This window comes from Bartonella sp. 220B, from assembly GCF_026930205.1.
Taxonomy (GTDB): Bacteria; Pseudomonadota; Alphaproteobacteria; order Rhizobiales; family Rhizobiaceae; genus Bartonella.
Genome location: NZ_JANHOI010000002.1, coordinates 1 through 57,671 on the forward strand (window position 1 = coordinate 1; position 57,671 = coordinate 57,671).

The following is a 57,671-nucleotide window of genomic DNA, read 5'->3' on the forward strand; positions in this document are numbered from 1 at the left end:
CTTACGTTACTATGATATACCAGGATCTTTGAGTGTTTCATTTGGTAGTGGTTTATGGCGTAGTCAATCCGCATTTGCTTTTGGTGCGGGTTATACCTCGGAAGATGGTAATATCCGCTCTAATTTATCAGTCACAAGTGCAGGTGGTCATTTTGGAATAGGTGCAGGTATTACTCTGAGACTGAGATGATGATGAAAACAATGAACATCACTATAAAGAAGCAAAATATTTTTGTAATTATTCTGTTTGTCCTTGCCTTCATAGGCAAGGGCGAAAGTTTTGCTAATGAGAAAAAGGATGTTTATACAGTGCATCCACCACAATTATCTATTCCCAAAGGAGGGCCTGGTGAAACGCGCCGCATTATTATGCAATTTGATTATTGGACATTAATTTGTGATGAAAAACAAAAACTTAAGCAAGGGATATGTAATGTAACGCAGACGGTTCATGATCAGAATGATAATACGATTTTTAGTTGGTCTCTTGTTTCTACCAAAAATGGTCAAGCAGTAATGCTTTTCCGAACATTACCAGATACTGATATAAGTATTCCTATTCGAATGTTTGTGGAGGGTGTTAAAAAGCCTCTTCTTATCCATTATACGCAATGTAATGAAACCGTCTGCTTGGCACAATCGCCTGTAGGACCAATTTTTAGCAAACAAATAGAACAAAACAAAAAAGTACGTATTTCTTATAAGATTAAAGAAGGAAAGACATTTTCTTTTACTGTGCCATTCAAAGGGTTGAGTGCAGCACTTTATTCGTTACAACGATAAATTGTATAGAGTGCTTTTAGAAGAGATTATTTTCTCATAAATCATTGCTATATTTTTAAATCTTAATGACACGAAGCAATGGAGTAAGAGTTTTTATACAAAATAGAGGTATCTGATTTAAAAATATAACATGTTTTACAAATGTAAAATCACAAGAAATTATTTCATGTAAGAGAAAAACGAATTAGAGCTTTTTGCATGGCTTATGGAGTTCATTATAGAGCCATTAATAGTAAAAACTTCTCAAAATAGCTAGCAAATGAGAGTGGAAAAAATAAGAATACGATTCCTTAGAAAAAGGGATAGATTAGTTGTATTTTTATAAAAACTTCATATAGATTTTTAGAGTAATCTTATTGACATCAATAACTCCTGATTAAAGAGCTGGAGCGGTTTTGATGCTGATGACATGGGAGGAAGGTAGCTATTTCTGCAAAATATAATTACAGTGCTATTATTTCGTGAATAGACTGGAGGATTATAATTCAAAAAAACTCTTGAAGAGTATAAATTCATCTTTTTACAAGTGAGATATATTCGATATGTTTATGTGAATTATGTAAAGAGAGCCTATGCACGTTAAAAAATGGATGCGAACGTAAATGATTATAATTTCGATCTATGATTAAATGAGAATATCCAAAGGATTATGCAGATATCTGAAAATTTTGATGATAGAAAAAGAGATAATGTTTTCTTGATATTTGTAATTGAATGCTGCATTGTTACTTTGGTTTTAGTAATGAAAAGAGCTCTCGCATTTGTTTATTGGGGAAAAATGCTCAAGGGATAAGAAAAGATGACCCCATTAGATTATGGTTTAAAAGAGTCAAAGCAAGGAAGAGCATACAATATCAGAGCAGAAAAATTGTATGATCACTCTGATGACAATCGAAATAATCGTTCTGCATTATTACAGACAGGTAAGCGCTCTATTTCTGTTGATATAAAGCGATATCAGCGAAAAAGACATTGTAAACAGAAATTGATTCAAACGGATACAGCTTTTGAATTTCATGGCCGGGCAATTGTAGGTGCCAAAAAAACAAAAAAAAACAAAACGCCTTTTTTTTCAAAGATCTCTCAATTAAAGTCTCCGCCTCTTTATGCAGCACTTGATTTGGGAACAAATAATTGTCGTCTTCTTATTGCGTCTCCCAGTAAACCGGGACATTTTCGTGTTGTTGATGCTTTTTCACGTATTGTGCGATTGGGAGAAGGTTTGGTCAAGAATGGTGTTCTTAATACACAAGCAATGGATCGCACGATTGAAGCATTAAAGATTTGTCATTTAAAGCTAAAACAAAGGCGTATTAAGCGCTATCGCTTGGTGGCAACGGAAGCTTGCCGTTCGGCGCAGAATGGTAGACATTTTATTCAACGCGTTTTGGATGAAACTGGTCTTGAATTGGAAATTGTTGATCGGAAAACGGAAGCGCGTTTTGCTGTTTCCGGTTGTGGTACACTTGTTGAACCTAATATTAATGCAATTGTGCTTTTTGATATTGGAGGAGGGTCATCGGAAATAGTACTCCTTGATGTTTCCAAAAAGCGTTCTTTACGTTTAACTGAACAGATTAGGGCGTGGACTTCACTTCCTGTTGGTGTTGTTACGCTTGCTGAGCGTTTTGGAGGAAATGAGGTTAGTGTAGACGGTTTTGAAGAGATGAAAGGTTATGTACGCAGTTTGTTAAATAATTTTTCAGGCCGTCATAAATTAGGGGCTCTAGCTCAAGGCTCAAAGTTTCATCTTTTGGGAACTTCTGGAACGATTACGACTTTAGCAGGAATGCACCTTAATTTAGAGCGTTATGACCGGAGGCAGGTTGATGGCATTTGGATGAATGATGCAGACATTACTCTTATGATGAAGCGTTTATTGACATGGGATATAAAAAAACGCGTAACGAATCCTTGTATTGGACAAGAGAGAGCAGATTTAATTTTAGCTGGTTGTGCAATTCTAGACGTTATTCGAGAAGCTTGGCCCAGTCAACGATTACGCGTGGCTGATCGTGGATTGAGAGAAGGAATTTTGATAGAGTTAATGTTACGCGATGGTGTATGGTGTCGACATAGGAAGGAAAAAAACTTCAAGCGCTAGCCAGTTATTAGAATATGGAGCAATGAATAATAATGAAAAAGACGATAAAAACACCGGCTGGCGGATATGGTGGTTCTGGATCGCATGAATTATATCAGCGTGTAAAGAAGAAAGCAGGGACCATTAAAGCATCGTCACGACGGTGGTTAGAGAGGCATCTGAATGATCCTTATGTCCATCAGTCGAAAGTGGATGGTTATCGTTCGCGTGCGGCCTATAAGTTAATCGAAATTAATGAGCGTTATAAATTTCTCAAAAAAGGTCACAAGATTATTGATTTAGGAGCGGCGCCTGGGGGATGGTGCCAAGTTGCTGTAGGTATAGTAGGGTCCAGTGATCAAAAACCTAGTGTAGTTGGTATTGATTATTTGCATGTTGATCCACTGCCTGGAGTTGTGATGTTGAAAATGGATTTTTTGCATGCAGATGCACCACAGAAATTAATTGATGCTTTAGGGGCAAAGCCGGATGTAGTTCTTTCTGATATGGCCGCACCAACAACAGGACATCGTCAGACAGATCATTTAAGGACAGTTTATTTATGTGAAGTGGCTGCGGATTTTGCTCTTTCAGTTCTCAAACCTGGAGGGCATTTTTTAGCAAAAGCCTTTCAGGGTGGGGCAGAGAATACTCTTCTCACGATATTGAAACAAAATTTTAAAACAGTTCATCATGTTAAACCACCTGCAAGTCGTTCAGAATCCGTAGAGCTTTATCTTTTAGCACTCGGATTTAAGGGAAAAGCAGAACTACAACAATAGTTTCTTCTTTTCAAAAAGCGATAAGTTTATTTGCATGGGTTTTAATGTTAAGAGTATTTTAAAACGGCTATTAGCGATAGTGTTAGGAGTTTTTTGAGTGTCAATAATGAAAAACTGGTAAAATTAATACATTGCCTATAGAGGTAGAGGGATTGATTCCTCAGTGAGTGTTTCCAATGAAGTTTCTTGATCAAGCTAAAGTCTATATTCGTTCTGGTGATGGAGGGGCAGGGGCAGTATCCTTTCGCCGTGAAAAGTTCATTGAATTTGGAGGACCTGATGGGGGGAATGGGGGACGTGGTGGTGATGTTTGGGCTGTTGTTGTGGATGGACTCAATACGTTAATTGATTATCGCTATCAGCAGCATTTTAGAGCAAAAACAGGGGAACATGGTAAAGGGCGTAACATGTCAGGTGCAAAGGGTGATGATATCATCCTTAAAGTACCGATTGGCACGCAAATTTTTGAAGAAGATAATGAAACGTTAATCTGTGATTTAACAGAAGTAGGACAACGTTATCTTCTTGCAAAAGGAGGAAATGGTGGTTTTGGGAATCTTCATTTTACAACATCTACGAATCGAGCACCGCGTCGTGCGAATCCGGGACTTTCTGGAGAAGAGCGCTCACTTTGGCTTCGTTTGAAGTTAATTGCTGATGGAGGGCTTGTTGGTTTACCGAATGCTGGAAAGTCAACTTTTCTAGCATCAGTAACGGCTGCAAAGCCAAAAGTTGCAGATTATCCTTTTACGACTCTTCATCCTCATCTTGGTGTTGCACGTATTGATGCCCGTGAATTTGTTTTGGCTGATATTCCTGGTTTGATTGAAGGAGCACATGAAGGTGTGGGGATTGGGGATCGTTTTTTAGGACACGTAGAACGTTGCCGTGTTTTACTTCATTTGATTTCTGCTCAAGAAGAAGATGTCGCAAAAGCATATCAAATTGTGCGTAAGGAATTAGAGGCATATGGGAACAAACTGAGTGATAAGACTGAAATTATCGCTTTAAGCCAGATAGATACTCTCACTCTTGAGGAACGTAAAGCAAAACAAGAGGTCTTGCAAAGAGTAACGGGTAAACCTGTTATGATGTTTTCTGCAGTTAGTCGTGAAGGTTTAGAAAATGTGCTTCGTTCTATTGCGCATGTTATCGAAATGGCACGTAAAGAGGATAACGGGAGCGAAGAGTAGGATTGATGAAGATGGCCGTTGGATTGCAAAAACTTGAGCACTATAAACGCATTGTGATCAAAGTTGGATCTGCTCTTTTGGTTGACCCTCAGACCGGTTTACGTGCCGAATGGCTTAACAGCTTGATAAGGGATATTGCTCAGTTGCATCAAAAAGGCGTTGAGATTTTATTGGTGTCTTCAGGTGCTATTGCTTTAGGAAGGACATTGCTACAGCTTCCTAAGGGAGCTTTGAAATTAGAAGAGAGTCAGGCATGTGCTGCGTTGGGACAAATTGAATTGGCTAAAACATATGGGGATGCGCTTGCTCAATATGGATTAAAAACGGGTCAAATTTTACTCACTCTCTTCGATACCGAAGAACGACGACGTTATCTTAATGCACGTGCTACCATTAATGTACTTTTGCGTTTTGGAGCTGTTCCCGTTATTAATGAGAATGATACTGTTGCAACAAGTGAAATTCGCTATGGAGATAATGATCGTTTAGCAGCACGAGTAGCAACAATGATGGGTTCGGATCTTTTAATACTTTTATCAGATATTGATGGGCTTTATACAAAATCTCCCCATCGTGACCCAACAGCTGAATTTATTCCTTTTATTTCTTCAATCACGAATGATATCGAAAAAATGGCAGATGTGGCTGCTTCAGAGCTTTCTCGTGGAGGAATGAAGACCAAGCTAGATGCTGGGAAAATAGCGAATTCCGCTGGAACGGCGATGGTTATTACTTCAGGCAAGCGTATGAATCCTCTTGCGGCGCTTGACAGGGGAGAGCGTAGAAGTTTTTTTGCTGCTGGTGAAAAGCCTGTTAATGCTTGGAAAACGTGGATTTCTGGTCATTTAGATCCATCTGGTATTTTGACGATTGATCAGGGAGCGGTTAAAGCTCTTGAATCTGGAAAATCCTTATTAGCTGCAGGAGTTGTTGCTGTTAAGGGAAGGTTTAATCGTGGAGATACAGTTGCCATTGTTGATACAAATGGGGTTGAGGTTGCTCGTGGACTTGTGAGTTATGGAAAAGATGAAGTGATACGTATTATGGGTTGTAAAAGCGAAGAAATTGAAACTATTCTTGGATATGAAGCACGTTCTGCTATGGTCCATCGTAATGATATGGTTTTACGCTGTATGATCGATTCTGCTTAAAAAATTATTTTTATTTTTTATTATTTTAGCAGACTGGATGGATAGTATGGTGTTAAAAGAACAAATGCAGGATATGGGGCGAAAAGCACGTCATGCTGCGGCGGTATTAGCTGTTATGTCTTCTGAACAAAAGACCAAAGCATTAGAAATGATAGCTTTAAGTTTAGAAGCGCATTCAGTTGAAATCTTACGAGCGAATTGTCAAGATTTAGAGAATGCTGTTCAGAATAATTTAAATGCAGCCATGGTTGATAGGCTCAAATTAGATGCGTTGCGTTTACGTGCAATCATAGAGAGTGTGCGTCAAATTGCTTCTTTACCTGATCCAGTTGGACAAGTGATGAGTGAATGGACACGTCCAAATGGGCTTCATATTAGCCGTGTCCGTACACCTCTTGGTGTAATTGGCATCATTTATGAAAGTCGACCAAATGTTACAGTAGATGCAAGTGTTTTATGTTTAAAGGCTGGAAATGCTGCAATCTTACGTGGTGGGTCGGATAGTTTTCATTCTGCTCATGCACTTCATTCGGTGTTGGTGAAGGGATTGGAGGAAGCTGGTTTTCCTAAAGATGCTGTTCAAATGGTGGGAACGACAGATCGTGATGCTGTTGGAGAAATGCTCAAGGGTTTGGATGGTACGATTGATGTTATTATCCCCCGTGGTGGGAAAAGCCTCGTTGCACGTGTTCAGTCTGATGCACGTGTTCCAACTTTTGCGCATTTAGAGGGGCTCTGTCATATTTATATTGATCAATCAGCGGATTTAGATATGGCGCGTAATATTGTTTTAAATGCAAAGTTACGGCGAACAGGTATATGTGGTGCTGTTGAGACAGTTCTCATTGACCACCAAACATTAAAAAAGTTTCTTCCTGTTCTGACTGCTTTACAGGAAAAGGGGTGTGAAATTCGCGCAACAGAGGATATTGTTTCTCTCGTACCAGATGTCAAATTAGCCTCTGAGGAAGATTGGTCGCATGAATATCTTGATGCAATTCTTTCTGTAAAAACAGTTCAAGGTATTGAAGGAGCCATTGCCCATATTCAACGTTATTCATCTGGGCATACAGAATCGATTATTGCTGAGGATATGAAGGTGGTAAAAATATTTTTTAATCGTTTGGATTCAGCTATTTTACTTCATAATGCATCTACACAATTTGCTGATGGAGGTGAATTTGGTTTTGGAGCAGAAATTGGTATTGCAACAGGAAAAATGCATGCGCGTGGTCCAATAGGTGTTGAACAGCTGACATCATTTCAGTATCATATTAAAGGAAATGGGCAGGTTAGACCTTGAAAAATCCATTTTTTCCTTGGAAAGATCGCATGCCACATGTTGAAAAGTCCAATATTGTTGGTCTTTTTGGTGGGTCTTTTAATCCGCCGCATGCTGGACATCTTCTTGTTGCAAAAAGTGCAATTCGGCGTTTACATCTTGATCAATTATGGTGGATGGTAACTCCAGGCAATCCCTTAAAAGATTGTACACACTTACCTGCTTTAGATGAGAGAATGCGGCTAAGTATTGAACTCATTGATCATCCGAAGATTCGTGTAACAGGTTTTGAACAGGCCATAGGTAGTAAAGTATCAATAGATACGATTTTCTATATTCTTACACATTGTCGTGGGGTCCGTTTTGTATGGGTAATGGGCGCAGATAATTTTGCAATGTTACATCATTGGTATCGATGGCGTGATATTGTCTCTATGCTTCCTATTGCAATTGTTGATCGTCCTTTTGTGCAAATGTCAGCCCTCTCTTCTCCTATGGCACATATTTACCGTTCTTTTCGTTTAGATGAGAGAGAAAGTATACGGTTACCTTTTATGAAACCACCAGTTTGGACTTATTTGCATGGACCTTTGTCTTTTCAGTCTTCAACGAATCTTCGTTTAAAGGAGAATAATTTTTCTTGAAGATTTTGTAAGATTCTGCTTCTCTTTTTTATATTTCAAATGATAAGAAAGGATATTGATCTGGAAAACATTTCACAAAAACACTCTTATGATATTGCACCTATAGCAGAAAAAAAAATCTTTTCTGCTAGTGAGGGACTCAAAATTATTCTCAAAAGTTTAGAGAATATCAAGGCAGAAGATATCGTCTCCATTGATATTCGAGGTAAATCATCATTGGCTGATTACATGGTCATAGCTTCAGCAAATTCACAACGTCATATAACCGCTGTCGCTGATCATTTGTTACGTACTTGGAAAGACAGTGGCTACGGTTTTGCGAAGGTAGAAGGGCTTTTGGGAGGGGATTGGGTATTAATTGATACAGGTGATATTATCGTTCATCTTTTTCGTCCAGAAGTTCGTCTCTTTTACAATTTAGAAAAAATGTGGCTTGCTCCTGATGTAAACAATACAAAATCGGTTCTCTTTGGAGATTGTTAACATGCAAATTTCTATTTTTGCTGTTGGTCGCATGAAGAAGGGGGCGGAACACAAATTGGTTCACCATTATTTAGATCGCTTTTCTAAAAGTGCTGGAGCTGTAGGATTTCATTTAAAAAAACTACAGGAGATATCGGAAAGTCGTGCTCAGACAGCATGTCTGCGTATGGAAGAAGAAGGAAGTAAGCTTCTCGACTTTTTGCCTGAGAAGTGTCAATTAATCGTGTTGGATGAGCGTGGAAAGTCGATTTCGTCATCTGTTTTTGCTAAAAAATTGGGATTTTATCGTGATGAAGGTGTTCGTGATCTTATCATTGCTTTAGGAGGACCTGATGGGCATAATGATCGGATAAGAAGTCGTGCTGATTTTCTTTTGTCTTTTGGTTTTATGACGTGGCCGCATCAAATTGCACGTATACTTCTTGCCGAACAGCTTTATCGTGCTGTAACAATTGCTAGTAACCACCCTTATCATCGTGTTTAATATTTTTATACAATTTTTAGCATTTATTGATGTATTTATTAATATTGTTTTAGTTGACGTCATTTAAAGCATCACTCATGTATGTGATGATGCTTAATGGTTGGACAAATGGGAAATCTTCTTCATAGAAAGATGCGATATTTATATGAAGAATTTATGCTATTTTTCGTGTTGTTCTTGAGTATGGGGTTTTGCGTTTCTGTATCATATGCTGAAGATACAATAAATAGTGTAGAAGAAGCTCATAAAGCGTTGGTAGAAATTCACCAAAATATTTCACTTTCGCGTGAACGTGCTATTTTTCTTACACGTCAAGTAGAGCATTTAAAGAAAGATCAGCGCGCTTTGAATGATGCACTCATAAAAGCTGCCAAAGCAGAACGTGCTGCAGCAAATGATATTGCTGAAAGGGAAGAAAAACTAAAAAAAATGATAGAAAAGCGGGTGCAAGTTTATCAAAATCTAAAAAAACGTCGTACTGAATTTGCCGAAGTACTTGCTGTTTTAGAACGTATGGGATTAAATCCACCTCCTGCTCTTATGTTGCGTCCTGAGGATGTATTAGCTTCTGTACGGAGTTCTGTTTTATTAGGCAGTATTGTATCTCAAATGCAAGAAAAAACACAAGCTTTAACGGATACTTTGAAGGCGTTGACCAATTTGACCAATTCAATTGCTACAGAATACACAGCATTAAAAACAAATATGCAAAATCAAGCAGAACAGCGAAAGCGTTTAGAACTTTTATTAGATAAAAAAGCACAATTACGAAAAAAATCAGAAAAAGAACTTACAGAGCAGCAACAAAAGAATATTATTCTTGCTAGAAAAGCGCAATCTTTGGAGGAATTGATTTTAGAACTTGATCGTCAATCAAAACGGAATTCCGATACATCAATACAGGTACAGAAAAATTTACAATTATTAGAGCAGTCCAATTTTGAAAGCCGAAAAGGCTCTTTACTTTTACCTGTTTTGGGAAAAAGAGTGCAACATGTTCATAATAATTCGCAGATAACACGTTTTGGTGAGATGATTGAAACAGAAGCGTCTGCTGTTGTGATATCACCTTCTGATGCCTTTGTTGCTTTTGCAGGCCCCTTTCGTTCTTATGGACAATTAATTATTCTCAATGTTGGAAATGGTTATCATATTATTCTTATTGGGATGTCGAAAATCAATGTCACTCAGGGGCAATTTGTTCTTGCCGGTGAACCCCTTGGAACGATGGGGAAGCAATTTATTGCGAATAGTGTCGCATTGGATATAGGCAAAACTGCTCCAATGCTTTACATTGAGTTTAGAAAACAGGGGAAGCCTGTAAATCCAACTCCTTGGTGGCGAACTGAAAAAATAAAAAGGAACCAAAATGATTCGTAAAGTTATTCTTTTGGTCGCTGGGGTATTTCTCGGCGCCTGTTCAATGATTATGATGCAGTCTGTTGCTGCCAATAATGAAGGTAATGTGTATAAAGATTTGGCCATATTTGGTGATATCTTTGAACGCGTCCGTATGCAATATGTAACGGTTCCAGATGATAAAAAACTTATTGAAAATGCTATCAATGGAATGCTCACATCGCTCGATCCCCATTCTTCTTATATGAATGCGCAAGAAGCCAAGGAGATGCGAGATTCGACAAAGGGAGAATTCGGAGGTCTGGGTATTGAAGTAACCATGGAGAAGAACTTAATTAAAGTTGTTTCTCCAATGGACGATACACCTGCTTCAAAAGCGGGTATTTTGGCAGGAGATCTTATTTCAAAAATTGATGGTGTAGAGACGAATGGTCTAACATTGAATGAAGCTGTTAGTAAGATGCGGGGTGCGCCTGGAACACCAATTACATTGACAATTATTCGTTCTGGTGTTGATAAGCCACTCGAAATTAAGGTTGTTCGTGATATCATCAAAGTAAAGGCGGTGAAATATCGCGTTGAGGATGATATTGGGTATTTAAGAATTATTCAGTTTTCTGAGCAGACTTTTGGCAATCTTCAGGCGGCAATTAAAGATGTTCAGTCGAAAATTCCTCAAGACAAGTTGAAGGGATATGTTCTTGATTTACGGCTTAATCCTGGTGGTCTTTTAGACCAAGCTGTGAGTGTTTCAAGTGCTTTTCTTGATAAAGGTGAGATTGTATCGACCCGTGGTCGTAAGAAGAGTGATGTGACGAGATTTGATGCTAAACCAGGGGATATCACCAATGGAAAGCCTCTCATCGTACTCATTAATGGTGGTTCGGCAAGTGCTTCTGAAATTGTTGCAGGTGCTCTACAAGATCATCGTCGTGCTACAATTTTAGGGACGCAATCTTTTGGTAAGGGATCTGTTCAAACGATTATTCCTTTAGGTGAAAATGGGGCTTTACGTTTAACCACAGCACTTTATTATACGCCGTCTGGCACTTCAATTCAAGGAACTGGGATTACACCTGATATTATTGTAGAACAACCACTCCCTGAAAAATATAAAGGCTATGATGTAAAGATTGGTGAATCGACATTAAAAGGACATATTAAAGGGAAGCGGGAAAACAATAAAGGTTCCGGATCAGCCGCTTTTGTTCCTCAAGACCCTAAGGATGATGTTCAATTGCATGAGGCTTATAAGTTGTTACGAGGTGAAATGGCCCATGCTGCATTTCCTCCAGATTCTCATAAAGATATTTTAAAGTAATAAAAGATCTATACAGTTTATGCTTGGGATAATTAAATGGATGATGCAGTGGTTAATTTGAAAGACCTTCCTTATCGAAAAGGTGTTGGAATTGTTGTATTTAATCATGCAAGTAAAGTTTGGGTTGGACGCCGTTTAATGACGTGTGCTCATACCGATACTGAAATATCTCAATGTTGGCAGCTGCCTCAAGGAGGAATAGATGAGAATGAAGAACCACTAGATGCAGCACACCGTGAACTTTACGAAGAAACGGGTATTCGATCTGTAAGGTTGATTAAGGAAGCAAAGAATTGGTTCACTTATGATTTTCCACAAGAACTTGTTGGGTGCACATTAAACAATAAATATCGTGGACAAATACAAAAGTGGTTCGCTTTTCAATTTACAGGAGATCTCTCTGAAATCGCAATTAATCCTCCACCAGATGGTCATAAAGCAGAATTTGACCAATGGAAATGGGTTGATCTGAAAATCCTTCCTTCAGTTGTTGTTTCTTTTAAAAAGCATGTTTATAGGAAAGTCGTCAACGAATTTCGAGGTAGCCTCAAGCGATTATAAAAGCTATATAATTGTAGAAAGCTCTTTTTTATTAAGATGTTTTTATATATGTATAACTATTAAAAGATAAAGAGCATGTTTCTCTTTTATGTAAAGAACTGGAATATAAAATGAAAAAGTTATTGAATTTACTTATAGCCTTTACTCTTTTGAGTATTTCTTCTGTAGCATTTGCATCAGATTCAAAATCTGCTGAAACGAAAAATGCAGCGGCTACATTGCCAAATGGTGCTTCTTCTTTGGCTGAAACCTACGGCTTGTGGACTATTAATTGTGGTATACAAGAAGGAAAAAAAGTTTGTTTCATGCATCGCCAAGAGGTAAATGATCAGGGGCGTGTTGTTGTGGCTATGAATGTTATTCTTAATGCTGATGGTGTGGTATCTGGTAATTTAACAGTTCCTTTTGGCATTTTGGTTTCTAAGCCTGTTCGTTTACAAGTCGATGAAGGAAAGGCTCCTATCGAAACCGGTATTCGGACTTGTGTACCAGCAGGTTGCATTGTTCCTATAGTGTTTGATAAAAACCACGTGGCTGCTTTACGTGCTGGAAAGAATTTGAAGTTAGCTATGACAATTGCAGCTCCAGGTGAACCACCTTTGAATGATTTATTCGTTCAACTGAATGGTTTTAGCAATGCCCTTAACCGTTTGACGGCTTTGCAGAAATAATTTTAAAAATACAATAAAACGGCCTTTAAAGGCCGTTTTTAATTTATTTTTTGTACCATATTTACGGTTAAAGATGTAATTATGGTATAAAGAATGTTAAAAGTCTTTTTTGAAAGTTTTCAGATTATTTGCTGTTGCTTTTATTTTGATAAGCTATTCTTTGTTTTTCAGATATGTTTATAAGGTTCGTCATCACTATAATATAGAGATGAAGAATAGGGATGCCTGGTTTTCTATTCATAAAAAAAGAACGTTGAGATATAAAACCATTATTTGATAAACAAATTTATTTTAATGATAGCTCTTACGCTCTTCTGTTACGTTGATTGAAAGAGGAATAAAGCATGGTTTATGCATTGCTTCAAGTGATTGATCTCATGTTCAATATTTATATAGATATTTTAATTGCAAGTGTCATTTTTTCTTGGCTTTATGTATTTAATATCATAAATGCACGCAATCGCTTTGTTGTTTTGATAGGGAAATTTCTGCATCAGCTTACGGAGCCAGTTTTAAGCCGTATCCGGCAGTTTTTGCCAAATCTTGGAACAATTGATATTTCGCCTATTGTAGTATTTATCATTATTTATTTTATTCGTACTTTCATGTGGCACGCTTATGCGAGTATGTATCTATAGAAAGAGGACATGAGATGAATGACGATGTTTTATCAAGTTGATACTCATGGCTTAATTTTATTTGTCCATCTCACTCCAAAGTCTTGTGTGGATCGAATAATGGGGGTTGAGTGCAGAGATGACGGAAAGCAGTATTTGCTTATACGCCTGCGTGCTGTACCTGAAGATGGAAAAGCAAATAAGGCTCTCATTAAATTTTTAGCAAAGCAATGGAAAATTCCATCCTCTTGTATTTCTCTGAAATGCGGTGCCACATCCCGTTACAAGCAGCTTTATTTTTCAACACACTTAGAAGAATTAAGGCAGATATGGCAATCTTTAGAAGATAAGACTTCAAAAGAAAAGCCTATTTAAAAATAGGCTTTATTTTTTGAAAAAGTTACATTTCTTTATTACGCTCAATAGCTTGCTTAATGAGTTCACATGCGAAATCTTTATCACGCCAACCTTCAATTTTAGCCCATTTCCCAGGTTCAAGATCTTTGTAATGTTCAAAGAAATGCTCAATTTGTTTTAGTGTGATTTCGGGAAGATCTGTATAGTTATGAATATTGATATAACGTTTTGTTAATTTTGGAGTAGGGATAGCAATGATTTTTTCATCTTTACCACCGTCATCTTCCATAATCAAAGCACCGATAGGGCAAACATTAATAACACAACCTGGAATGAGTGGACGGGTGTTACAGATAAGAACATCAATAGGATCACCATCATCTGAAAGTGTATGGGGAACAAAGCCATAATTTCCTGGATAAACCATTGATGTATGAAGAAAACGATCAACAAATAACGCTTCTGATTTTTTGTCCATCTCGTATTTTATTGGTTGACCACCAAGAGAGACTTCGACAATGACATTGATATCTTCTGGTGGATTTTTCCCAACGGGGATTTCCTTAATATTCATGTAAATATCCTTTCCGGAACATGGTTAAGCGAGTATAATGGCATATTTAACTGAGGCAGTCACAAAATTAGTTAGAGACTGCTACGCGCATTTTTTCAAAACGTTTGCGTTCATTGGGATCTAAATAGAGTTTTCGTAGACGAATATTTTTAGGAGTTACTTCTACAAGTTCATCATCTTGTATCCAAGCTAGAGCGCGTTCTAATGTCATTTTAAGCGGAGGAGTTAATTTTACGGCTTCATCTTTTCCAGAAGCACGCATATTGGTCAGCTTTTTTCCTTTTAAAACATTTACTTCTAAATCGTTATCACGTGAGTGTATACCAATAATCATGCCTTGATAGACTTTAACACCGGCATCGATCACCATAGGTCCACGATCTTCAAGATTAAAAAGAGCGTAAGCGACGGATTCACCATTATCATTTGAAATCATAACACCATTAACGCGACCACTAATATCTCCTTTATAAGGCTCATAGGCGTGGAAAAGGCGATTCATAATAGCTGTACCACGTGTATCAGTTAAAAGTTCGGACTGGTAACCAATGAGTCCTCGCGTTGGTGCATAAAAGACAAGACGGACACGATTACCTCCAGAAGGGCGTAATTCAACCATTTCACCTTTACGTTCGGACATTTTTTGCACAACAGTTCCAGAATATTCCTCATCAACATCGATAACAACTTCTTCGATTGGTTCAAGGGTTGTTCCGTTTTCGTCTTTTTGCATAACAACCCGTGGACGAGAAACACTAAGTTCAAATCCTTCACGGCGCATATTTTCAATAAGAACTGCAAGTTGCAATTCTCCACGTCCTGAAACATAGAAAGAATCTTTATCCACCGATTCTTCAATTTTAAGGGCTACATTGCCTTCAGCTTCCTTTAACAAACGATCACGGATGACACGGCTTGTTACTTTATCACCTTCCGTTCCTGCAAGGGGGCTATCATTGACGAGAAAGCTCATAGTAACAGTGGGAGGATCAATTGGTTGGGCGATAAGAGGTTCATTGATCGTGGGATCACAGAAAGTATCAGCGACGGTACCTTTTTGTAGACCAGCAATTGCTACAATATCACCGGCAACACTTTCTTCAATAGGTTGCCGCTCCAACCCACGAAATGCCAAAATTTTTGAAATACGTCCAGTTTCGAGAAGCTTTCCATTTTGCCCAAGCACTTTGACACTTTGATTGGGTTTTATAGAGCCTGAATGAATGCGCCCTGTAATAATTCGCCCAAGAAATGGATCTGCCTCAAGAATAGTTCCGATCATACGAAATGGTCCCTCCGCGACATGAGGTGAAGGGACATGGCGGGTGACAAGATCAAACAAAGGAGCAAGTCCTTGATCTTTTGGGCCTTCAGGAGTTTCAGCCATCCATCCATCACGACCTGAACCATAAAGAATGGGAAAATCAAGTTGTTCATCGGTTGCATCAAGAGCAGCAAAAAGATCAAAAACCTCATTGATAACTTCATCAGCTCGTGCATCAGCACGATCAATTTTATTGATAGCAACAATGGGACGTAAACCTACTTTCAATGCTTTTCCAACGACAAATTTTGTTTGTGGCATTGGACCTTCAGCAGCATCAACAAGCACAATTGCTCCATCAACCATGTTCAAAATACGTTCAACTTCTCCACCAAAGTCAGCGTGACCTGGTGTGTCAACAATGTTAATTCTGGTATCTTTCCAAACAACAGAGGTGACTTTTGCTAGAATTGTAATTCCGCGTTCTTTTTCGATATCATTTGAATCCATCATACGTTCGCTGGTACGCTGGTTATCACGAAAGTTCCCTGATTGTTTGAGAAGCTCGTCTACAAGTGTTGTTTTGCCATGGTCAACATGGGCAATGATGGCGATATTACGCAATTGCATAAATTTTCTTCTTTTCGTTTAATGAAATTTCACTTGAGGCAACGCCTTTGCGTCCCTTACCTTAATCTTACGCAACCTTTTACATGTTTTTTTATAATTTTGGAAGAGGGATAAGAAAAACAATTCAATCAATTGCTGTATCTTACAGTAAAGAATTAAGTGATTATTGATTTCATTACATTTTTTGAAGTATTAGTCTTAATTTTTGGGGCTTTTTAATCGATTCAAGAGCAAATTTTTTAAGATCTGTAATTTTGTATCAAAGGCTTTTGATGTTCTGTTCGTTTGAAGAATTTTTCCAAAACCTTTACAATGTGCAAGCATTTTATATGAGGCATACGATAGAAAAAATACTGTAATTTGCTTGTTTATAATATCATTATCATTTTTTATGATGTTGGAATGTTCAATACAGAGAATATTTTCTCATTTTATTATGCAATAAAAAATATTTATTTGCATATTGTTAAGAGAGGAAGTTTTGTATGCATAAATGAGATTTGAAAAAGGACGAGATATGCCTTTCATGAACGGTCTTAATGCAAGAACATTTGTAATATTGGATGATAGCAACGAGAATGAGAATGTTAACAAACATCCATTTCTCTTTACATTATCTTTGTTTTTTCTTTAGAGAGTACGTTAACATATATTCGTTTGACTCTAAAATTTCTTTTTTGACTCGTCATTGAATATTTTGTGTCACTTCATAAGTGAAGCATTTTAAATAATGAACTATGACAATATTAAAGGAATTTATTTAAAATTTAAGGTACTTTTTTATATTTTAAAAAACAATGTTTTCTTTACACTCTTCTTACAGAGCAAAAATTTTAAGTTGTATGGGGTGTATTTTTGCTTTCCATATTAGAGCAGAGTTCCAGACAAGATAAAGGAGGCAACAGAAAAATAGATCACGATTCCCATAACATCTACTAAAGTTGCTACAAGAGGAGCCGAAGCGCTTGCTGGATCAAATCCAAAACGTTTAAGAATAAAGGGAAGCATGGAGCCGGATAGAGAACCAAAGGTAACAATTCCAACCAAAGCTGCCCCCACTGTTATGGCAATAAAAATCCAATGTTCACCATAATTGTAAATACCAAGTTCTTGCCAAAGAGCAATACGCACCATTCCAATAAGCCCAAGCAAAAGGCCAAGGGATATTCCTGCTGGAATTTCACGGAGGATAATTTTCCACCAGTCTTTGAGTGTGAGCTCACGTAAAGCTAAAGCACGAATAATAAGAGATGTTGCTTGCGAACCTGAGTTTCCTCCCGAACTCATAATGAGAGGGATAAATAAAGTGAGTGTGATGACTTTCTCAAGTTCTGTTTCAAAATATTGCATAGCGCTTGCTGTCAGCATTTCACCAAGAAAAAGTAATGCGAGCCAACCACCACGTTTTTTCATCATTCCTAGAAAGTTGATTTGCATGTAGGGTTTATCAAGAGCTTCCATACCCCCAAATTTATAAGCATCTTCACTCATTTCCTCAACCATTGTATCAAGTACGTCATCGACTGTCACAATACCAATGACATGATTACTATCATCGATAACTGGTACAGAAAGGAGGTCATGGCGTTGAAAAAGACGCGCAATATCTTCATGATGTGTAAAGGGTGATATTGTAATAGGTGTATCATGTGTAGAGATATTGAGAATTTGATCATCCGGTGAAGCAAGGATAAGGCTACGCAGTGAAACAGCCTTAAGAAGAGTGCCTATTTTAGGATCAATAACATAGCTCGTGTAAACAGTTTCACGTGTTCGTTCAACATCACGAATGTAATCCAGAGTTTTTTTTACTGTCCAGTTTGCGGGGATAGCTATAAACTCTGTGGTCATCAGCGCACCCGCTGTATGATCAGGGTAACTGGTCAGTTTTTTTAGTTCAGCGCGTGTTAAAGGTTTGAGCAATGCATAAAGCCGGGTACGGGTTGCTTTATCCATTTCTTGAAAGACATCGGCGGCGGCATCAGCGGACATACCATCAAGAATTTCAACTGAACGGTTAATAGGAAGAAGATCAAGAATAGCTGCTGGTTGTTCAAGTTCTGGTTTGTCAAACAGTTCAATGGTATAATCAAGAGGCAAAAGGCTAAGAACAGCTACGCGCTCCGTGATATCGAGATCATTGATAATATCAATCGAGTCAGCAAAATGAAGATTTTTTAATTCCTCGGCAAGAACTTCAGGTGAAGCATTTTTGAAGTCGAAGGTCGTTTTAATTTCAGTCATAACAAAGTACCTTCCGAAGGATTGAATAATTATAAATTCAGATTATGAATTAGGATAAAACAAAAGTTATGGAAGATTTAAAAAAGTCCTCCCCGATTGCACTTCTCCAATTGTTAATATTTGAAATAAAGTCAAGGATAGATTGCAGGTTATAAACAATTTCATGAATCGGAAATGTAGAGTTTCTCATTTTTGTTTATCTCCTAATGATAAAAATATTCTTTATTTCTACTCTTAAGAGAGAGGTTTGAAAGGCATTTTTGAAATTCACTAAATAATTTTAGCATATTATCAATTTGTATCGTAAAGGTAATGATTATACATTAAATTTATAATGGAGATAGAGAATATTATGACAAAAACAGCAGTGCTGAACTGGAGAGGGTTTTCAGGTCTTCCTGATTTTTCTTTAATAAATGATGAAGATTTTAAACCTGCCTTTGAACAAGCTCTTCAAGAAGCGGAAGAAGAGCTCGAGAGTGTTGCAATGGTGCAAGAACCACCAACGCTTGAAAATTTTCTGCAACCTTTTGAGCTTTCTGGCAAAGCGCTTGATCGTGTCTGTTCGATATTTTTCTTGCGTTCAGGTGCGCATAGCAATCCATTGATTCAGCAGTTAGAACAAGAGTTTGTTGTAAAACTTTCTCATTATTCTTCAAAAATTATGATGGATGCACGGATATTTGCGAAAATAGATCTACTTTATAAACAGTCGCAGCAAGGTATGTATGATAGTGAGACAGAACGTGTACTTGAATTGTGGTGGAAAAAGTTTGTTTGTAATGGTGCAAGGCTTAATGAAGAGGATAAAAAACGGCTTGTTGAAATTAATGAGAAGCTTGCTTTTTTAAATGCTACTTTTGGTCAGCATGTTTTAAGAGATGAAGCTGAATGGGTTTTATTTTTAAAACAAACAGATTTGTCTGGTTTGCCTGATGACCTTATTGCTTCAATGAAGGAAGTTGCACGTGAAAGAGGACATGAGGGAGCCTATGCATTAACGTTGGCACGTTCAATTGTTGATCCTTTTTTGAAATTTTCTCATCGCCGTGATTTACGTGAAGTCGCATTTCAAGCTTGGTCCAAACGTGGTGAAAATGGTAACGAAAATGATAATCGGTCGATTATTATAGAGATTGTTGCGCTTCGTGATGAGAAGGCTAAATTGCTAGGATATAAATCCTTTGCAGATTTAAAACTTGATAATACTATGGCTAAAAGTGTTGATGCGGTTATGGGTTTACTCATCCCTGTATGGGAGCGGGCAAGAGCTAAAGCTTTGAGTGAGCAGACTGAATTGCAAAATTTTGCACACAATCAGGGAAGCAACGAAACTTTAGAAGCTTGGGATTGGCGTTATTACGCTGAAAAGCTTCGCGCTGAAAAATTTTCTTTCGATGGATCTGAAATTAAATATTATTTTCAACTTGACCGCATGATTGAAGCGGCTTTTGGGGTAGCAAAAAAGCTCTTCGGCATTACATTCGAGGAAAAAAGCACTGTGACACTTTGGCATCCTGATGCACGTTTGTGGGAAGTAAGAAAATCTGATGGAAGCTTGCTTGGGCATTTTATTGGTGATTATTTTGCACGTCCTTCAAAACGTTCTGGTGCGTGGATGAGTAGTTTACAATCGCAACATAAATTGAATGGTGGACAAAAGCCTATTATCTACAATGTTTGTAATTTTGCTAAGCCACCAAAAGGGGAGGTTGCGCTTTTATCACTTGACGATGCGCATACGCTTTTCCACGAATTTGGTCATGCATTACACGGTTTGCTTTCTGATGTAACATGGTCTTCTGTCGCAGGAACATCGGTTGCACGTGATTTTGTTGAACTTCCTTCTCAGCTTTACGAACATTGGTTAACTGTACCAGAGATCTTAAAATCTTATGCTACACATACAAAAACAGGGCTTCCTATGCCACAAGCATTGATGGATAAAGTGATATTGTCACAGACATTTAATGCTGGTTTTTCTGCAGTTGAATTCACCTCGTCTGCTCTAGTTGATATGGCTTTTCATCAGGGAGAAACGATAACGGATTCAGCACTTTTTGAGCATCAAGAATTAGAAAAGTTGCAAATGCCCAATACTATTATCATGCGGCATCGTCCTCCACATTTTGCGCATATATTTTCAGGGGATGGTTATGCCGCTGGTTACTATTCGTATATGTGGTCAGAAGTACTTGATGCTGATGCTTTTCAGGCTTTTGAAGAAACAGGAGATGTTTTTAATTCAGAGCTTGCTAATCGTTTAAAGTGTTTTATCTATTCTGCTGGAGGCAGCCGCGATCCAGAAGAGCTTTATAAAGCATTTCGGGGGCGTTTGCCTTCACCAGAAGCAATGATGAAAAAACGTGGACTTTAATCAGAAACAACGGTGTGGTGTGCGCTATACCGTTGTGATAGTCTTTTCTGCGGTTGAGATTTGCGCAATTTCCACCTTATCACGACCTATGAACAAAGGCTTTTATTAGTTTTTAATGTATGAAAAAAATAAAGACTCTGTGTTTGAAAAGACATCAGGGAAGAGAAAAATTATCGGCTCGGTCTTTTTGATAACCATTGAGCGGCATCCATAATCTTTTAATGAAGCTTTGATCTATTTTTTTGAGTAAGCCGGTATTTTGTTGTGCGATGTCATCGAGGCTTATAGGTGGTTGGCGTTCAATATTGCGTAAGTCTTGTACAGGTTGCAGAGTATTTGCGTTGGTAAGGTGTGTGTCTTCATGAGAAAAGGCAGAAAGATTTAAAATAGTTTCTAATGGTTTTCTTAAATAAGAAACAAGTTTTCGCTTTCCTTCAAAAGTAAAATTAATGCCATCGTTGGTGCGCAGTCTGGTTATTTTTCCATTGATATCATAACCTGAAAAAGAAAATTGGCCTTGTTCATTAGTGAAACCGTCCCAAATATCGATAAAATAGCCTCCTACTCCTTCGATTTCTCGTTTATAGAGTTCATTAAAAATTTTCATTTTTTGTGTCAAATTTTCATTTTTAAAAATAGGCTGTCCCATCCATATCCACGGTTTTCGCGAAGTATGAAGGCTTTCAGCAATTTCGATAATTCTTTGCTTATAGTTATTTAACCATTCTGGTTCATTCGTACTGAATATACCCTGAGGTGTTATAATTGATTGATTATCATTTGCACCTATTACCATGATAATCACATCGGGTTTATTTTTCTCAATGATTTCAGAAATATTGTTTTTCCAAGGAGTATGATCAGTTCGGACTAAGCCAGAATCTGGGATTGTATTATTTATAATGATGATATTGCTTTTATCGGTAAAAAACTCCTTAAGCGCTTCGGCAACAGCAGAAGCTACAAAATCTCCTAGGACAAGAATGCGTTGCGCGTTTTCTTCTTTTTTTAACTTTTTTACGGATTTTTGTGTTACAATTTTTTTTTGTGGTTTATATCTCTTTTGTTCTATCATTTGCGGTTGTTGTTGTGGTTTTTCTTGCTTGTTATGTTCTAACAACCATTTAAAAAAGTTTGTCGCTTTGCTTGAAGAAGGTTGCATAACGCTTACAGCAAAAAGAAAGAAAAACAGGAAGATTAAGTGCATCGAGCGGAAATAAGACAAACACTTTACTCCAGATTATTGTTTTCGCAGAACAGAAAGAACTGCAGGGCTTGGATATCCATTTGCCTCTAAACCTTGGCGGAGCTGAAAAGCTTTAAGTGCTTTTCGAGAGACTGTACCGATTTTGCCATCAACTTCTCCTTTATAATAGCCAAGTGCTTTTAAGCGAGATTGCAATTCTTTACGCTCTTGGAAAGTAAGAGGCGGAAATGGTCGTTGCCAATCTTGAATCAATTTAGGATGTCCAGCAATGCGATTGGCGAGAAGGGCAACAGCAAGAGCGTAACGATCTGCATTATTGTAGCGTTTAAGTACAAAGAAATTTTTTGTTACTAAGAATATAGGCCCCTTTAGTCCATCTGGGTATTTCAATATTGCTTGTTCAGATGATGCAGGAAGAGGATGTCCATTTGCCTGTTTTACACCTAGTTTTGCCCATTCTTCAAAGGAATACCAATCCTCAGGGAGATCTTTTCCTTGTGGCAATTTAACTTCTACTCCCCAAAGGAGGTTAGGTTTCCAACCATTCATGTGGAGAAGATTAGCAGCAGTTGCGAGAGCATCTGGAACAGAGGTCCAGATATCACACCGTCCATCCCCATCCATGTCAATGGCATAAGTGAGGTAACTACTTGGAATAAATTGCGTATGTCCCATCGCACCTGCCCAAGATCCAATAAGCTGTGCGCGTGTAATTTCTCCACGTTGGAGAATTTTCATGGCAGCGATCAGTTGTGTGTATGCGTATTTTGCACGTTTTTGATCAGCATAGGCTAGAGTTGCAAGTGAGCGAATGATATCACGCATCACACTGCTATTTGCTAAAATTTTTCCATAATTGCTTTCTATTGACCAAATAGCTAAGAGAATATTATGGTCTACACCAAAACGTTTTTCAATTTGAAGAAGCCAGTTTTTCCATTTTTGAGCTTGGTGCCGTCCTTCCAGAATTGCAATATCGTGGACACGATTATCAAAATAGTTCCATGGATGATCGATAAATTCTGGCTGGTATGCAGCTTTTTCTAAAACTTCTGGATCAATTGCCTTGATGGTTTTAAAAGCCATGTCAAACGTAGAAGGTGAAATATTGTGAGTGAGAGCTGTTTTTTTGAATTCTTTAATCCAGTGTTTAAAACCACTATCTGCCTGTAAAAATGATGCAAAAAACATTAAAAAAGCAGAAAGAAGAGCGGCTAAACCTATAATAAGAGTTTTCTGATTTATCATTTTTTTAAGAAAGGAGAAAGTTTTAGATTCTGTTTTTTTCATTTTAAATTCCCCTCAATATTAGAGTATTTTGATGTGCAAGAACTTAACTTTTTTATTTGGTATTATCGATGATATTATCAAATGAATAAGAAAGGCTAAAACGAATTGTTTATTTTGAAGGAATACTCACAAAACTACTATACTCTTGCATCTCTTTCCTGTCCATTATATGAGCAATCAAAAAATAAGATACCTTTTTTACTATTGAATAAAAAATATATTGATTGAAATCAGTAGGTTATATGTTTCATGAGGAGTAAGAGGATGAGAAGTGCGTAAAATCCGGAAAGCAGTATTTCCCGTGGCTGGTCTTGGTACACGTTTTCTTCCTGCGACAAAAACAATTCCTAAAGAAATGCTAACAGTTGTTGATAAGCCTATTATCCAATATGTTGTAGATGAGGCGCGTGAAGCTGGTATTGAGCATTTTATTTTTGTTACAGGACGTAATAAAGCAGTTATTGAGGATTATTTTGATGCACAAGTTGAGTTATATACAACTCTTGCCGAACGTGGCAAAAGAGAAGAGCTTGAATATTTACGCGGTTTACAGCCTTCACCGGGAACGACTTCTTTTACGCGGCAACAGCAGCCTTTGGGGCTCGGACATGCTCTTTGGTGTGCGCGCGAATTAGTTGGGGAGGAGCCTTTTGCTTTGTTGTTACCAGATATGCTTATACAAGCTAAAAAAGGTTGCCTTTCTGAGATGATCAATCTTTATGAGGAAATCGGTGGGGGAAATATTATCGCGGTTCAAGAATGTGATCCTAGAGAAGCGCATAAATACGGTATTGTTGGAAAAGGCAAGCAGATTGCCAATGGTTTTAAAATCACAAAAATGGTAGAAAAACCAACAAAAGGAACAGCGCCATCGAATTTGTATATTAATGGACGTTATATCTTACAACCAGAAATTTTTAATATTCTTTCCAATCAAGAACGAGGAGCAGGAAATGAAATTCAATTAACAGATGCAATGGTGCAGCTTTCAAATGAGCAGAGTTTTTTTGGTTTCCAGTTGGAAGGTCATACCTTTGATTGTGGTTCTAAAGTTGGTTTTATTGAAGCCAACGTTGCATTTTCTTTAGCACGTGCTGATATGTATAACCAAGTTTCTCTCTCATTAAAAAATTTACTAGAGACCATTAAAGTTGAAAAATGATATAGATCTCTTGTTTAATTTCATTTATCAAATTCGATTATGACAATACAAGTTCCTCATATGGTTCTGCGGGGCGTCATTTCATCGGCGCTTAAAACACTTGCGAGTGAAAAGCAAGGGCTTGAAGCTCTTGAAGCAGCTCTGCTTGGAAATCTCTCTTCGTCTTTTGAAGCTGCTGTCCAAACCATCAGAAATGCTAGTGGACATGTGGTGATTACTGGTCTTGGGAAGAGCGGTCACATAGGAACAAAAATTGCTGCAACCTTAGCTTCAACGGGAACGCCTGCTTTTTTTGTTCACGCTGCAGAAGCCAATCATGGTGATCTTGGCATGATTGGACCCGATGATGTCATTCTTGCCTTGTCATGGTCTGGTGAAACTTTGGAATTAAGTGGCATTATTAATCATGCTGCGCGTTTTCGCATCCCACTTATTGCTATGACATCGGGTGAGCACTCTGTATTAGGACGACAAGCTGATATTGTAATTTTGTTGCCAAAGATAGAGGAGGCTTGCCCACACGGACTTGCTCCTACAACTTCAACAATTATGCAATTAGCGATGGGGGATGCATTAGCTGTTGCTCTTTTAGAAATGCGTGGTTTTACGGCAACAGATTTTAAAATTTATCATCCCGGTGGTTTTCTTGGTGCAAACTTGAAATATGTGCGTGACATTATGCATGAAGGGGATCGTATTCCTTTAGTTGCACAGGGAACAAGCATGACTGAAGCAATGCATGTTTTGGTTGAAAAACATTTTGGTTGTGTTGGCGTTGTAAATCAAAGAGGTGAGTTAATTGGGATTGTGACTGATGGTGATATTGCACGCAACATGCACTTTAACTTATCAAAATTTAATGTTGATGAGGTGATGACGAAAAATCCTAAAATTGTCGAGCCAAATACACTAGTTGGTGCTGCAACAGCTTTTATTAATGATCACCATATTGGTGCCTTTTTCGTGGTTGAGAATAGAAAACCGATAGGAATTGTTCATTTTCATGATCTTTTGCGCATTGGTGCTGCGTAATTTGGAGAGTTCATGGAAATAAAATTTTATTTTAGGGTAAAATAAATTCAACAATAAAAAAGCAAGGTTTTGTTAGATTAAGAAGTTGAGTTATCGTAATAAATCAAGATGTTTTGTTTTGAAACATAAATTCGAAGACTGTAAGTTCTCCCTCATAATCTCTCTCATATTAAATCAAGTACAATCACTTGTGTGCACGTTATAAGCGGAGTTGCTATGTGAGAAAAGACTATTTAGAAGGAAATAAATATGCCTCTCGTGAATCGCTTTAGTGTAAAGAATATAGCAATATTTGGAGCGGGTAAATATAATGATGATACCGGTTTGTACAGCCACTTTATTAATGTTTCTTAGAAAAGATGGTTTTCTTATACATTCCATGGTATCTACAAGTTTTTCTAGCAAAGAACTATAGCAGTGTCTTTGCTTTAGTTTAAGCGAAACTTCTCTCAAGAGAACAAATGATCACCTGCTGATATGAGTGCAGTCACTATTTTAAAAGCAGTTATCACTTTTTCTATTTAAAATTTTCTCGTAAGAGAAAATTGGGTTCCTATATGAGATGTGCAAAGCAGGTGTGTTGCATCACGTGATATCGTACAGCTTACTCGAGATATTGTTCCACGGAGAATGGAGCGTATTTCAATTTCTATATGTTGGGCACTGACATAATTATATGTGCCTTCAGATAGTTTTTCCTCTGTATCTGCTGCACGTGTTTCAAAAACACCATCGCGGAAAGAAGAAATAATACCATTTTCATCAACCCATTTACCATCAATTCCCGCTGGTGTATTTTGGCTATAATATTGCGAAAAACCACAGGCACCTAATACTAAAGCGGTAATTGTAAGACATAAAATACGGTAGGTATGTTTCATTTATTTACTCTATATTTATATTATATTACTTTTTAGTCTTTATAACATTGTGAAATTATTCTCTGAGTCAATATAAAAAATTTGATGAGAATCAATGAAAAAGCAAAAAAATGGAAAAAAATGCCTTAATGTTGTATTTAATTAACAGCTTGGCAAAATTCGTCGATGAGATACAAGAGGCAGAATATTTTTTATGATTTATAACAATTTTTACATGAAGCCATTTAGTAGTTTCAAAGGAGATTATTAAATTATGGTTGGTCCCATTCTTGTTGCGAGTGAAGATTATGGAAGACGTATAGAACTTTCTGCTATGCTCCGAGGTTTTGGTCACCGTGTTATTGAAGCAGAAAATGGTCTCCGTACGATTGATCTTTTACACAGACGTAAAAATATTGTGCTTGCACTCCTTGATGTCGCCATGAGCGATTTGAGTGTAGGTGATTTAATTAAAATGATTAGAGTCGCTGGTGTTTCTGTTCCTATTGTTGTGATAGCACAACGAGAGAACCAGCCTTTGCTCCAGAAAGCTTTAGCAGCTGGAGCTATTGATTATTGGATTCATCCAGTGACATCACTACGGTTGAGAGTAACGTTGGATACTCTTTCTCTTATTTCTGCATTAGAGCGTGAGGTTTCTTATATTCGGCGAAAAAATGAGAATCATTTGCGATTTTCTGACCTCTGTATAAAAAGTCGGGCAATGCAGATAGTTTTGGAGCAATCCAGGAAAGCAGCTTCTTCTTTACAGAATCTTTTGATAGAAGGTGAAAGCGGAACCGATCGCGAAACATTAGCCCGCATTATTCATCATGAGGGTTTATTATCGGAGGGAGATTTTGTTCGCTTTCAATGTTCAGCTATCGTTGATCCAGAAGAGGAAAATCGCCAGTGGTTTCAAGAATTTCTACCATTAGTGTCTTCTCTTGATAAGGGAACGCTTTGCCTTTGCGATGTTGATCGACTTGAGCCCATACAGCAAAAGCGCTTCGCTAATTATCTTCAAGAGAGAATGAAGGCAACAAAGAACAATCCTCCTTCTTTTCGCATCATGGCTATTTCGACGTCGCGGCTTTCAGACCTTGTTAAAGAAGATTGTTTTGCGCGTAATTTATTTGAACAGCTTTCTCAATTATCGATTGGTGTTCCTGCTTTGCGTGAATTGAGAGATGATTTTCCAGAGCTTACACAACGTTTGATTGATCGCATTATTACGGAAACAGGGCGATCACATGTCCATGGTTTAGCAGGATCAGCTCTTTCATTGCTTATGCAATATGATTGGCCTGGCAATCAAGATGAACTTGAAAATTTTCTCTTTCGAGCGGTTTTATTGAGTGAAGGACCATTGTTAACTGTTCGGGATTTCCCCCAATTAATGGGGAATCCGCTTGTAAGTGTTCCAAATATTATTGAGAGTGATGTTCAAGAAGATTATGATCAAGAAACGATACAATTTTTAAATGCTGATGGGCATGTGCGCACTTTTGTAGAGATGGAATATGATATTATTGAAAAAGCGATTAAACATTATAAAGGACATATGAGTGAAATTGCTCGTCGTTTGCATATCGGACGCTCTACGCTTTATCGAAAAACAGAGGCATTAAAAGTACAAAAAAGCCAGGACAGGAAGTAAAATCCACGATAAATTTTTACATAAATAAGCATAACCTGAAAAATTAGAGGGGTTTTTATTATAAAAAATATTGTTTATTGTAAGCTTGAATATTAGGGATAAGTTTGAAAAAGTAATCAAATGTTCATTTTATTTGACGAAATTATTTTCAATTCTCTATTTATTGTTTTAGTTTCTACAAATTTAGCTAAGTTTACTTTTAAGCTAAAAGAGATATTTTACGCTTTTTCTAGCACTGAAAATAAAATTCTGTAATCATTTATATTGAGTTTATATTCTCTTAAGCAAGAGATGGCATATTGTCTGTGGTGTGATTAAAATAGGATTATGATTTTAATGTTGTATTCGTATCGAAAGCGGTGCGATGGCTTAAAAATGGAAAGTTGATCCTCTTTGACTCTGTTACAGATTGTTATTGGTTTTATCATATTTTTTTTTGTTGCGTCTCTGTTGGCGATCTATACATATGGGCGTTTTGTTAAAAACGCTAGGGGGGAGTGTTCTTATGCATTGACTGTTAAGAAAGATGAGACCAAGTTCGACCGTATAGTGAGTCAATTAGCAGAAGAAACAGATGGATTAGGAGTTGATAAAGACGCTCTTTCACTCATCATTAGCAATTTGGATGCTTTTTGTGTTCGTGCAATAGGGGCAGCCCAGGCTGGACGTAGCCTTGATCTGATGTATTATATTTGGGATGATGATTTAACAGGGCGCTTGTTGTTAAGTGAAATAGTAGAGGCGGCTGATCGTGGTGTTCGGGTGCGCCTTCTTTTAGACGATATTAATGCGCAAGCACGTGACCCAGCTTATATTGCGCTGGATAAGCATCCTCAGATTGAAGTGAGAATGTTTAATCCAGGGCGATCACGTAAAGGTGGTCTACGTCGTGGTTTAGAGATTATATTACGGGCAATTACGGTCACGCGCAGAATGCATAATAAAGCTTTTATTGTGGATGGCCGAGTCGCTTTTGTTGGAGGACGCAATCTTGCAGATTCTTATTTTGATGCTGGTGAAGAATCACATTTTCGAGATTTAGATTTGATGCTTATTGGTCCCTCAGTTAAAAAAGTGGAAACCATTTTTGATGACTTTTGGAATAGTGCTGTAGTCTTACCGATTCATACTTTGGTTGCTCCTAAAAGTGCAAGTGATCTTGGCTATTGGAAAGATAAATTACGCAACTTCCGTGATTCCAAGATTGCAAAGATTTATTTGGATTATGTCAAGGAGCATATTAATTTTGACTGTTTTATTCAGACAGGCAAGCGATTGTTTTTAGCAGATAAAGTTGTAGTGCTTTCTGATCCTCCAGAAAAAGCATTGCGCAAAAAAGCAGGCAATTGGCTCATGAAGGTACTCTCACAGGTTATTAGGGATGCTAAAGAAACAGTTCAGATTACATCACCTTATTTTGTTCCTGGTAAGGTAGGTACGCAGAATTTTAGCAATTTGGTTTCAAAGGGAGTTGATGTCAAAATTCTTACGAATTCCTTAGCAGCTACTGATGTGGCATTGGTTCATGGTGGTTATGTACCGTATCGTAAAGCATTATTAAAAAGTGGTGTTAAACTTTATGAGTTAAAACCGGATGGAAACACTTATGGATTGCGACTCTTTCGATCAAGTAGGGCAAGTTTACACACTAAAGCTTTTTTAGTTGATCGTAAAACTGCTTTTATTGGATCTTTAAATTTTGATCCGAGGTCAGCGGCACTGAATACGGAGATGGGCATTCTTTTTGAATGTGCACCGATTACAGCGCGGTTAGATTTGCTTTTTTCTGAAGAAACGACGGGTGAAATGAGTTATCATCTTCGTCTTGGTAACAATAACCGTATTTATTGGGATTTTATTGAAAACGAAAAACAGCATAGCGTTGATTATGAGCCAGAAAGCAGTTTTTGGCGCCGTACATTTGCCAAAATAATAAGTTGGTTACCTATTGAGTCACAATTGTAGATTTTATAAACTATAATTGAAAAATTATTTTTATTTTTCTTTTCATTTTTTTTGTAGCATGGCATAATTCTTTGCCAATCCACAACTATGAAAACCGCAGTTGTTTTTACAACACTGTGCGGTGTTTTGTTATAAAAGGAATTTGGCTATGGCAAAGATTGTTGAAACAGGGACAGGTGCATTGGCATTGACTTTTGATGATGTGCTTTTACAGCCTGGACATTCTCTTGTTATGCCTAGCCAAGTAGATTTGAGAACGCGTATTGCCGCTGATATTAACCTAAATTTGCCATTGCTTTCTGCTGCGATGGATACTGTGACAGAATCGCGCCTGGCAATTGCTATGGCTCAAGCTGGTGGTCTTGGTGTTATTCACCGTAATATGTCTCCTGCAGAGCAAGCTGAAGAAGTTCGCCAAGTTAAAAAATTTGAATCTGGTATGGTTGTTAATCCAGTAACAATTGGACCAAATGCAACACTTGAAGAAGCAAAAGCTTTGATGCATTCTCATAGTATTTCAGGTATTCCAGTTGTTGAAATTGGTACTCAAGGTGAGACTGCTGGACGACTTGTTGGCATTTTGACGAATAGGGATGTGCGTTTTGCATCGGATCCAAAGCAAAAAATTTATGAATTAATGACGCATAAAAATCTGATTACAGTGCGTGAAAATGTTCAACTCAACGAAGCAAAGTATCTTTTACATCATCACCGTATTGAAAAATTATTGGTTGTGGATGAACAAAATCGCTGTGTTGGCTTGATAACCGTTAAAGATATTGAAAAAGCACAATTAAATCCAAATGCTGCCAAGGATTCTCAGGGTCGTTTGCGTGTTGCAGCTGCCAGTAGTGTGGGGAATGATGGGATGGAGCGGGCTGAGCGACTCATTGACGCAGGTGTTGATGTGCTGGTGATTGATACAGCACATGGACATTCTCAACGTGTGTTGGAAACTGTTGAACGAATTAAGAAAATGGCGTTTTCTCCAGCTGTTATTGCCGGTAATGTAGCGACTGCTCAAGCAACACAGGCGTTAATTGATAGTGGTGCAGATGGGGTAAAGGTTGGTATTGGTCCTGGTTCTATTTGCACAACACGAATTGTTGCAGGTGTTGGCGTTCCTCAACTTGCAGCTATTATGAATGCAGCAGAAGTTGCTGAAAAAGCGGGTATTCCGGTCATTGCTGATGGCGGGATCAAAGCTTCGGGTGATTTTGCTAAAGCTTTAGCAGGCGGGGCTTGTGCTGCTATGATTGGTTCTCTTTTAGCAGGTACAGATGAAAGTCCGGGTGAAGTATATCTTTATCAAGGGCGATCTTTTAAAGCCTATCGCGGTATGGGGTCAGTGGGGGCTATGGCGAGAGGGTCAGCAGATCGCTATTTTCAGGATGAAGTGCGCGATGAGCTTAAATTGGTTCCTGAAGGTGTAGAGGGGCAAGTGGCTTATAAAGGTCCCATAGCATCGGTTCTCCATCAGCTTGCTGGTGGGTTGCGGGCTTCGATGGGATATGTTGGAGCAAAAGATTTAACAGAATTTCGTGAGAAAGCAGCATTTGTGCGTATTACCAATGCTGGGCTTCATGAAAGCCATACACATGATGTTGCTATCACACGGGAGAGCCCAAACTACCGAGGTCCTGTTTGATGCATAAAAGCTTAAAGCTATTGGGCATGGTATAAAATCTTTTTTCTTTTTGTAATTTTGTTTCATAATTCTAGAAGAGAAAGAATTGGAGGTTTATATTCCAATTCTTCTCGTTGGTTATATGCAATGAAGGGAATTAGCTTTTTGTAGTCTTCCGCCCCGCCTTTGATGCGCGTTGGCGAGTGTTAGCTTGATCACTTTGGATGGATTTCTTTCCATTGTTTGAGGGTGATGTATTGTTGCGGCTTTTAGATGTAGTTGTTTTCCCATTATTATAAGTGTTCATTATTTTCTCCTTTTTAAATTACCTGGCTTAAGGTGCCAGTACAGTAAAAACGGTCATGCCAAATAGTGGTTCCAAGCGTTTTCTAAAAAGTTAATATTTTGTTGAGGATAAGATGGGTATGCTAGTCTTAAGCGAAGTATTTTTGGCTTTTTTAGAAAGAGAACGTTTTCAATATGTAAAATATTTGTTGGCACTTGCCGTTTATAGAGAGTTATGAAAACTTAATTTACCAAAGAATAAGATGGTGATGATTTTTACCGACACATATTGGAAGAGGACTTTAAGGATACAAGCTGTTTGTAGTATCAAATAAGGCAATATGTATTTTAGAATAATAGGATTGCGAATGGAGCGTACATAAAATAATGCCTTTGAAATGCTATAAAAAATGAAATCAGAATCATTTAACTTCCAATAGAGGTTTTGCGTGATTTTGAAAAAACATTGGTATTGAGAAAGATAATATTGTTTTTGCTTATATCGTTGAGAGCCTTGTAAAACTTCAATGGGAGAAATGAATGCGCTTAGGTGGGCGTTTGCGTGCAGCGATAGATATTCTACAAGAGATAGAAACCCGTCATTGCTCTGCAGGTGAAGTTTTAAAATCTTGGGGGCTTTCTCATCGCTTTGCGGGAGCAAGTGATCGTGCAGCAATTGGTACAATTGTTTATGATGTCTTGAGAAGGCGTTATTCTTTACAATGGCGCATGGAGAGTGATGATGTGCGGGATATTGCTTTCGGAACCTTATTAGATACTGGAAAAATGACAATTGCACAAATTGATGGTGAATTAGAAGGAGATCGATTTGCACCGCAGCCATTAGGAGCTAGGCAGCGTCAATCATGGCAAAAGCAGCAGTTAGTTGATGCACCAGATTATATTCGTGGTGATATTCCTCAATGGTGTCAAGCGCATCTTATACCTTTATTTGCTGATAATTGGGTTATTGAAACTGCTGCGTTAGCAACACGTCCTTCTTTAGATTTACGCGTAAATAGCTTGAAGGCAACGCCAGAACAGGTGCTTAAAGAACTTGTGAAAACCAAAGCTCAACCAGTGTCATGGTTTCCGCAAGCTTTAAGAATTGCACCGTTTGAAAAATTTGAGCGTCATCCCAATGTTCAAGTTGAAAGTGCCTTTCAAAAGGGATACTTTGAAATACAGGATTTGGGATCTCAGATTGTTGCTGATCTTGTCGAAGCAAAAGCAAATATGCAGATCTTGGATTATTGTGCTGGTGCTGGTGGAAAAACATTGACTTTAGCTGCCAGTATGAAGAATCAGGGGCAAATTTATGCTCATGATTCAGATAAAGCTCGTTTGGCTCCTATTTTTGATCGTCTGCGACGCGCTGGTGTTCGTAATGTACAGCTACGAGGTCATGTAGCAGAATTAAAGCCGTTAATAGGTCAGATGGATATTGTTTTATTAGACGCACCATGCAGTGGTACAGGAACATGGCGGCGGAGGCCAGATACGAAGTGGCGTTTGACATTAGAACAGGTAAAACAACGCCAAACGGAACAGAAGACTATTTTAAATGAGGCTATAAGTTATCTTAAACAAAATGGGCGTTTAGTTTACATTACATGCTCTCTTTTTGTAGATGAAAATGAGGAACAAATTTCCTATTTTCTTCAACAACATTCGGATTTTTGTCCCATAAATATGCGTGCACTTTGGCAGCAACATTTTCGTTTTTCGCCTGTGAAGCCGATTTTTTCAAATTATGGACTTACCTTATCGCCAGCAACAACAAAAACAGATGGTTTCTTTTTGTCTGTGTTGCAAAAAAAACATTGATACATATTTTTCGCATTTTTTATCTTAAATTTTACGAGAAAAACTTTTTTCTCAGGTGAACAGGCTTGTGAAAAGCAAAAGATTGAATAATAAATCATATTGGTTCTTTTTTTACAATTATTGATTGGTTTTCTATGAACATCTCACATCCAGACACCGTTCTTATCATTGATTTTGGTTCACAAGTTACACAACTTATTGCGCGGCGGGTGCGGGCAATGGGTATTTATTGTGAAATTATTCCTTTTCAATTCGCTTCAAAAGGCATCAAGCGGATAAGACCTCAAGCTGTTATTTTATCAGGGAGTCCTCATTCTGTTATTGATGATGGTTCGCCGCGTGCTCCGATGGAAGTTTTTAAAATTGATGTTCCAGTACTTGGTATTTGTTATGGTGAACAAGTCATGTGTGTTCAACTTGGGGGAAAGGTTGAAGCTGGATATGAGCGTGAATTTGGGCGCGCTTTTTTAGAAGTGCAAGAAGAGAGCATGCTTTTTGATGGCGTGTGGGAAAAAGGTTCGTCTTATCAAGTATGGATGAGTCATGGTGACCGTGTGACGGTTTTACCAGAAGGATTTCGTGTAATAGGAACATCACAAGGTGCTCCCTATGCTGCTATTGCCGATGAAAAAAGACGCCTTTACGCAGTGCAGTTTCATCCTGAAGTTGTTCATACACCGGATGGTACAAAGCTTTTGCAAAATTTTATTTTTAAAATTTCTGGTCTTAAAGGCGATTGGTCAATGGCTTCTTATCGTGAGCAAGCAATTGCTACGATACGTCAAAAAGTAGGAAAAAGCCGAGTAATCTGTGGTCTTTCAGGTGGTGTAGACTCATCAGTTGTGGCGGTGCTTCTTCATGAAGCAATAGGAGATCAACTGACCTGTATTTTAGTAGACCATGGGTTGATGCGCAAAAATGAGGCCGAAGAAGTCCTTACATTGTTCCGAGATCATTATAATATAGAGCTTATTCACGTGAATGCCGCCAATATGTTTATCGATGCTCTAGAAGGAGAAACAGATCCAGAGAAAAAGCGTAAAACGATTGGCCGCCTTTTTATTGAAGTTTTTGAAGAGGAGACGAAAAAGATTGGAGGCGCAGAATTTTTAGCACAGGGCACACTTTATCCAGATGTTATTGAGAGTATTTCAGCGATTGGCGAATCGGTAACAATTAAAAGTCATCATAATGTAGGTGGATTACCGGAACGGATGAATATGAAACTTGTAGAACCGTTGCGTGAACTCTTTAAGGATGAGGTTCGTTTGCTAGGGCGAGAATTAGGATTACCTGAGCAGTTTATTGGCCGTCATCCTTTTCCTGGTCCTGGTCTTGCAATTCGGTGTCCAGGTGCAGTGACACGTGAAAAATTAGAAATTTTACGTGAGGCGGATGCTATTTACCTTGATGAAATCCGTAAAGCTGGTCTTTATGATGAAATTTGGCAGGCTTTTGCCGTTCTTCTTCCTGTTCAGACTGTTGGTGTGATGGGTGATGGGCGCACTTATGAATTTGTTTGTGCTCTTCGTGCTGTCACATCTGTAGACGGAATGACCGCTGACTTTTATCCCTATAATATGGAGTTTTTAGGCAAAACAGCAGCACGCATCATTAATGAAGTGAGAGGGATTAATCGTGTCGTGTATGATATAACTTCAAAACCTCCTGGTACTATTGAATGGGAATGATTGAAATAAAGTTCAAACCTAGAGAGTATTGTTTAAAATTTGATATTCGAGCCAATATACAGGAGAAGAAAGTTTTTTAAAAAAGTGATTGTTTCGTATGATTTTTAGAAATCATGATTTGATTTTGTATAAGCCAATAGTGTTTAAAAGTGAAACCAGTATTGTTTAAAAGTAAGAAGTGTGAAGTTTTGTATGTCTGAGAAAAAAATTGTTGCACATCGTGGTGGAGCCCATCTTTATCCTGAAAATACGCTTTCAGCCTTTCGTCATGCAATTGCATTGGGAGTTGATGAAATTGAATGTGATATTCATTTGCTTAAAAGCGGTGAAGTGGTTATCTTTCACGATTTTCGTCTAGAACAATTGGTTGGCAGAACAGGCTATATTCATGATATTGATAATGAAACGCGCAAACAACTCCGGATAAAAGGAAGTGACGAAGCTCCTCCTTTATTAGAAGAGCTGCTTGATCTTTTAGTACCAACCAATATTGCATTGCATCTTGAAATTAAAACTTCTGGTGAAATTGAGCGTGAAACGATTTTATCCCAAAAAGCGCTTGCATTGATAAAAAGTCGAAATTTAGCAGAACGAGTTTCTGCGATCAGTTTCGATCCTGCGAGCCTTTATCCTTTTATTCAAGCAGGAATCACATCTGGCCCATGTATTGAGAGCTTTGAAGGTGATATGTATCATCATTTTTCTGAGTGGAAAAAAATGGGATATTCTGATTTGAGTTTAGATGGTTCTGTTGTTTCACAGGATTTTATTGAAGCTGCGCGTGATGCTGGTTTTACTGTGGGGGTATGGACAATCAATGGGAAGGCTCGATTATCGCATTGGCTTGATATGCCTGTACATTATATTACAACAGATCAACCCGATCTGGCTTTACAATTGCGTACACAACGATAAAAGATATGCCTCTGGTAATTTACACGGAGTTTCGTATATTTTCTCATGAGGTTTTATGCCAATTTATTTTTAAAGGTCTTTCAAAGCTTTTCCTCATTTTTGTAATTTTTCACATTCTTTACGATTTTTTGGTTTCAAAATCCATTTTGATAGAATGCTCATTGAATGATAAAACATGCATAAAAGCAACGAATTATCGCGTATTTCTAGCTCATTTCATTTCTTTCCACTAAGTACAAAGTCTTCTATCAAACTACATCTCTATCATACGAAAAGAGCTCTCCTTTCTAACAAGCGGAGTTAATTCCTAAAAAATGGGATTAAGAGAAGAGCAGCAACATTTACTGAATGGTGGCTATAAAATCAAAGTCCTCATTCGATTTACTAATCATTTGTGCGTTTTCCAGTGGTTTTATTAAAAGTATGAAAGTTTTGGTAAGCAACAGTAAAGCTTAGCTTGTTACCATAGTCATTTGTGAGACGCTCTTTTATTTCAGTGGTAAAAATGTTGCCATTCCACCGTGTTATAACATGGCATCCTGTTCCGACAGGTTTGATAAGTTCAATTTGTGTGTGAAAGACAGGCCCTTTATCTGGATATTCTCCCAGCAAGATTATTTCTGGTCGGAAGGCCAAAAGATCAGTTTCTTTACTATAAGATAATGAATGGCCTAAGTGCTGTTCTAAGATATGGCGATCAAGAAAATTCATAGGAGGAGACCCAATAAAATCAGCAACAAATGTTGTTGCAGGGCAGTCGTAAATCTCCATTGGCGTTCCAATTTGCTCGATAGCTCCTTTATTCATGACAACGATTCTATCGGCCAGTGTCATCGCTTCTAGTTGATCATGGGTAACATAGAGGCTCGTTGTACCCAATGAACGCTGAAGTGTTTTAATCTCAATACACATTTGTGCACGCAATTTTGCATCGAGATTTGAGAGAGGTTCATCAAAAAGGAAGACACGAGGTTGACGAACAATCACACGCCCCATTGCTACACGCTGTCTTTGTCCTCCTGATAATTGTCGTGGTTTACGATCAAGAAACGGTTCTATTTGTAAAAGTTTTGCAGCGTGTGTGATGCGTCTATTAATTTCATCTTTAGGTGTTTTACGATTTTTAAGACCATATTCTAAGTTTCCACGAACTGTCATATGGGGATAAAGCGCATAATTTTGAAAAACCATAGCAATATCGCGATCGGCTGGTTCACGCTCATTGATACACTCGTTATCAATAGAGAGTTCACCTGAAGTGACTTGCTCAAGTCCTGCAATGATACGTAATAAAGTTGATTTTCCGCATCCTGAAGGGCCGACAAGGACAAGAAGCTCACTATCGGCAACAGTTAAGTTCAAATCGTCAATGACCAGAATGCCGTTTTCATAGTGTTTTTTTATGTTTGATAACCGGATTGTGGCCACAATTATTTCTCCGTTTCAATAAGGCCTTTTATAAAAAGCCGCTGCATGCAAATGACGACAAGGACAGGCGGCACCATGGCAGCGACCGATACTGCCATAAGGATATTCCATTGAGGATCATGTTGAAGTGATTCTACGATCAGTTGTTTTAGAATAATAAGGATAGTTTGATGATTCTGATCAGTTGTGACGATAAGAGGCCAGAGATATTGTATCCATCCATAAATAAACATAATAATAAATAAAGCTGCAATGTTGCTTTTGCTAAGAGGGAGAAGAATATCTTTAAAAAATTTAAAGGGTCCTGCACCATCAACACGAGCAGCTTCTAAGAGCTCATCAGGGACAGTTAAAAAAAATTGGCGAAATAAAAATGTAGCAGTTGCAGACGCAATGAGTGGAATAATCATACCACCATAGGTGTTTATCATACCTAATTGTGCGACGACTGTATATGTTGGAATAATACGGACTTCAACGGGAAGCATCAGAGTGATAAAGATGAGAGCAAAAGCAGTTTTTCGGAAAGGGAAACGCATATAAACAATTGCATAGGCAGATAAGAGAGAAATAATAATTTTTCCAATACTAATACCAAGCGCCATAATGAGTGAATTCATTAAAAGTGGCCATAGATTAGGAAGTCCGCGCTGCATAAGCCCATCACCAAAGATTGTGTTATAATTTTCTAGGGCATATTTTCCCGGTAACAGAGGAAGCGTTCCGGAGCTAAATGCTGCCGAACTATGAGTTGATGCAATGATAGCAACATAAACTGGAAAGCAGATAAGAATAATACCAATAATAAGAATGAGATGGGTTAGAAATTTTAAAATAGGGCGATTTTCAACCATAATTCGCTTCCTAATATTGTACACGACGTTCAATCCAGCGAAACTGAATAAACGTTAAAACAATAACTATCAACATCAACATTGTTGATTGTGCTGCTGATGCACCGATTATTTGATTTTTAAAACCATCGTCATACACTTTGTAAACAAGAGTGCTGGTTGCACGAGCAGGACCTCCAGAGGTGATATTATCAATAATGCCAAATGTATCAAACATAACATAATGAATATTAACGATGAGAAGAAAAAATGTAGTCGGTGAAATTTGCGGGAAAACTATGGTCCAAAATCGTTTAAAAGGACTAGCACCGTCAATTGCTGCAGCTTCTATTTGGGAACGTGGAACAGATTGGAGACCCGCAAGAAAAAAGAGAAAATTATAGGATATCTGTTTCCAACTGGCTGCAATCACGATAAGGATCATTGCTTGAATGCCATTAATACGATAATTCCATATAATACCTATTTTTTCTAAAAGAAATGGGATAACTCCAATGGTTGGATGAAAAATAAATAACCATAAAATACCCGCCAATACTGGAGCAACGGCGTAAGGCCAAAGCAAAAGTGTTGTGTAGAACTTTTTTGCACGCATGACGCGATCAACACAGACGGCTAAAAGAAGTGATATCGACATTGAAACGACAGTGACGGAAATAGAAAAGACTACGGTTGTGAGAAGTGATTTCAAATAAGCAGGATCAGAGAGAATTGTGAAATAATTTTCAAAACCAATGAAAGCTGTCGTAAATCCAAAAGGATCTTCACGCTCGAAAGAGGATTTTATTGCTTGGGCAGCAGGCCAAAAGAAAAACAAAAAAGTTACAAGGAGCTGAGGAAAAAGCAGCCCATAAGAGAGTAGATTATTTTTGAAATATGCGTGTTTTTCTTGCATTCGTTTGGCTCTTTAAATACAGAGACTTTAGAAAAGCGAACAAAAAAGAACGAGAAGGACTTAACTGTTTGGTTGAAATTTTAATTTTAATAATAACAGTGAAACCTTAATGATTGGCTTTTTCAAATTCACGTAAGAGTTTATTACCACGTTCAACAGTTTCATCTAATCCATCTTTTGGTGTTTTTGAACCACTAAGAACAGCTTCTAATTCTTGATCAAGAATGGAACGAATTTGTGGTAAATTACCAAATCTTATGCCCTTTGAGTTAGAAGTTGGTGGGTTGAGAGTAATTTGTTTAATAGCAATATCCGCACCGGCGTTTTTATCGTAATAATGCTGTTTTTTGCTTAATTCATAGGCAGCCTTTGTTGTGGGAAGATAACCTGTTATCTGATGCCACTTAGCTTGATTATCTGCTTTTGAGAGATATTTAAGAAAAGCCGCTGCACCAGCATATTCTTCAGGAGTATGACCTTTCAAAACCCAAATAGAGGCACCACCAATAATAGAATTCTGCGGAGCACCTTCGACATCGTCATAATAGGGAAGCAGACCAAATCCAACATTGAATTGCGCTTCGGAAAGGATTCCTGCACGAGAGCCTGAAGATTGCATAAATATAGCGCAATTCTGCGTCATAAACATGGGTGTTGCATCTAACGCTCCAGCTGGACCTCCATAGCGAAAAATGCCTTGATCAGACCATTTTTTAAGGTCAGTCCACATACGCACTTGGAGAGGACCATTAAAGGTAAGTTTTGAATCAAGCCCGCTGAAACCATTTTCTTTTGTTCCAAAAGGAACATTGTGCAATGCTGAGAAATTTTCTAAGCCAATCCATTGAGATGCATAGGACATTGTAAAGCCACAACTTGCTGCTTTAGTCTCAAGAATTTTTTGGGAAAAGTTTTCTATATCTTTCCATGTTTTAGGCGGTTGTTCTGGATCAAGACCTGCTTTTTTAAAAATATCTTTATTATAATAGAGAATTGGTGTTGAAGCGTTGAAGGGCATAGAAAGCATTTTTCCCTGCACATCAGAATAGTAACCACTGATAGCAGGCAAATAATCAGTAGGATCGAATTCTTGTTTTGTATCAGCCATAAGTTGATAAATGGGATAAATAGCGCCTTTGGCAGCCATCATGGTTCCGGTACCAATTTCATAGATTTGGGCAAGGACTGGTTGCTGCTTTCCACGAAATGCTGAAATAAGTGCAACCATACCTTCTTCATATTCACCACGAAATGAAGGAACAACTTTGTAATCAGACTGACTGGCATTAAAGTCATTAATGAGACGCTCTGTTTGTTTTCCTAATTCACCGCTCATAGAATGCCAAAAGCTAATTTTTGTTTGTGCAAAACTTGCTGTTGTCATGCTGATAGCAACCGTAAACGCTGCTATAGAAAGATAAAAACGACTCATGGCTCCCCCTTTCTGAAGTGATGGGACACAGGTTGCATCTAGATTTACAGTATTACACATGAACGCGCCACGACAATTTTATTTCAGAAACATGTTGATTCATTTAAACAGGAACCATCAAAAGGTCAAACAAATTTGTTGAGACCTGCATATTTCCTTTGTGAGAGTTTTTCTCAGTTAAAGGGATCTATCTTGTAAACATCTGATAAAAAACAAAATGTTTACAATAAGCAAAGCAGAAGAAAAGAGTGAAGGATACAGGCAATAAATGTCATTCAGTTATAGCTATTGCAGTAGCGGTATTTGAATTTACTTTTTTCAAGAGAGCATTTTAGTTTTTGTATCCTGGACTTTAATATTTTGGTCACGATAATTTTGAGCGATTTGTTTGTATTCTAATTGTGTGAATGCCTCCTAAAACAGATTTTTTATTTATCGAGAAGTTGTTGCTTTTTGACCCTCTTTAAAGGGTTCACAAAATTATCCTTTGGATTTATATTTTACAAGCTGCTTAGCGTTTTGATTATTAGAATGGAGGAAATCATTTTTGGGCGTTACCAGTATCTCTTGGTCTATAATCAAAGTGGCTTGAAGCTTGATTTATGAAGAGTTTCTACAGGACTAAAAATGGAGAAATTATTCATGCAGTGATGTTAGGTTGAGGGTAAAGACAATTTTAAAATAGAATGTATCATTACGCTATTTTTTTCTCACGCTTGTTTGACGGATAATTCATAAACTTTTAAAATTAAGAAACTAAAATAAAAAACACTTTATGATCGCATCATTTCAATTGTTTGCTATTAATACTACTATCGTATGTGGAATTGTTTATGTTTTTCCGACTTCATTATAAGTACAACAGAACAACAAAATCATCCATAATCCCGTTTATTTGATCATCTCTTTGGTATAATTTCCTATGCATAAATTATTTGAATGTCGAATATTACTTGAGCATAATTGGTAACATTATATAAATTCCAAAAACTATGATTTTACGCATTTTTTTCTGCTATTTTGCAGCTTTATCTTAATGTTTTGTGATTGCATCGATAATGGTATTTACATTATGTTCCATCATATCGAGATACGTTGCAGCAGGTCCATTTTCGTCCGACAATGCATCAGAATATAGTGTTCCACCAATTTTCAAACCTGTTTCTTTTGAAATTTGTTTTATGAGACGAGGATTAGAAATGTTTTCCACAAACAGTGCGGCTGCTTTATTCGCTTTAATTTGTTTAATAAGTTTGGCTACATCGGCTGCTGTTGCTTCGGCTTCTGTTGAAGCACCTTGGGGTGCAAGTATAATGAATCCGTATTCTTGAGCAAAATAGCCAAAGGCATCATGGGATGTGATAATAACACGCTTATCTTTGGGGATAGTAGCAATCTTTGTTTTAAGTATTTTTTGTGTTGCTTTTAGCTTTTTAATATAGATTTCAGAATTTTTTCTGTAGCTCGCACAGGATTGTTGATCGATTTTACAAAAAGCAGTAGCGATGTTTTTGATATAGATTTCAACATTAGGGATAGTTTGCCAAGCATGTGGATCAATATCGTTGTGGTGGTGATGTTGTTGGGCACTTTGTTCTTGATTTTTAATTTCGAGGGATGAAATATTATTACTCACTTCGACAAGACGTGCTTTTGTATCACTTGCTGTGATGAGGCGGTTGATGAAACCCTCTAAATGAAGTCCGTTGATAAAAATAATATGGGCATTTCTAAGAATTTTGGCATCATGAGGGGTAGGTTCATAAGTATGGGTGTTCGCATTAGGGCCGATAAGAGTGGTCATAGAAATATGATCACCTCCTACATTTTTCACCAAATCTGCAAGAATAGAAAAACTTACGACAACGTTAATCTTATTATGGGCAGAAGCAGAAAATGGAAAAATGGTAAATACTAAAAGAGTTTCGAGAAGGACCAATTTTTGAATAAATTTAGGCACATTATTTCCTTAAGGTGAAGAGGGATGTATAAAAGAGATGGGGAAACCATGCTACAATAAAACCGCGTGGACTTACTAAGCAGGAAAGAAGGTACATAAATCCTGCGGCAATAATGATAGAAGGACCAGAGGGAAGCGACAGATGAAAAGAAAGCAGTAGCCCACAGATGCTTGCGATGGTTCCTAAGAAAACAGAGAGTATGCAAATGGGTCCCAGACGGGAAAGCCAAAAACGCGCTGTAATAGAGGGAATCATCATAATGCCAACAGAAAGTAATGTTCCGAGTGATTGGAAACCGCCAACCAAATTCAATACGACAAGCCCGAGCAGTAATATATGAACATACTTACTCAACGGAGAGAGAGATTTAAAAAAGAGAGGATCAAAGCTTTCTAATACAAATGCGCGCCAGAAAATATACAGACTGCACATTGTGATAAGCATTATAACGGTGATGAGCAAAAGAGCTTGCGTATCAAGTGCAAGCACTGAACCAAATAAGAGATGGAGCAGATCAATCGCTGAATTTTTAAGTGAAACAAGAATGACGCCCGCTGCAAGTGCAATAAGATAAAAGACGGTCATTGATGCGTCTTCTTTTTGAAAGCTATTTCGTGAAATTAAGGCGGTTGCTAAAGCAACAACAACGCCAGCTAAGATGCCGCCAAGTGTCATAAATATGAGTGAGAAACCACAAAAGAGAAAAGCAGCTGCAACACCAGGAAGAATGGCATGGGATATAGCATCTCCTATTAAACTCATTCCGCGGAGCATCAAAAATACACCAACAGGACAAGCGCTGGTAGACAACAAAACTGAACCAAGAAGGGCGCTTTGCATAAAATGAAAATCAACGAAGGGAGCAAGAAAAAATTCGTACACGTTTTATACCCTAACAGAGCAAGAATCATTGAGAGGAAAATGTGGTTTTAAAGCGCTAAGACACAAAGAGTTGGATGTGAGAGAGGATATAACGTGATGAATGTTGTCATCGAAAAACTGTGTTGTTTCTCCATAAAAGGCGTTTTGTTTGTTAATTTGAATCATTTGTGGAAAATATTCTTGCACGACGAGGGGGTCATGGAGTGCTGTAAGAACTGTCCGTCCTTGTTTTTGCCAATGTGTGATCAAGGCAAGAAGGTCTTTTTGGGTACTACGATCTACACCATTGAAAGGCTCATCAAGCAATATAATATCAGCATCTTGTACAATAATACGTGCAAAAAGGGCGCGTTGTAATTGTCCACTTGAGAGTGTATCCAGTGAACGGGATGCAAGTGTCGTAAGCCCAACCATTTCAAGTGCATTCTGAATTTTAGAGTAATAAGGGCGCTGGTTTTTCCATAATCCACAAAAAGACCATAATCCCGTTTTGACAAGTGCTTCTACATCAATGGGAAATGTTTGATCTATATCACATTGCTGCGCAAGGTAAGCAATCTGGCTTTTCTTCTGTTGTTTTGTGATTTTACCTTTGAGAGGTTTAATCAATCCTGCGATGGCTTTCAGTAATGTAGATTTTCCGGCACCGTTATCACCCATTATTGCTACCAACGAACCGGCTTTTAACTTTGCGGAAAAGTCTTTTATAGCTATCCTGCTCCCATAACCTAATGTTGCACTATCAAAATGCAGTCCCATAATTTATACCACCTTTGATTATTGATCTTTGAAAGTTATGTAATAATATAACGTTTGTCAATAAAAATGTTATATTATTACATATGTGTTGAGAGTTAAAATATCAGTGAGAAGATCGTGGACAATTCAAAATAATAATTGAATTTTCCTTGACGAAAAAGAGAGTGTGTATACTATATATAGTATCAGAATGATTGTTGATTCTAAATAAGCACAAGTGAGGGTGAAGTGTGTTTCGTTTGGTATCTAAGTTATTTCCGTAATATATCATTAAAGAGTTTATTGACAAAAAGGAGAGGTGTGTCTCTATGGGAGTATCTCTCTCAAAGGAATCTCCTTTTATTTTCGTCATTGGTTTTTGTCATGAAAGAGTAAAACTAAGCTATGGGAAGTAGCCCGGGGGTGTTAGTTTTTCAGACAGTAGGAGGGAATTGTAATGCAAGCAAAAGATTGTTTTAAACTCAGAGGGATTTGCCATTTAAGTTATAGAATGATTGCTTATTTTCATCATAATTTTTGAATTATTTGATGGGGATTGCTGTTGTGTTCAGGAGGCTATGTGATATTGACAACAGGTATAGCCTCCACATGTGTTTGTGTACAATTTCTGTTTTTTGTTATCCTTGAGTATTTATGAAGTTATCAGAATAAACCCTTTAGGGGTTTGATTTGTTAAAATTTTGAAAGTTGAAGAAAATGCCGGTCACTATTTATAGCAAACCATCTTGTGTTCAATGTGATGCTACGCGCCGTGCCTTTGATGCTAAAGGTATTCATTATCGTGTAGTAGATATTTCCCGTGATGAACAAGCATATATTTTTGTTCAATCTTTAGGATATCGTCAAGTTCCTGTCGTAGTTTGTGGTGAAAATCATTGGTCTGGATTTAGACCAGATATGATTAGCGGTCTTTGTGTTTAATGGGACTTATTGTTTATTATTCGAGTGCAACGGGTAATACTGAACATTTTGTCTCTCAGCTTGGTCAACGACTTTTCAAGATTGATAAAAGAAAACCATCTGTGTTAGTTGATGAGCCTTATGTGTTAGTTGTTCCTACATATGCAGATGGTGAAGGGAGAATGGCTGTTCCAAAAGCCGTTATTCGTTTTCTCAATGAGGTAGAGAATCGCAAATTAATTCGTGGTGTTATTGGTGGTGGGAATCGCAATTTTGGTCGCTATTATAATTTAGCGAGTAAGATCATTTCTGAAAAATGTTTTGTACCTTGCCTTTATCGTTTTGAGCTACGTGGAACTGATGAAGACGTTATTTGTGTAAAGAAGGGATTGGAAAGATTTTGGAAACAATCGATATAGAACAATCGCAGAAATCAGGACAGATCATGGATTATCACGCATTGAATGCAATGCTTAATCTTTATGATGAAAATGGTCATATCCAATTTGATATGGATCGGCTTGCCGCACGGCAATATTTTCTCCAGCATGTTAATCAAAACACGGTTTTTTTTCACAATCTTAAGGAAAAAATAGACTATTTGATAGAGGAAGGTTACTATGAAAAGGCTTTGTTTGAGCTTTATGATTTTTCTTTTATCAAAAAACTTTTCAAACGTGCTTATGCATTTAAATTTCGTTTTCCTACTTTCTTGGGTGCATTTAAGTACTATACCAGCTATACACTGAAGACTTTTGATGGGAAGCGTTATCTTGAGCGTTATGAGGACCGTGTTTGTCTTGTTGCTTTATATTTAGCACAAGGGAATAAATCTCTTGCTGAGATTTTTGTAGATGAAATTATTACAGGTCGGTTCCAACCAGCGACTCCGACATTTTTGAATGCGGGCAAAAAACAACGAGGCGAATTGGTTTCGTGTTTTTTATTGCGTGTTGAAGACAATATGGAATCGATAGGACGTTCGGTCAATTCCGCTTTACAGCTTTCAAAACGTGGTGGAGGTGTGGCGCTTTGTTTAACCAATTTGCGGGAGGCGGGGGCACCAATCAAGCAAATAGAAAATCAATCTTCAGGTGTATTACCTGTGATGAAACTTTTAGAAGATTCTTTTTCGTATGCCAATCAACTTGGTGCACGGCAAGGGGCTGGTGCTGTTTATTTACATGCACATCATTTAGATATTATGAAGTTTTTGGATACAAAGCGCGAGAACGCTGATGAGAAAGTCAGAATTAAAACTCTTTCGCTTGGTGTGGTAATACCTGATATTACTTTTGAACTTGCACGTAATAATGAGGATATGTATCTGTTCTCACCTTATGATATTGAGCGTGTTACAGGAAAACCCTTTAGCGATATTTCTGTGACGGAACATTATCGCTCTTTTGTTGATAATGCAAAGATTCGTAAAAAGAAAATAAGTGCACGTGTTTTTTTCCAGACATTAGCGGAAATTCAATTTGAATCAGGTTATCCTTATATTTTATTTGAGGATACTGCCAACCGAACGAACCCGATTGCAGGTCGTATTAGTATGAGCAATTTATGTTCAGAAATTTTACAGGTGAGTGAGGCGAGTGAACTGGAGACAGATTTAACTTATCGCACTATTGGAAGTGATATATCCTGTAATCTTGGTTCAATGAATATTGCAAAAGCAATGGAAAGTCGTGATTTTGGGCAGACGGTAGAAGCGGCTGTTCGTGCTCTTACGGCTGTTTCTGATATGAGCAATATTGCTTGTGTTCCTTCGATTGCCAAGGGCAATGCTGAGAGTCATGCAATTGGTTTGGGACAAATGAATCTGCATGGTTTTTTAGCGCGTGAACAGATTTATTATGGCTCTCCGGAAGCGATCGATTTCACCAATATCTATTTTTATATTGTGACGTATCATGCAATACGTGCCTCCAATTTAATTGCACGCGAACGTCAGCAGGTATTTGCGGGATTTGAGAAGTCAACTTACGCAGATGGCCGTTTTTTTGCAAAATATCTTGAGAAAGAATGGAAGCCGCAATTTGCGATTGTACAGGAGCTTTTTGCGCGTAATAATATTGCTATACCAGACCAAAAGGATTGGCAGGAACTCAAGAATTTAGTGGTTGAATATGGGCTTTATAATCGCAATTTGCAGGCTGTTCCTCCCACGGGTTCTATTTCTTATATTAATCATGCGACATCTTCTATTCATCCGATTGCTTCAAAGATTGAGATTCGTAAAGAGGGAAAAATTGGGCGTGTTTATTACCCCGCTCCTTATATGGATAATACGAATTTGAATTTCTATCAGGATGCTTATGAGATTGGCCCTGAAAAAATTATTGATACCTATGCTGCTGCTACACAGCATGTGGATCAAGGTCTTTCATTAACGTTGTTTTTTCCTGATACTGCCACCACGCGTGATATTAATCGTGCACAAATTTATGCTTGGAAAAAAGGCATAAAGAGTATTTATTATGTACGATTACGGCAAGTGGCGTTGAGTGGAACACAAGTAGATGGCTGTGTTTCATGTAGTCTATAGGAGTTAATCATATGACAAAGATTACAACAAAAAATCCTGTTGTTTGTGCTGTCAATTGGAATAGATTGCATGATGAGAAAGATCTTGAAGTATGGAATCGCTTAACTGGAAATTTTTGGTTGCCTGAAAAAGTTCCGCTTTCTAATGATATCCCCTCATGGTCAAGTTTGACGGAGGAAGAACGCAAGTTAACGATTCGTGTTTTTACAGGGTTAACGCTCTTAGATACCATTCAAAATACTGTAGGAGCCATTTCACTGCTGGCTGATGCGATAACAGAGCATGAGGAGGCTGTTTTAACGAATATTGCCTTCATGGAAGCAGTTCATGCGCGTTCTTATTCTTCTATTTTTTCAACCCTCTGTTCGACAGTAGAAGTTGATGATGCGTTTAGGTGGTCAGAAGAAAATGTTCATTTGCAGAAAAAAGCAAGATTAGTGCTTGAGCGTTATGAAGCAAATGATCCACTTAAGAAAAAAATTGCTTCAACTTTATTGGAAAGCTTTTTATTTTATTCTGGTTTTTATTTACCCATGTATTGGGCAAGTCGCGCTAAATTAACAAATACAGCGGATCTCATTCGGCTTATCATTCGTGATGAAGCTGTCCATGGTTATTATATAGGCTATAAATTCCAGTTAGGATTTGCAAAACTTGATGAAGCCAAAAAGCAAGAAATTAAAGATTTTGCTTTTAATTTGCTCTTCGACCTTTACAATATTGAATGCAAATATACTGAAGATCTTTATGATGCACTTGGATTGACAGAAGACGTTAAAGTTTTTCTTCATTACAATGCAAACAAAGCCTTAATGAATTTAGGTTTTGAAGCTCTTTTTCCCCCTGAGGTTTGTCGTGTTAATCCTGCTATTTTAGCAGCTTTATCACCAAGCTCTGACGAAAATCATGATTTTTTTTCAGGAGCGGGCTCTTCTTATGTTATTGGCAAGGCGGTTGCTACCACGGATGACGATTGGGAGTTTTAAGGATTGCGTGTAAAAAGAAGTGCGCGGGGTATATCATTGAGATCTCTACGCATTTCTAAACACTGAAAGCCATTTTGTTCAAATAAATTGCAAACTTCTTTTTCTTGAGAGTGACCAATTTCGACAGCAACAAAACCCTTTGCGTTTAAGTAATTCGCGGCTTCATGAGAAAGTTTTCGATAAAAATCAAGACCATCTTTTCCACCAATCAAAGCGCGTAATGGATCATAAAGACGCACTTCCTTTGCAAGGTATTGAATATCTGCTTCTGGAATATAAGGTGGGTTAGAAATAATAAGATCAAATTGATCTGTGACAGAATGAAACCAATCACTGAGGAGGGGGGTAAAGCGGTTTATCACTTCTGCATTTTTTGCGTTGTTTGTGGCTGTTTTGAGCGCACCTTCAGAAATATCGACAGCGACTGCGTAGGATTGGGGCATGTGTTTAAGAATCGCAACAGCAATAGCACCACTTCCTGTTCCCATATCAAGCAATGTTATTTTTTCTGATTTTTCACTATGTTTTTTGAGGTATGGTAAAACAAGATCTACGAGCGTTTCTGTATCAGGGCGTGGTTCTAAGGTCTCTTTGGAGAGTGCGAAAGATATACCATAAAATTCTCGTTTTCCAATAATACGATAGACTGGTTCTCCGGAAAGGCGTCGTTGTACAGCATGTTTTAATTGTGTCATTTGTTCACAAGAGAGGCCCAAATCTGGTTGGGAAATTCTATCAAAGGCATTTGTACCTGTTATCCATTCAACAAGTATTTTTGCCTCAAGATTAGCTTCAGAAATTCCTTGCATATGCAATTTTTTTTGCGTTTTTCGGATGGCATCATTAAGAGGGTACACGTTCATCCTTGTTATCCATTTCCATAAGGAGTGCGGTCTGATGATCGGAGATGAGTGCATGAATAAGTTCATCAAGATCTCCTTCTAGGATGCGGTCAAGCTTATACAAAGTGAGATTAATACGATGATCTGTAATACGTCCCTGAGGAAAATTATAGGTACGAATACGTTCCGAGCGATCACCAGAGCCAACTTGGTTTTTGCGGGAAGCTGAACGTTCATTTTCTGCTTTTTGTCGTTCGATATCAAATAAACGTGCACGTAAAATTTGCAGTGCACGTGCACGGTTTTGGTGTTGTGATTTTTCTGCTTGCACAACCATAATTCCTGTTGGAATATGCGTGATACGAACAGCTGAGTCAGTTGTATTAACATGCTGACCTCCTGCTCCAGATGCACGCATTGTATCGATGCGAATGTCTTCAGGACGAATTTCGATATCAATTTCCTCAGCTTCTGGAAGTACGGCAACAGTAGCAGCAGATGTGTGAATACGTCCACTTGTTTCCGTTTCAGGGATGCGTTGCACACGATGGACACCTGATTCAAATTTCAGTTTAGAAAAGACACCTTTACCCGAAATGGTTGCAATAATCTCTTTATATCCACCAACTTCTCCTTCATTGAGGGAAACGACTTCAACTTTCCAATTATGCATATTGGCATAACGTTCATACATGCGAAAAAGATCACCGGCAAAAAGTGCTGCTTCTGATCCACCTGTTCCTGCTCGAATTTCAATAATAGCGCTTTTTTCATCAGCAACATCTTTGGGCAAAAGAAGAATCTGGAGCTCTTTTTCAAGTTGTTCCATCTTCTGGCATAATAATGGTAGCTCTTCTTGAGCAAGATTACGCATCTCTATATCTGTTAGTTTATCACTGATGAGAGTTTCGAGTTCTGTACTCTCTCTATAAAGCGCATTTAATGCGCGTATGGAAGCAACGATCGGTTGTAGTTCTGCATATTCAGAAGCAAGTTTTACATATGTTTCAGCATTGGGATTTTCAGCCATTTGGCTTTCAATTATTTCAAAGCGTTTTTCAAGCTGTCTCATACGATCTTGTGGCAAAGAAACCATGATAATATTGGCCTAATTTTTTATAATATTGGTAATTGATTATTTTATAGCATTAGCTAAAAGAGGGTAATAAAGCAGAAAAACTTTCTTGCCAATGAAAACTAGATAAACTTGTATAAAATCCCATTTGTACGAAGCGTTTTTTAATGACACATACGAAAATAGCTCTTTAAGAGTTACGTTTTTTCCCATAAAGTTCAAGACGATGATGAATAATATCATAGCCAAGGGACTTGGCGATTTCTTGTTGCAGTTTTTCAATAATATCAGAGTGAAATTCAATGACTTGCCCTGTTTCCACATCAATGAGATGATCATGATGATGCCCGTCTGCTTGTTCAAAACGAGATGGTCCACCACTAAAGGTATGGCGATGAATTGCGCCATTTCCTTCTAATGTTTTCATGGTTCGGTAAACGGTCGATAGCGAAATACTCGCATCTATTTTGTGAGCGCGCTGAAAAATTTCAAACGCGTTCGGATGGTCATTGGTATCAGTCAAAATATCGAGAATAATACGCCTTTGGCGTGTTACTCTTAAACCCGCAGTGCGTAATTCCTGCTCATAATTTCGCTTTTCATTCATCTTTTTCATTGTGTTTGTTGTTCAAACAAAAGCTCCATGACAGTGTTTGTATTTTTTCTCTGAACCACAAGGGCAACGTTCATTACGTCCCACTTTTCCCCATGTCGTAAAATCGTTAGGGTCACGGTCTTTCGGATTAACAAACCTATTTTCTTGTGACCGCGTCCAAAAAGTTGAACTACTTTCCTTATCTTGATCGTTAACTACAGAAGAATCAGTATTGCTTTGCTCATCTATAAATGGTTCTGCAGGTTGTTGAACGATTTCAAAACGCATAAGTTTAGAAGTCACGATTCTGCGCAAATTTCTAAGCATGGTCTGAAAGAGTTCAAAGGACTCTGTTTTATACTCATTGAGTGGATCTCGTTGCGCATAACCTCGAAAACCAACAGCGGAACGTAAATGATCTAAACTTACCAGATGTTCACGCCATAGCGTATCAATAGTTTCAAGTAACACGGCTTTGTGAAAATAAGCCATTACTTCTGGAGAGTAACGTTCAGTCCGTTCATTTTCAAGTTTTGTAACAGCATCTGATATGCGCTCTAAAATTTGTTCTTCAGCAATTCCATCTTCTTTTGCCCATTCTTCTACTGGAAGCTCAAGATTGAAGAGTTGATGAATTTCCTCTTGAAGCGCTTTTACATTCCATTTTTCAGAATATGTTCCCAGTGGGATATAAGCTTCCACGAGGTCCTCAATCACTTCATTGCGCATTTCAAGGATCATATCTGTTAAATCATCTGAATTCATGACTTCCATACGCTGTTCAAAAATAACTTTGCGTTGGTCATTCATGACATCGTCATATTTTAACAAATTTTTACGGATTTCAAAATTTCGTGCCTCTACTTTTTTTTGCGCTTTTTCGAGGGCTTTATTAATCCACGGATGGGTAATGGCTTCATTTTCTTTCAATCCAAGTTTTTGCAACATGCCATCCATGCGGTTTGAGCCAAAGATACGCATAAGATCATCTTGAAGCGAGAGAAAGAATTTTGAGCGACCAGGATCACCTTGGCGACCAGAGCGACCACGTAGCTGGTTGTCAATACGACGGCTCTCATGGCGTTCCGTAGCAATGACGTAAAGACCACCAACAGCGAGTGCTTTTTCTTTGAGGCGTTTAACATCTTTTTTAATTTCTTCAATTTTAGCTGCTCGTTCTTCTCCATCAGGCATATCTTGTAATTCTTGTCGGATACGCATTTCGACATTACCACCAAGTTGTATATCAGTACCACGCCCAGCCATGTTGGTTGCGATGGTTAAAGCTCCAGGAACACCTGCTTGCGCAATGATGTATGCTTCTTGCTCATGATAGCGGGCATTTAAGACTCTAAAATCAGTAATACCCTCTTTTCGCAAACGTTCTGCTAATTGTTCCGACTTTTCAATAGAAGTTGTACCAACAAGAATAGGCTGTCCTTTTTCGTGTGCTTGATGGATATCACGCACAATAGCACGATATTTTTCTTCTTCTGTTCGATAAATTTCATCATCTTCGTCAAGACGCTGTACTGGTAAGTTGGTGGGAACTTCTACAACTTCAAGACCATAAATATTACTGAATTCTTCAGCTTCTGTCGTGGCAGTTCCAGTCATTCCAGATAATTTTCTATACATACGGAAGTAATTTTGAAAAGTGATAGAAGCAAGTGTCTGATTTTCTGGCTGGATCGCAACATGCTCTTTAGCTTCTAGGGCTTGATGAAGTCCTTCAGAATAACGCCGTCCTGGCATCATACGCCCTGTAAATTCGTCAATAATAACAATTTCATCATTGCGAACAATGTAGTCTTTATCACGAACAAACAGTTTATGGGCTTTTAGCGCGTTATTGACATGGTGGACGATAGCAACATTTTCTATATCATAAAGACTTTCACCTTTAAGATGTCCAGCTTTTTCAAGCATTTTTTCAATTTTTTCAGTACCAACTTCAGTAAAAGTTGTTGTCTTTTGTTTTTCATCTATTTCATAGTCCTCTGGAGTTAAGGCCGGAATAAATGTATCGATAAGGTTATAGAAGTCCGTACGATCTTCTAGAGGACCAGAAATGATAAGGGGGGTACGCGCTTCATCAATAAGAATTGAATCAACTTCATCAATAATTGCGTAATGATGTCCACGCTGAACCATTTGATTACGGTCAAAGGCCATATTATCACGTAGATAATCAAAGCCCAATTCGTTATTTGTTGCATAGGTAATATCACATGCATAGGCTGCTCTGCGGGCATCATTATCAAGATCATGCAGAATCACGCCCGTTGTTAACCCTAGAAAACTAAAAATTTCTCCCATTGTTTCTGCATCACGGCTAGCAAGATAATCATTTACCGTAACGACATGAACACCTTTTCCTTCTAAAGCATTGAGATAAATTGGCAGAGTTGCCATTAATGTTTTCCCTTCACCTGTGCGCATTTCAGCAATGCCACAGTCATGGAGCACCATTCCACCAATGAGCTGTACATCAAAAGGACGCATATCATAAACACGTTTTGCTGCTTCACGAGCAGTTGCAAAAGCTTCTGGTAGGAGTCGGTCAATGCTTTCACCTTCTCTGAGTCGTTTACGAAATGCGTCAGTTTTTTGACGCAGTTGCGCATCGCTTAATTTCACGAATTGTTCTTCCAAAACATTAATTTGTGCAACTTTTTGGCGAAGAACCTTGAGACGTCTCTCCTGAGCTGAACCAAAAAATTTACGTGCAAAGACACCTAAACCGACCATCTCTGGTCCTTTCTTTTAATTGTTATTACTCTCATTGGGTTGTTCATATGCCATCCCCGTGTTTGCAACCCCCAAGACATTTCACATAACTGGATGTAAATGGTACCATTATACTTGTTGGTATGCGATTTTTCACTTTAATTATAAAGTAGAGATAAGAGGCGAAGTACACCGTGTCAACTTTAGTAATGCTGTTTATTTGATACAATACAAAGTAATTTAGGATACAATATGTCATTTCTTTATATTATCATATTTGGTATGAGTATGAGGTGGGATGGAATAAATTGAGATAAAGGAGCAAGTTTATGCTTTTTAAAATAAAATGACTCATTTATTTATCTGTATTTAGAAATTAAAATGTTACAGTAAAGAAATAAGAATCTTAAACCTACTTTCATTCTTAAGGAGTTTATTTATGAAATTCAACTTTATCACGCTATTTTTGACATCAACTTTATTGATGAGTACGAGTTTAGGGGTGGTAGCTCAAGAAGGTTTGAATGCATCGTCGAATGATTTAAAGACTTTAGAGAAAGCTTCTGAAAAAACAGTTTCTCCTTCTCATATTATGGCGGTTGTTGATGGAAAGAATATTACAGTAGGGCAATTGGATGAATTAGCACTTGAAATAAATCCTAATTTAGCGCGTTTTCCTGATGAACAACGCCGTATAATGGTTTTAAAAGCTTACTTGGATATGCAGGCGCTTGCTAAAGCAGCAATGAGCAAGGGTATTGATAAGACAGAAACTTACGATAAACGTATGGCCGTCATGCGTGACAATGTTCTTCAACAGCTTTATTTTAAACAGACAGTTGTTGACCAGATTTCAGATAGTGATTTGGAGACCCTTTATAATAAAGAAGTGGCTGCTTTACCCAAAGAGGATGAAGTTAAAGCGCGTCATATTTTAGTGAAAACAAAAAAAGAAGCGGAAGCGATCATTAAACGTTTAAATAAAGGAGAAAATTTTGAAGAGATAGCTAAAAAGAGTTCAACAGATGGCTCTGCCGCGGTTGGGGGTGATCTTGGTTATTTCAGCCATGGTCAAATGGTCAAGCCTTTTGAAGATGCTGCGTTTGGCTTGAAAGTTGGCGAATACACTAAAAATCCTGTTGAAAGTCCTTTTGGTTGGCATGTTATTAAGGTGGAAGATCGCCGTTTGAAACAGCCTCCTGTCTTTGATGATGTTAAAGAAATGTTGCGTACACAGCTGATAAAAGAGCGTTACCAAAAATTGATTGTTGATTTACGCAGCAAGTTAGATGTTAAATACCCTGATCCTAATGTTATAAAACTTATGCAATCGCTTAATCAGAATGGGACGCCACTTCCAAATGAAACATCGGATGAAGAAGACACAGAATAGCGAGAAAAAAGTGGATAATATTTTTGCTTGGTGGTTTAATAGATTTGTCGATTCAAAAAGCTTAGTAGTTGTTTGTAAGAGATCGTGTATCTGCAATTATTATCCTGTTTTTATGGAAAGCGTACTGTGATTTTTCAAATATCTCCTTTGTCGCCCCAAAACATACAGGAGCTTCCGCCATTATCTGGTGTTCGAATAGCAACAGCAGAAGCTGGGATTAAATATAAAGATCGTGCAGATCTTCTTTTTATCATATTCGATGAACCAGCAAGTGTGGCAGGTGTTTTTACACGTTCAAAATGCCCGTCTGCTCCTGTAGAGCATTGCCGTGCCTCACTTCCTCATGGGGTTGCTAGGGGTATAGTTGTTAATTCGGGGAATGCAAATGCTTTTACTGGACGCAGAGGAAGACATACAACAAATGAAATCATGGGTGCAGCCGCAAGCGCTTTGAAGGCTAAAGAAAATGAAATTTTTATAGCTTCTACAGGTGTTATCGGTGAACCCATGGATTCATCGGCTATTGTGAATCTATTACCAACCATGGTGGAGACAGCAAAAGAAAGGAATTGGTTGGAAGCTGCAAAAGCTATTATGACGACGGATACATTTCCAAAACTTGCAACACGCAGATTTGAGTGTGGGGGAGAGATTGTTACCATTAATGGGATTGCAAAAGGCGCTGGTATGATTGCGCCAGATATGGCAACAATGCTCTCTTTTGTCATAAGTGATGCAGGTATTTCTTCGGATATTCTTCAAGCCCTGTTATCAGAGGCTGTTCAGGGTTCTTTCAATTCAATTACTGTCGATAGCGATACCTCAACATCAGATACACTCATGATGTTTGCGACAGGAAAAGAAAATTTTCCTTGTATTACATGTAAAACTGATCCGCGTTATGAGGTGTTCTCAAAACACTTAAGTGCACTTTTACATGAGCTTGCATTACAAGTTGTTTGTGATGGAGAAGGTGCACGCCACTTAATTGAGGTAAATGTGATTGGTGCGACAACAGATAAAGCCGCTAAAACCATAGCCTTCTCAATTGCAAATTCACCACTTGTAAAAACCGCTATTGCCGGTGAAGATGCTAATTGGGGACGGGTGGTTATGGCAGTTGGTAAAGCAGGTGTTGAAGTTGACCGTGATCTCTTGAAGATTTGGTTTGGTGAACATCGTTTAGCTGTCAATGGAGAACGTGATCCTGAGTATTGTGAAGAGACAATAGGTGCTTATATGCAAGGCAAACACATCACAATTCGTGTTGATATTGGCTTGGGTAGAGGTAACGCGACAGTTTGGTCTTGTGATTTGACGAAAGAGTACGTTATGATTAATGGCGATTACAGAAGTTAACTGATGTATTATAAATTTGACATTGGATATTTGTCTGTTTCTTCAAGGAGGATTAGGGATTTAAATTCTTCCATCTCGGGGTAGGAGGCGTTATAGAAGAGATGATTATCATTACTATTTCTAGTGGAGAGTGATATGCAAAAAAATTCACTTCTTCTTGTTGTTGCATGCGCATTATTGAATCAAGATAAGCGTGTGTTGCTTACAGAACGCCCTCAAGGAAAATCATTAGCTGGTTTATGGGAATTCCCTGGTGGAAAGGTTGAAAAAGGAGAAACTCCAGAAGAGTCATTGATTCGTGAATTAAAAGAAGAACTTGGTATTCATGTTCAGCTAAACAATTTATTCCCCTTAACATTTGCAAGTCATGCTTATGAAACATTTCATCTCTTAATGCCGTTGTATCTTTGTTACCATTATGAGGGTGTTGCACAAGGACGAGAGGGGCAAAACTTAAAATGGGTTTTTATTGGTGAACTTGATAAATATCCTATGCCTGCTGCTGACAAGCCATTGATTCAGCTATTGAAGAATTTTCTTCTTTAATGGGGAAGTGAGAAGAAAATGCTGTTTAATAAAATCTTTATCCATAACATACGGTAATTTCATGAAAGTAAGTAGCCTGTTGAGAATTTTTACAATATCTCT

49 protein-coding genes and 1 pseudogene are annotated in these 57,671 nt (G+C 37.9%); 32 read left to right on the forward strand and 18 right to left on the reverse strand.

Going from position 1 to position 57,671, the window contains the following annotated elements; translation table 11 throughout:
• The 16 genes from NPX99_RS01655 to NPX99_RS01730 form a co-directional block, all read left to right on the forward strand.
• The coding region (locus tag NPX99_RS01655; protein WP_269030036.1) for a YadA-like family protein at nucleotides 1-190 on the forward strand (190 nt) is incomplete at its 5' end.
• 2 nt (nucleotides 191-192) lie between these two features.
• Nucleotides 193-783 (forward strand): invasion associated locus B family protein, encoded by a 591-nt coding sequence (locus NPX99_RS01660; protein WP_442864046.1) that lies wholly within the window; start codon nucleotides 193-195, stop codon nucleotides 781-783.
• A 799-nt stretch (nucleotides 784-1,582) separates the two neighbouring features.
• Nucleotides 1,583-2,887, forward strand: a complete 1,305-nt coding sequence (locus NPX99_RS01665; protein ID WP_269030038.1) for a Ppx/GppA phosphatase family protein — start codon at nucleotides 1,583-1,585, stop codon at nucleotides 2,885-2,887.
• A gap of 32 nt (nucleotides 2,888-2,919) precedes the next feature.
• The gene (locus NPX99_RS01670; protein WP_269030039.1) at nucleotides 2,920-3,648 is read left to right on the forward strand and encodes an RlmE family RNA methyltransferase; all 729 of its coding nucleotides are present in this window, start codon (nucleotides 2,920-2,922) and stop codon (nucleotides 3,646-3,648) included.
• Nucleotides 3,649-3,824: 176 nt separating this feature from the next.
• Complete coding sequence (gene obgE / locus NPX99_RS01675) at nucleotides 3,825-4,841, forward strand: GTPase ObgE (protein ID WP_269030040.1); 1,017 nt, start codon at nucleotides 3,825-3,827, stop codon at nucleotides 4,839-4,841.
• A gap of 11 nt (nucleotides 4,842-4,852) precedes the next feature.
• Nucleotides 4,853-5,992: a glutamate 5-kinase gene (proB, locus tag NPX99_RS01680; protein ID WP_269030263.1), complete on the forward strand. Its 1,140-nt coding sequence runs from the start codon at nucleotides 4,853-4,855 to the stop codon at nucleotides 5,990-5,992.
• A gap of 46 nt (nucleotides 5,993-6,038) precedes the next feature.
• Nucleotides 6,039-7,295 (forward strand): glutamate-5-semialdehyde dehydrogenase, encoded by a 1,257-nt coding sequence (locus NPX99_RS01685; RefSeq protein ID WP_269030264.1) that lies wholly within the window; start codon nucleotides 6,039-6,041, stop codon nucleotides 7,293-7,295.
• Between the two features lie 29 nt (nucleotides 7,296-7,324).
• Nucleotides 7,325-7,918: a nicotinate-nucleotide adenylyltransferase gene (locus NPX99_RS01690; protein ID WP_269030041.1), complete on the forward strand. Its 594-nt coding sequence runs from the start codon at nucleotides 7,325-7,327 to the stop codon at nucleotides 7,916-7,918.
• A gap of 39 nt (nucleotides 7,919-7,957) precedes the next feature.
• Nucleotides 7,958-8,401 carry a ribosome silencing factor gene (gene rsfS / locus NPX99_RS01695; protein ID WP_269030042.1) on the forward strand — a complete coding sequence of 148 codons (444 nt, stop codon included), beginning with the start codon at nucleotides 7,958-7,960 and terminating at the stop codon, nucleotides 8,399-8,401.
• Nucleotide 8,402: 1 nt separating this feature from the next.
• Nucleotides 8,403-8,885 carry a 23S rRNA (pseudouridine(1915)-N(3))-methyltransferase RlmH gene (rlmH, locus tag NPX99_RS01700; RefSeq protein ID WP_269030043.1) on the forward strand — a complete coding sequence of 161 codons (483 nt, stop codon included), beginning with the start codon at nucleotides 8,403-8,405 and terminating at the stop codon, nucleotides 8,883-8,885.
• A gap of 96 nt (nucleotides 8,886-8,981) precedes the next feature.
• Nucleotides 8,982-10,265 carry a murein hydrolase activator EnvC family protein gene (locus NPX99_RS01705; RefSeq protein ID WP_269030044.1) on the forward strand — a complete coding sequence of 428 codons (1,284 nt, stop codon included), beginning with the start codon at nucleotides 8,982-8,984 and terminating at the stop codon, nucleotides 10,263-10,265.
• Entirely contained in the window at nucleotides 10,255-11,565 is a 1,311-nt protein-coding gene (locus NPX99_RS01710) for a S41 family peptidase (protein WP_269030045.1), read from the forward strand. The genes NPX99_RS01705 and NPX99_RS01710 overlap by 11 nt, the downstream gene beginning before the upstream one ends.
• A 36-nt stretch (nucleotides 11,566-11,601) precedes the next feature.
• Nucleotides 11,602-12,126: an RNA pyrophosphohydrolase gene (locus NPX99_RS01715; protein WP_269030046.1), complete on the forward strand. Its 525-nt coding sequence runs from the start codon at nucleotides 11,602-11,604 to the stop codon at nucleotides 12,124-12,126.
• A 110-nt stretch (nucleotides 12,127-12,236) separates the two neighbouring features.
• Nucleotides 12,237-12,797: an invasion associated locus B family protein gene (locus tag NPX99_RS01720; protein ID WP_269030047.1), complete on the forward strand. Its 561-nt coding sequence runs from the start codon at nucleotides 12,237-12,239 to the stop codon at nucleotides 12,795-12,797.
• Nucleotides 12,798-13,141: 344 nt separating this feature from the next.
• A complete protein-coding gene (locus NPX99_RS01725) occupies nucleotides 13,142-13,435 on the forward strand; it encodes a YggT family protein (protein ID WP_269030048.1) in 294 nt (97 codons plus the stop codon).
• 24 nt (nucleotides 13,436-13,459) lie between these two features.
• Nucleotides 13,460-13,789: a DUF167 domain-containing protein gene (locus NPX99_RS01730; protein WP_269030265.1), complete on the forward strand. Its 330-nt coding sequence runs from the start codon at nucleotides 13,460-13,462 to the stop codon at nucleotides 13,787-13,789.
• Nucleotides 13,790-13,814: 25 nt separating this feature from the next.
• Here the strand turns inward: NPX99_RS01730 and ppa are convergent, their stop codons facing one another.
• The 3 genes from ppa to mgtE form a co-directional block, all read right to left on the reverse strand.
• Nucleotides 13,815-14,345, reverse strand: coding sequence for an inorganic diphosphatase (gene ppa, locus NPX99_RS01735; protein WP_269030049.1), 531 nt, complete (start codon nucleotides 14,343-14,345; stop codon nucleotides 13,815-13,817).
• A 67-nt stretch (nucleotides 14,346-14,412) separates the two neighbouring features.
• Complete coding sequence (gene typA, locus NPX99_RS01740) at nucleotides 14,413-16,239, reverse strand: translational GTPase TypA (protein ID WP_269030050.1); 1,827 nt, start codon at nucleotides 16,237-16,239, stop codon at nucleotides 14,413-14,415.
• 867 nt (nucleotides 16,240-17,106) lie between these two features.
• The gene (mgtE, locus tag NPX99_RS01745) at nucleotides 17,107-18,483 is read right to left on the reverse strand and encodes a magnesium transporter (protein WP_269030051.1); all 1,377 of its coding nucleotides are present in this window, start codon (nucleotides 18,481-18,483) and stop codon (nucleotides 17,107-17,109) included.
• Between the two features lie 352 nt (nucleotides 18,484-18,835).
• Here mgtE and NPX99_RS01750 point away from each other — a divergent pair, with 352 nt between their 5' ends.
• Entirely contained in the window at nucleotides 18,836-20,860 is a 2,025-nt protein-coding gene (locus NPX99_RS01750; RefSeq protein WP_269030052.1) for a M3 family metallopeptidase, read from the forward strand.
• Nucleotides 20,861-21,014: 154 nt separating this feature from the next.
• Here NPX99_RS01750 and NPX99_RS01755 read toward each other — a convergent pair whose 3' ends face one another.
• Nucleotides 21,015-22,085, reverse strand: coding sequence for an SGNH/GDSL hydrolase family protein (locus tag NPX99_RS01755; protein ID WP_269030054.1), 1,071 nt, complete (start codon nucleotides 22,083-22,085; stop codon nucleotides 21,015-21,017).
• 15 nt (nucleotides 22,086-22,100) lie between these two features.
• Nucleotides 22,101-23,357 carry a lytic murein transglycosylase gene (locus NPX99_RS01760; RefSeq protein ID WP_269030055.1) on the reverse strand — a complete coding sequence of 419 codons (1,257 nt, stop codon included), beginning with the start codon at nucleotides 23,355-23,357 and terminating at the stop codon, nucleotides 22,101-22,103.
• A gap of 271 nt (nucleotides 23,358-23,628) precedes the next feature.
• On the opposite strand from NPX99_RS01760, the gene galU reads away from it, so the two are divergent.
• Nucleotides 23,629-24,519: a UTP--glucose-1-phosphate uridylyltransferase GalU gene (gene galU, locus NPX99_RS01765; RefSeq protein ID WP_269030056.1), complete on the forward strand. Its 891-nt coding sequence runs from the start codon at nucleotides 23,629-23,631 to the stop codon at nucleotides 24,517-24,519.
• 39 nt (nucleotides 24,520-24,558) lie between these two features.
• A complete protein-coding gene (locus NPX99_RS01770) occupies nucleotides 24,559-25,551 on the forward strand; it encodes a KpsF/GutQ family sugar-phosphate isomerase (RefSeq protein WP_269030057.1) in 993 nt (330 codons plus the stop codon).
• A gap of 521 nt (nucleotides 25,552-26,072) precedes the next feature.
• Here NPX99_RS01770 and NPX99_RS01775 read toward each other — a convergent pair.
• Complete coding sequence (locus tag NPX99_RS01775) at nucleotides 26,073-26,432, reverse strand: hypothetical protein (protein ID WP_269030058.1); 360 nt, start codon at nucleotides 26,430-26,432, stop codon at nucleotides 26,073-26,075.
• 253 nt (nucleotides 26,433-26,685) lie between these two features.
• On the opposite strand from NPX99_RS01775, the gene NPX99_RS01780 reads away from it, so the two are divergent.
• From NPX99_RS01780 to guaB, 3 genes are all read left to right on the forward strand, one after another.
• Nucleotides 26,686-28,071 (forward strand): sigma-54-dependent transcriptional regulator, encoded by a 1,386-nt coding sequence (locus NPX99_RS01780; RefSeq protein WP_269030059.1) that lies wholly within the window; start codon nucleotides 26,686-26,688, stop codon nucleotides 28,069-28,071.
• A 393-nt stretch (nucleotides 28,072-28,464) separates the two neighbouring features.
• On the forward strand, nucleotides 28,465-30,036 hold the full coding sequence (locus NPX99_RS01785; protein ID WP_269030060.1) for a phospholipase D family protein: 1,572 nt from the start codon (nucleotides 28,465-28,467) through the stop codon (nucleotides 30,034-30,036).
• A 148-nt stretch (nucleotides 30,037-30,184) separates the two neighbouring features.
• Nucleotides 30,185-31,684 (forward strand): IMP dehydrogenase, encoded by a 1,500-nt coding sequence (guaB, locus tag NPX99_RS01790; protein ID WP_269030061.1) that lies wholly within the window; start codon nucleotides 30,185-30,187, stop codon nucleotides 31,682-31,684.
• A gap of 136 nt (nucleotides 31,685-31,820) precedes the next feature.
• On the opposite strand, the gene NPX99_RS01795 is transcribed toward guaB, so the two are convergent.
• Complete coding sequence (locus NPX99_RS01795; RefSeq protein ID WP_269030062.1) at nucleotides 31,821-31,970, reverse strand: hypothetical protein; 150 nt, start codon at nucleotides 31,968-31,970, stop codon at nucleotides 31,821-31,823.
• Nucleotides 31,971-32,488: 518 nt separating this feature from the next.
• Between NPX99_RS01795 and NPX99_RS01800 the strand changes: the two genes are divergently transcribed.
• The 3 genes from NPX99_RS01800 to NPX99_RS01810 all read left to right on the forward strand — a co-directional run bounded on the left by NPX99_RS01800 (nucleotide 32,489) and on the right by NPX99_RS01810 (nucleotide 36,381).
• A complete protein-coding gene (locus tag NPX99_RS01800) occupies nucleotides 32,489-33,775 on the forward strand; it encodes an RsmB/NOP family class I SAM-dependent RNA methyltransferase (protein ID WP_269030063.1) in 1,287 nt (428 codons plus the stop codon).
• A 134-nt stretch (nucleotides 33,776-33,909) separates the two neighbouring features.
• A complete protein-coding gene (guaA, locus tag NPX99_RS01805; RefSeq protein ID WP_269030064.1) occupies nucleotides 33,910-35,466 on the forward strand; it encodes a glutamine-hydrolyzing GMP synthase in 1,557 nt (518 codons plus the stop codon).
• A 192-nt stretch (nucleotides 35,467-35,658) separates the two neighbouring features.
• On the forward strand, nucleotides 35,659-36,381 hold the full coding sequence (locus NPX99_RS01810; RefSeq protein ID WP_269030065.1) for a glycerophosphodiester phosphodiesterase: 723 nt from the start codon (nucleotides 35,659-35,661) through the stop codon (nucleotides 36,379-36,381).
• Nucleotides 36,382-36,765: 384 nt separating this feature from the next.
• On the opposite strand, the gene NPX99_RS01815 is transcribed toward NPX99_RS01810, so the two are convergent.
• The 7 genes from NPX99_RS01815 to NPX99_RS01845 all read right to left on the reverse strand — a co-directional run bounded on the left by NPX99_RS01815 (nucleotide 36,766) and on the right by NPX99_RS01845 (nucleotide 44,592).
• Nucleotides 36,766-37,809 carry a sn-glycerol-3-phosphate import ATP-binding protein UgpC gene (locus tag NPX99_RS01815; protein ID WP_269030066.1) on the reverse strand — a complete coding sequence of 348 codons (1,044 nt, stop codon included), beginning with the start codon at nucleotides 37,807-37,809 and terminating at the stop codon, nucleotides 36,766-36,768.
• Nucleotides 37,810-37,811: 2 nt separating this feature from the next.
• The gene (gene ugpE / locus NPX99_RS01820) at nucleotides 37,812-38,663 is read right to left on the reverse strand and encodes a sn-glycerol-3-phosphate ABC transporter permease UgpE (RefSeq protein ID WP_269030067.1); all 852 of its coding nucleotides are present in this window, start codon (nucleotides 38,661-38,663) and stop codon (nucleotides 37,812-37,814) included.
• Between the two features lie 10 nt (nucleotides 38,664-38,673).
• Nucleotides 38,674-39,558: a sn-glycerol-3-phosphate ABC transporter permease UgpA gene (gene ugpA / locus NPX99_RS01825; protein WP_269030068.1), complete on the reverse strand. Its 885-nt coding sequence runs from the start codon at nucleotides 39,556-39,558 to the stop codon at nucleotides 38,674-38,676.
• Nucleotides 39,559-39,664: 106 nt separating this feature from the next.
• On the reverse strand, nucleotides 39,665-40,990 hold the full coding sequence (ugpB, locus tag NPX99_RS01830) for a sn-glycerol-3-phosphate ABC transporter substrate-binding protein UgpB (protein ID WP_269030069.1): 1,326 nt from the start codon (nucleotides 40,988-40,990) through the stop codon (nucleotides 39,665-39,667).
• A 1,033-nt stretch (nucleotides 40,991-42,023) separates the two neighbouring features.
• Nucleotides 42,024-42,950: a metal ABC transporter solute-binding protein, Zn/Mn family gene (locus NPX99_RS01835; RefSeq protein WP_269030070.1), complete on the reverse strand. Its 927-nt coding sequence runs from the start codon at nucleotides 42,948-42,950 to the stop codon at nucleotides 42,024-42,026.
• A 1-nt stretch (nucleotide 42,951) separates the two neighbouring features.
• A complete protein-coding gene (locus NPX99_RS01840; protein WP_269030071.1) occupies nucleotides 42,952-43,833 on the reverse strand; it encodes a metal ABC transporter permease in 882 nt (293 codons plus the stop codon).
• Between the two features lie 3 nt (nucleotides 43,834-43,836).
• Nucleotides 43,837-44,592, reverse strand: coding sequence for an ABC transporter ATP-binding protein (locus NPX99_RS01845; protein ID WP_269030072.1), 756 nt, complete (start codon nucleotides 44,590-44,592; stop codon nucleotides 43,837-43,839).
• Between the two features lie 696 nt (nucleotides 44,593-45,288).
• On the opposite strand from NPX99_RS01845, the gene nrdH reads away from it, so the two are divergent.
• The 4 genes from nrdH to nrdF are packed head-to-tail and all read left to right on the forward strand — an operon-like array spanning nucleotide 45,289 to nucleotide 49,029.
• Nucleotides 45,289-45,513, forward strand: a complete 225-nt coding sequence (gene nrdH, locus NPX99_RS01850) for a glutaredoxin-like protein NrdH (protein ID WP_269030073.1) — start codon at nucleotides 45,289-45,291, stop codon at nucleotides 45,511-45,513.
• Complete coding sequence (gene nrdI / locus NPX99_RS01855) at nucleotides 45,513-45,911, forward strand: class Ib ribonucleoside-diphosphate reductase assembly flavoprotein NrdI (protein WP_004862115.1); 399 nt, start codon at nucleotides 45,513-45,515, stop codon at nucleotides 45,909-45,911. Before nrdH ends, nrdI begins: the two co-directional genes overlap by 1 nt.
• On the forward strand, nucleotides 45,893-48,043 hold the full coding sequence (gene nrdE / locus NPX99_RS01860) for a class 1b ribonucleoside-diphosphate reductase subunit alpha (RefSeq protein WP_269030074.1): 2,151 nt from the start codon (nucleotides 45,893-45,895) through the stop codon (nucleotides 48,041-48,043). Before nrdI ends, nrdE begins: the two co-directional genes overlap by 19 nt.
• A gap of 11 nt (nucleotides 48,044-48,054) precedes the next feature.
• Nucleotides 48,055-49,029, forward strand: a complete 975-nt coding sequence (gene nrdF, locus NPX99_RS01865; RefSeq protein WP_004862111.1) for a class 1b ribonucleoside-diphosphate reductase subunit beta — start codon at nucleotides 48,055-48,057, stop codon at nucleotides 49,027-49,029.
• Here the strand turns inward: nrdF and prmC are convergent.
• The 4 genes and pseudogenes from prmC to secA all read right to left on the reverse strand — a co-directional run bounded on the left by prmC (nucleotide 49,026) and on the right by secA (nucleotide 54,292).
• On the reverse strand, nucleotides 49,026-49,892 hold the full coding sequence (gene prmC, locus NPX99_RS01870; protein ID WP_269030075.1) for a peptide chain release factor N(5)-glutamine methyltransferase: 867 nt from the start codon (nucleotides 49,890-49,892) through the stop codon (nucleotides 49,026-49,028). The two genes, nrdF and prmC, sit on opposite strands and share 4 nt — an antisense overlap.
• Nucleotides 49,873-50,967, reverse strand: a complete 1,095-nt coding sequence (gene prfA, locus NPX99_RS01875; RefSeq protein WP_269030076.1) for a peptide chain release factor 1 — start codon at nucleotides 50,965-50,967, stop codon at nucleotides 49,873-49,875. Before prfA ends, prmC begins: the two co-directional genes overlap by 20 nt.
• 169 nt (nucleotides 50,968-51,136) lie before the next feature.
• Nucleotides 51,137-51,636 (reverse strand): annotated as a pseudogene (locus NPX99_RS01880) (Fur family transcriptional regulator).
• A complete protein-coding gene (secA, locus tag NPX99_RS01885; RefSeq protein ID WP_269030078.1) occupies nucleotides 51,575-54,292 on the reverse strand; it encodes a preprotein translocase subunit SecA in 2,718 nt (905 codons plus the stop codon). The pseudogene NPX99_RS01880 and the gene secA overlap by 62 nt, the downstream one beginning before the upstream one ends.
• Nucleotides 54,293-54,710: 418 nt before the next feature.
• Here secA and NPX99_RS01890 point away from each other — a divergent pair, with 418 nt between their 5' ends.
• From NPX99_RS01890 to mutT, 3 genes are all read left to right on the forward strand, one after another.
• On the forward strand, nucleotides 54,711-55,664 hold the full coding sequence (locus NPX99_RS01890) for a peptidylprolyl isomerase (RefSeq protein ID WP_269030079.1): 954 nt from the start codon (nucleotides 54,711-54,713) through the stop codon (nucleotides 55,662-55,664).
• 126 nt (nucleotides 55,665-55,790) lie between these two features.
• The gene (argJ, locus tag NPX99_RS01895) at nucleotides 55,791-57,023 is read left to right on the forward strand and encodes a bifunctional glutamate N-acetyltransferase/amino-acid acetyltransferase ArgJ (RefSeq protein ID WP_269030080.1); all 1,233 of its coding nucleotides are present in this window, start codon (nucleotides 55,791-55,793) and stop codon (nucleotides 57,021-57,023) included.
• A 135-nt stretch (nucleotides 57,024-57,158) separates the two neighbouring features.
• Entirely contained in the window at nucleotides 57,159-57,569 is a 411-nt protein-coding gene (gene mutT / locus NPX99_RS01900) for an 8-oxo-dGTP diphosphatase MutT (RefSeq protein WP_269030081.1), read from the forward strand.
• Nucleotides 57,570-57,671 lie beyond the last annotated feature (102 nt).

What these genes read in the sequence shown, in the direction of transcription:
- NPX99_RS01660 (WP_442864046.1), top strand. Translation starts at nt 193, where the DNA reads ATGAAAACAATGAACATCACTATAAAGAAGCAAAATATTTTTGTAATT.
- NPX99_RS01665 (WP_269030038.1), top strand. Translation starts at nt 1,583, where the DNA reads ATGACCCCATTAGATTATGGTTTAAAAGAGTCAAAGCAAGGAAGAGCA.
- NPX99_RS01670 (WP_269030039.1), top strand. Translation starts at nt 2,920, where the DNA reads ATGAAAAAGACGATAAAAACACCGGCTGGCGGATATGGTGGTTCTGGA.
- obgE (WP_269030040.1), top strand. Translation starts at nt 3,825, where the DNA reads ATGAAGTTTCTTGATCAAGCTAAAGTCTATATTCGTTCTGGTGATGGA.
- proB (WP_269030263.1), top strand. Translation starts at nt 4,853, where the DNA reads ATGGCCGTTGGATTGCAAAAACTTGAGCACTATAAACGCATTGTGATC.
- NPX99_RS01685 (WP_269030264.1), top strand. Translation starts at nt 6,039, where the DNA reads ATGGTGTTAAAAGAACAAATGCAGGATATGGGGCGAAAAGCACGTCAT.
- NPX99_RS01690 (WP_269030041.1), top strand. Translation starts at nt 7,325, where the DNA reads ATGCCACATGTTGAAAAGTCCAATATTGTTGGTCTTTTTGGTGGGTCT.
- rsfS (WP_269030042.1), top strand. Translation starts at nt 7,958, where the DNA reads ATGATAAGAAAGGATATTGATCTGGAAAACATTTCACAAAAACACTCT.
- rlmH (WP_269030043.1), top strand. Translation starts at nt 8,403, where the DNA reads ATGCAAATTTCTATTTTTGCTGTTGGTCGCATGAAGAAGGGGGCGGAA.
- NPX99_RS01705 (WP_269030044.1), top strand. Translation starts at nt 8,982, where the DNA reads ATGGTTGGACAAATGGGAAATCTTCTTCATAGAAAGATGCGATATTTA.
- NPX99_RS01710 (WP_269030045.1), top strand. Translation starts at nt 10,255, where the DNA reads ATGATTCGTAAAGTTATTCTTTTGGTCGCTGGGGTATTTCTCGGCGCC.
- NPX99_RS01715 (WP_269030046.1), top strand. Translation starts at nt 11,602, where the DNA reads ATGGATGATGCAGTGGTTAATTTGAAAGACCTTCCTTATCGAAAAGGT.
- NPX99_RS01720 (WP_269030047.1), top strand. Translation starts at nt 12,237, where the DNA reads ATGAAAAAGTTATTGAATTTACTTATAGCCTTTACTCTTTTGAGTATT.
- NPX99_RS01725 (WP_269030048.1), top strand. Translation starts at nt 13,142, where the DNA reads ATGGTTTATGCATTGCTTCAAGTGATTGATCTCATGTTCAATATTTAT.
- NPX99_RS01730 (WP_269030265.1), top strand. Translation starts at nt 13,460, where the DNA reads ATGTTTTATCAAGTTGATACTCATGGCTTAATTTTATTTGTCCATCTC.
- ppa (WP_269030049.1), bottom strand. Translation starts at nt 14,345, where the DNA reads ATGAATATTAAGGAAATCCCCGTTGGGAAAAATCCACCAGAAGATATC.
- typA (WP_269030050.1), bottom strand. Translation starts at nt 16,239, where the DNA reads ATGCAATTGCGTAATATCGCCATCATTGCCCATGTTGACCATGGCAAA.
- mgtE (WP_269030051.1), bottom strand. Translation starts at nt 18,483, where the DNA reads ATGACTGAAATTAAAACGACCTTCGACTTCAAAAATGCTTCACCTGAA.
- NPX99_RS01750 (WP_269030052.1), top strand. Translation starts at nt 18,836, where the DNA reads ATGACAAAAACAGCAGTGCTGAACTGGAGAGGGTTTTCAGGTCTTCCT.
- NPX99_RS01760 (WP_269030055.1), bottom strand. Translation starts at nt 23,357, where the DNA reads ATGAAAAAAACAGAATCTAAAACTTTCTCCTTTCTTAAAAAAATGATA.
- NPX99_RS01770 (WP_269030057.1), top strand. Translation starts at nt 24,559, where the DNA reads ATGACAATACAAGTTCCTCATATGGTTCTGCGGGGCGTCATTTCATCG.
- NPX99_RS01775 (WP_269030058.1), bottom strand. Translation starts at nt 26,432, where the DNA reads ATGAAACATACCTACCGTATTTTATGTCTTACAATTACCGCTTTAGTA.
- NPX99_RS01780 (WP_269030059.1), top strand. Translation starts at nt 26,686, where the DNA reads ATGGTTGGTCCCATTCTTGTTGCGAGTGAAGATTATGGAAGACGTATA.
- guaB (WP_269030061.1), top strand. Translation starts at nt 30,185, where the DNA reads ATGGCAAAGATTGTTGAAACAGGGACAGGTGCATTGGCATTGACTTTT.
- NPX99_RS01795 (WP_269030062.1), bottom strand. Translation starts at nt 31,970, where the DNA reads ATGAACACTTATAATAATGGGAAAACAACTACATCTAAAAGCCGCAAC.
- NPX99_RS01800 (WP_269030063.1), top strand. Translation starts at nt 32,489, where the DNA reads ATGCGCTTAGGTGGGCGTTTGCGTGCAGCGATAGATATTCTACAAGAG.
- guaA (WP_269030064.1), top strand. Translation starts at nt 33,910, where the DNA reads ATGAACATCTCACATCCAGACACCGTTCTTATCATTGATTTTGGTTCA.
- NPX99_RS01810 (WP_269030065.1), top strand. Translation starts at nt 35,659, where the DNA reads ATGTCTGAGAAAAAAATTGTTGCACATCGTGGTGGAGCCCATCTTTAT.
- ugpE (WP_269030067.1), bottom strand. Translation starts at nt 38,663, where the DNA reads ATGGTTGAAAATCGCCCTATTTTAAAATTTCTAACCCATCTCATTCTT.
- ugpA (WP_269030068.1), bottom strand. Translation starts at nt 39,558, where the DNA reads ATGCAAGAAAAACACGCATATTTCAAAAATAATCTACTCTCTTATGGG.
- ugpB (WP_269030069.1), bottom strand. Translation starts at nt 40,990, where the DNA reads ATGAGTCGTTTTTATCTTTCTATAGCAGCGTTTACGGTTGCTATCAGC.
- NPX99_RS01845 (WP_269030072.1), bottom strand. Translation starts at nt 44,592, where the DNA reads ATGGGACTGCATTTTGATAGTGCAACATTAGGTTATGGGAGCAGGATA.
- nrdH (WP_269030073.1), top strand. Translation starts at nt 45,289, where the DNA reads ATGCCGGTCACTATTTATAGCAAACCATCTTGTGTTCAATGTGATGCT.
- nrdI (WP_004862115.1), top strand. Translation starts at nt 45,513, where the DNA reads ATGGGACTTATTGTTTATTATTCGAGTGCAACGGGTAATACTGAACAT.
- nrdF (WP_004862111.1), top strand. Translation starts at nt 48,055, where the DNA reads ATGACAAAGATTACAACAAAAAATCCTGTTGTTTGTGCTGTCAATTGG.
- prmC (WP_269030075.1), bottom strand. Translation starts at nt 49,892, where the DNA reads ATGAACGTGTACCCTCTTAATGATGCCATCCGAAAAACGCAAAAAAAA.
- prfA (WP_269030076.1), bottom strand. Translation starts at nt 50,967, where the DNA reads ATGGTTTCTTTGCCACAAGATCGTATGAGACAGCTTGAAAAACGCTTT.
- secA (WP_269030078.1), bottom strand. Translation starts at nt 54,292, where the DNA reads ATGGTCGGTTTAGGTGTCTTTGCACGTAAATTTTTTGGTTCAGCTCAG.
- NPX99_RS01890 (WP_269030079.1), top strand. Translation starts at nt 54,711, where the DNA reads ATGAAATTCAACTTTATCACGCTATTTTTGACATCAACTTTATTGATG.
- mutT (WP_269030081.1), top strand. Translation starts at nt 57,159, where the DNA reads ATGCAAAAAAATTCACTTCTTCTTGTTGTTGCATGCGCATTATTGAAT.